53 protein-coding genes (2 of these 53 running past the window's edge) are annotated in these 56,259 nt (G+C 66.6%); 26 read left to right on the forward strand and 27 right to left on the reverse strand.

What is annotated here, in order from left to right; genetic code table 11:
- The 4 genes from ACTJI6_RS12680 to ACTJI6_RS12695 all read left to right on the forward strand — a co-directional run.
- On the forward strand, positions 1–759 hold the 3' portion of the coding sequence (locus ACTJI6_RS12680; RefSeq protein WP_440801185.1) for a GntP family permease. The gene continues 618 nt to the left of window position 1, outside the view; only the last 759 of its 1,377 coding nucleotides appear in the window; its start codon lies beyond the left edge, outside the window; its stop codon occupies positions 757–759.
- Positions 756–1,265, forward strand: a complete 510-nt coding sequence (locus ACTJI6_RS12685) for a gluconokinase (RefSeq protein WP_241232701.1) — start codon at positions 756–758, stop codon at positions 1,263–1,265. The genes ACTJI6_RS12680 and ACTJI6_RS12685 overlap by 4 nt, the downstream gene beginning before the upstream one ends.
- Positions 1,266–1,387: 122 nt before the next feature.
- Positions 1,388–1,639, forward strand: coding sequence for a hypothetical protein (locus ACTJI6_RS12690; protein WP_126153843.1), 252 nt, complete (start codon positions 1,388–1,390; stop codon positions 1,637–1,639).
- Positions 1,640–1,718: 79 nt separating this feature from the next.
- Entirely contained in the window at positions 1,719–2,600 is an 882-nt protein-coding gene (locus tag ACTJI6_RS12695; RefSeq protein ID WP_164555168.1) for a LysR family transcriptional regulator, read from the forward strand.
- Positions 2,601–2,646: 46 nt separating this feature from the next.
- Here the strand turns inward: ACTJI6_RS12695 and glnA are convergent, their stop codons facing one another.
- Both glnA and ACTJI6_RS12705 read right to left on the reverse strand, forming a co-directional pair.
- Positions 2,647–4,053 (reverse strand): type I glutamate--ammonia ligase, encoded by a 1,407-nt coding sequence (gene glnA / locus ACTJI6_RS12700; RefSeq protein ID WP_440801186.1) that lies wholly within the window; start codon positions 4,051–4,053, stop codon positions 2,647–2,649.
- 78 nt (positions 4,054–4,131) lie between these two features.
- The gene (locus ACTJI6_RS12705; RefSeq protein ID WP_126153840.1) at positions 4,132–4,470 is read right to left on the reverse strand and encodes a P-II family nitrogen regulator; all 339 of its coding nucleotides are present in this window, start codon (positions 4,468–4,470) and stop codon (positions 4,132–4,134) included.
- Positions 4,471–4,624: 154 nt separating this feature from the next.
- On the opposite strand from ACTJI6_RS12705, the gene ACTJI6_RS12710 reads away from it, so the two are divergent.
- Positions 4,625–6,232, forward strand: coding sequence for an NAD(P)H-hydrate dehydratase (locus tag ACTJI6_RS12710; RefSeq protein ID WP_440801187.1), 1,608 nt, complete (start codon positions 4,625–4,627; stop codon positions 6,230–6,232).
- On the opposite strand, the gene nrdF is transcribed toward ACTJI6_RS12710, so the two are convergent.
- From nrdF to nrdH, 4 genes are all read right to left on the reverse strand, one after another.
- Complete coding sequence (gene nrdF / locus ACTJI6_RS12715) at positions 6,229–7,200, reverse strand: class 1b ribonucleoside-diphosphate reductase subunit beta (protein WP_440801189.1); 972 nt, start codon at positions 7,198–7,200, stop codon at positions 6,229–6,231. The genes ACTJI6_RS12710 and nrdF overlap by 4 nt on opposite strands.
- 79 nt (positions 7,201–7,279) lie before the next feature.
- The gene (gene nrdE / locus ACTJI6_RS12720; protein WP_440801191.1) at positions 7,280–9,403 is read right to left on the reverse strand and encodes a class 1b ribonucleoside-diphosphate reductase subunit alpha; all 2,124 of its coding nucleotides are present in this window, start codon (positions 9,401–9,403) and stop codon (positions 7,280–7,282) included.
- The gene (gene nrdI / locus ACTJI6_RS12725) at positions 9,388–9,801 is read right to left on the reverse strand and encodes a class Ib ribonucleoside-diphosphate reductase assembly flavoprotein NrdI (protein WP_440801192.1); all 414 of its coding nucleotides are present in this window, start codon (positions 9,799–9,801) and stop codon (positions 9,388–9,390) included. The genes nrdE and nrdI overlap by 16 nt, the downstream gene beginning before the upstream one ends.
- Before the next feature lie 7 nt (positions 9,802–9,808).
- Positions 9,809–10,030, reverse strand: a complete 222-nt coding sequence (gene nrdH / locus ACTJI6_RS12730) for a glutaredoxin-like protein NrdH (RefSeq protein WP_126153835.1) — start codon at positions 10,028–10,030, stop codon at positions 9,809–9,811.
- A gap of 389 nt (positions 10,031–10,419) precedes the next feature.
- On the opposite strand from nrdH, the gene ACTJI6_RS12735 reads away from it, so the two are divergent.
- The 11 genes from ACTJI6_RS12735 (at position 10,420) to ACTJI6_RS12785 (ending at position 20,958) form a co-directional block, all read left to right on the forward strand.
- Positions 10,420–11,652, forward strand: a complete 1,233-nt coding sequence (locus ACTJI6_RS12735) for an aromatic ring-hydroxylating oxygenase subunit alpha (protein ID WP_440801194.1) — start codon at positions 10,420–10,422, stop codon at positions 11,650–11,652.
- 7 nt (positions 11,653–11,659) lie between these two features.
- Positions 11,660–12,736 (forward strand): 2Fe-2S iron-sulfur cluster-binding protein, encoded by a 1,077-nt coding sequence (locus ACTJI6_RS12740; protein WP_440801195.1) that lies wholly within the window; start codon positions 11,660–11,662, stop codon positions 12,734–12,736.
- A gap of 228 nt (positions 12,737–12,964) precedes the next feature.
- Positions 12,965–15,853, forward strand: coding sequence for a monovalent cation/H+ antiporter subunit A (locus tag ACTJI6_RS12745; RefSeq protein WP_440801196.1), 2,889 nt, complete (start codon positions 12,965–12,967; stop codon positions 15,851–15,853).
- On the forward strand, positions 15,853–16,197 hold the full coding sequence (locus tag ACTJI6_RS12750; protein ID WP_126153831.1) for a Na+/H+ antiporter subunit C: 345 nt from the start codon (positions 15,853–15,855) through the stop codon (positions 16,195–16,197). Before ACTJI6_RS12745 ends, ACTJI6_RS12750 begins: the two co-directional genes overlap by 1 nt.
- Positions 16,194–17,834: a monovalent cation/H+ antiporter subunit D gene (locus ACTJI6_RS12755; protein WP_126153830.1), complete on the forward strand. Its 1,641-nt coding sequence runs from the start codon at positions 16,194–16,196 to the stop codon at positions 17,832–17,834. Before ACTJI6_RS12750 ends, ACTJI6_RS12755 begins: the two co-directional genes overlap by 4 nt.
- Positions 17,831–18,316, forward strand: coding sequence for a Na+/H+ antiporter subunit E (locus ACTJI6_RS12760; protein ID WP_126153829.1), 486 nt, complete (start codon positions 17,831–17,833; stop codon positions 18,314–18,316). Before ACTJI6_RS12755 ends, ACTJI6_RS12760 begins: the two co-directional genes overlap by 4 nt.
- The gene (locus tag ACTJI6_RS12765; RefSeq protein ID WP_126153828.1) at positions 18,313–18,594 is read left to right on the forward strand and encodes a K+/H+ antiporter subunit F; all 282 of its coding nucleotides are present in this window, start codon (positions 18,313–18,315) and stop codon (positions 18,592–18,594) included. Before ACTJI6_RS12760 ends, ACTJI6_RS12765 begins: the two co-directional genes overlap by 4 nt.
- Complete coding sequence (mnhG, locus tag ACTJI6_RS12770) at positions 18,591–18,977, forward strand: monovalent cation/H(+) antiporter subunit G (protein ID WP_440801198.1); 387 nt, start codon at positions 18,591–18,593, stop codon at positions 18,975–18,977. The genes ACTJI6_RS12765 and mnhG overlap by 4 nt, the downstream gene beginning before the upstream one ends.
- A 2-nt stretch (positions 18,978–18,979) precedes the next feature.
- The gene (locus ACTJI6_RS12775) at positions 18,980–19,441 is read left to right on the forward strand and encodes a hypothetical protein (protein WP_440801200.1); all 462 of its coding nucleotides are present in this window, start codon (positions 18,980–18,982) and stop codon (positions 19,439–19,441) included.
- A 59-nt stretch (positions 19,442–19,500) separates the two neighbouring features.
- Positions 19,501–20,406, forward strand: coding sequence for a polyphosphate kinase 2 (gene ppk2 / locus ACTJI6_RS12780; protein ID WP_126153825.1), 906 nt, complete (start codon positions 19,501–19,503; stop codon positions 20,404–20,406).
- A gap of 105 nt (positions 20,407–20,511) precedes the next feature.
- Positions 20,512–20,958, forward strand: coding sequence for a TerB family tellurite resistance protein (locus tag ACTJI6_RS12785; RefSeq protein ID WP_126153824.1), 447 nt, complete (start codon positions 20,512–20,514; stop codon positions 20,956–20,958).
- Here the strand turns inward: ACTJI6_RS12785 and ACTJI6_RS12790 are convergent.
- From ACTJI6_RS12790 to ACTJI6_RS12800, 3 genes are read right to left on the reverse strand one after another with little or no spacing between them, the layout of a single operon-like run.
- The gene (locus ACTJI6_RS12790; RefSeq protein ID WP_440801202.1) at positions 20,955–22,262 is read right to left on the reverse strand and encodes an NAD(P)/FAD-dependent oxidoreductase; all 1,308 of its coding nucleotides are present in this window, start codon (positions 22,260–22,262) and stop codon (positions 20,955–20,957) included. The genes ACTJI6_RS12785 and ACTJI6_RS12790 overlap by 4 nt on opposite strands.
- Entirely contained in the window at positions 22,259–23,617 is a 1,359-nt protein-coding gene (locus tag ACTJI6_RS12795; RefSeq protein ID WP_440801204.1) for a glutamine synthetase family protein, read from the reverse strand. The genes ACTJI6_RS12790 and ACTJI6_RS12795 overlap by 4 nt, the downstream gene beginning before the upstream one ends.
- On the reverse strand, positions 23,614–24,312 hold the full coding sequence (locus tag ACTJI6_RS12800) for a type 1 glutamine amidotransferase (RefSeq protein ID WP_440801205.1): 699 nt from the start codon (positions 24,310–24,312) through the stop codon (positions 23,614–23,616). The genes ACTJI6_RS12795 and ACTJI6_RS12800 overlap by 4 nt, the downstream gene beginning before the upstream one ends.
- A gap of 168 nt (positions 24,313–24,480) precedes the next feature.
- Between ACTJI6_RS12800 and ACTJI6_RS12805 the strand changes: the two genes are divergently transcribed.
- The 7 genes from ACTJI6_RS12805 (at position 24,481) to ACTJI6_RS12835 (ending at position 30,147) form a co-directional block, all read left to right on the forward strand.
- Positions 24,481–25,077, forward strand: a complete 597-nt coding sequence (locus tag ACTJI6_RS12805) for a LysE family transporter (RefSeq protein ID WP_440801207.1) — start codon at positions 24,481–24,483, stop codon at positions 25,075–25,077.
- 76 nt (positions 25,078–25,153) lie between these two features.
- The gene (locus ACTJI6_RS12810) at positions 25,154–26,284 is read left to right on the forward strand and encodes an aminotransferase class V-fold PLP-dependent enzyme (protein WP_440801209.1); all 1,131 of its coding nucleotides are present in this window, start codon (positions 25,154–25,156) and stop codon (positions 26,282–26,284) included.
- Positions 26,285–26,459: 175 nt separating this feature from the next.
- Entirely contained in the window at positions 26,460–26,678 is a 219-nt protein-coding gene (locus tag ACTJI6_RS12815) for a hypothetical protein (RefSeq protein WP_126153818.1), read from the forward strand.
- 29 nt (positions 26,679–26,707) lie between these two features.
- Positions 26,708–27,709, forward strand: coding sequence for a sulfate ABC transporter substrate-binding protein (locus ACTJI6_RS12820; protein WP_440801210.1), 1,002 nt, complete (start codon positions 26,708–26,710; stop codon positions 27,707–27,709).
- A 2-nt stretch (positions 27,710–27,711) separates the two neighbouring features.
- Positions 27,712–28,551, forward strand: a complete 840-nt coding sequence (gene cysT / locus ACTJI6_RS12825) for a sulfate ABC transporter permease subunit CysT (protein ID WP_440801212.1) — start codon at positions 27,712–27,714, stop codon at positions 28,549–28,551.
- Complete coding sequence (gene cysW, locus ACTJI6_RS12830; protein WP_440801214.1) at positions 28,544–29,416, forward strand: sulfate ABC transporter permease subunit CysW; 873 nt, start codon at positions 28,544–28,546, stop codon at positions 29,414–29,416. The genes cysT and cysW overlap by 8 nt, the downstream gene beginning before the upstream one ends.
- 11 nt (positions 29,417–29,427) lie before the next feature.
- The gene (locus ACTJI6_RS12835) at positions 29,428–30,147 is read left to right on the forward strand and encodes a sulfate/molybdate ABC transporter ATP-binding protein (protein ID WP_440801215.1); all 720 of its coding nucleotides are present in this window, start codon (positions 29,428–29,430) and stop codon (positions 30,145–30,147) included.
- Positions 30,148–30,156: 9 nt separating this feature from the next.
- Here the strand turns inward: ACTJI6_RS12835 and recN are convergent, their stop codons facing one another.
- From recN to ACTJI6_RS12910, 15 genes are all read right to left on the reverse strand, one after another.
- Positions 30,157–31,803: a DNA repair protein RecN gene (gene recN / locus ACTJI6_RS12840; protein WP_440801217.1), complete on the reverse strand. Its 1,647-nt coding sequence runs from the start codon at positions 31,801–31,803 to the stop codon at positions 30,157–30,159.
- 36 nt (positions 31,804–31,839) lie between these two features.
- A complete protein-coding gene (locus ACTJI6_RS12845) occupies positions 31,840–32,688 on the reverse strand; it encodes an outer membrane protein assembly factor BamD (RefSeq protein ID WP_275105740.1) in 849 nt (282 codons plus the stop codon).
- Between the two features lie 119 nt (positions 32,689–32,807).
- Positions 32,808–33,770: a UDP-3-O-acyl-N-acetylglucosamine deacetylase gene (gene lpxC / locus ACTJI6_RS12850; RefSeq protein WP_440801219.1), complete on the reverse strand. Its 963-nt coding sequence runs from the start codon at positions 33,768–33,770 to the stop codon at positions 32,808–32,810.
- Positions 33,771–33,977: 207 nt separating this feature from the next.
- Positions 33,978–35,564 (reverse strand): cell division protein FtsZ, encoded by a 1,587-nt coding sequence (gene ftsZ, locus ACTJI6_RS12855; RefSeq protein WP_440801220.1) that lies wholly within the window; start codon positions 35,562–35,564, stop codon positions 33,978–33,980.
- A 220-nt stretch (positions 35,565–35,784) separates the two neighbouring features.
- Complete coding sequence (gene ftsA, locus ACTJI6_RS12860) at positions 35,785–37,119, reverse strand: cell division protein FtsA (RefSeq protein ID WP_126153809.1); 1,335 nt, start codon at positions 37,117–37,119, stop codon at positions 35,785–35,787.
- A gap of 4 nt (positions 37,120–37,123) precedes the next feature.
- A complete protein-coding gene (locus ACTJI6_RS12865; protein WP_440801222.1) occupies positions 37,124–38,065 on the reverse strand; it encodes a cell division protein FtsQ/DivIB in 942 nt (313 codons plus the stop codon).
- Positions 38,053–38,943: a D-alanine--D-alanine ligase gene (locus ACTJI6_RS12870; RefSeq protein ID WP_440801249.1), complete on the reverse strand. Its 891-nt coding sequence runs from the start codon at positions 38,941–38,943 to the stop codon at positions 38,053–38,055. Before ACTJI6_RS12870 ends, ACTJI6_RS12865 begins: the two co-directional genes overlap by 13 nt.
- Positions 38,944–39,143: 200 nt before the next feature.
- Positions 39,144–40,082, reverse strand: coding sequence for a UDP-N-acetylmuramate dehydrogenase (murB, locus tag ACTJI6_RS12875; protein WP_440801224.1), 939 nt, complete (start codon positions 40,080–40,082; stop codon positions 39,144–39,146).
- A gap of 49 nt (positions 40,083–40,131) precedes the next feature.
- On the reverse strand, positions 40,132–40,530 hold the full coding sequence (locus ACTJI6_RS12880) for a hypothetical protein (protein ID WP_440801226.1): 399 nt from the start codon (positions 40,528–40,530) through the stop codon (positions 40,132–40,134).
- Positions 40,530–40,775 (reverse strand): DUF2484 family protein, encoded by a 246-nt coding sequence (locus ACTJI6_RS12885; protein WP_440801227.1) that lies wholly within the window; start codon positions 40,773–40,775, stop codon positions 40,530–40,532. The genes ACTJI6_RS12880 and ACTJI6_RS12885 overlap by 1 nt, the downstream gene beginning before the upstream one ends.
- Complete coding sequence (gene murC, locus ACTJI6_RS12890; RefSeq protein WP_440801229.1) at positions 40,772–42,199, reverse strand: UDP-N-acetylmuramate--L-alanine ligase; 1,428 nt, start codon at positions 42,197–42,199, stop codon at positions 40,772–40,774. The genes ACTJI6_RS12885 and murC overlap by 4 nt, the downstream gene beginning before the upstream one ends.
- Positions 42,196–43,281, reverse strand: coding sequence for a UDP-N-acetylglucosamine--N-acetylmuramyl-(pentapeptide) pyrophosphoryl-undecaprenol N-acetylglucosamine transferase (locus ACTJI6_RS12895; RefSeq protein ID WP_440801230.1), 1,086 nt, complete (start codon positions 43,279–43,281; stop codon positions 42,196–42,198). The genes murC and ACTJI6_RS12895 overlap by 4 nt, the downstream gene beginning before the upstream one ends.
- Positions 43,278–44,444, reverse strand: coding sequence for a putative lipid II flippase FtsW (gene ftsW, locus ACTJI6_RS12900; RefSeq protein WP_126153802.1), 1,167 nt, complete (start codon positions 44,442–44,444; stop codon positions 43,278–43,280). Before ftsW ends, ACTJI6_RS12895 begins: the two co-directional genes overlap by 4 nt.
- A 199-nt stretch (positions 44,445–44,643) precedes the next feature.
- The gene (locus tag ACTJI6_RS12905; protein ID WP_126153801.1) at positions 44,644–45,387 is read right to left on the reverse strand and encodes a cytochrome c biogenesis CcdA family protein; all 744 of its coding nucleotides are present in this window, start codon (positions 45,385–45,387) and stop codon (positions 44,644–44,646) included.
- Positions 45,388–45,497: 110 nt separating this feature from the next.
- Positions 45,498–48,071, reverse strand: a complete 2,574-nt coding sequence (locus tag ACTJI6_RS12910; protein WP_440801232.1) for an Rne/Rng family ribonuclease — start codon at positions 48,069–48,071, stop codon at positions 45,498–45,500.
- Between the two features lie 551 nt (positions 48,072–48,622).
- Between ACTJI6_RS12910 and ACTJI6_RS12915 the strand changes: the two genes are divergently transcribed.
- Complete coding sequence (locus ACTJI6_RS12915) at positions 48,623–49,519, forward strand: hypothetical protein (RefSeq protein ID WP_440801233.1); 897 nt, start codon at positions 48,623–48,625, stop codon at positions 49,517–49,519.
- On the opposite strand, the gene ACTJI6_RS12920 is transcribed toward ACTJI6_RS12915, so the two are convergent.
- The 3 genes from ACTJI6_RS12920 to ACTJI6_RS12930 form a co-directional block, all read right to left on the reverse strand.
- On the reverse strand, positions 49,472–50,299 hold the full coding sequence (locus tag ACTJI6_RS12920; RefSeq protein WP_440801234.1) for a glycosyltransferase family 25 protein: 828 nt from the start codon (positions 50,297–50,299) through the stop codon (positions 49,472–49,474). The genes ACTJI6_RS12915 and ACTJI6_RS12920 overlap by 48 nt on opposite strands.
- Before the next feature lies 1 nt (position 50,300).
- Complete coding sequence (locus ACTJI6_RS12925; RefSeq protein ID WP_440801236.1) at positions 50,301–50,909, reverse strand: inner membrane-spanning protein YciB; 609 nt, start codon at positions 50,907–50,909, stop codon at positions 50,301–50,303.
- Between the two features lie 81 nt (positions 50,910–50,990).
- Positions 50,991–52,013, reverse strand: a complete 1,023-nt coding sequence (locus tag ACTJI6_RS12930) for a DUF1223 domain-containing protein (RefSeq protein WP_440801238.1) — start codon at positions 52,011–52,013, stop codon at positions 50,991–50,993.
- 243 nt (positions 52,014–52,256) lie between these two features.
- Here ACTJI6_RS12930 and acnA point away from each other — a divergent pair, with 243 nt between their 5' ends.
- Together acnA and ACTJI6_RS12940 are read left to right on the forward strand one after the other, a co-directional pair.
- Positions 52,257–55,013: an aconitate hydratase AcnA gene (acnA, locus tag ACTJI6_RS12935; protein ID WP_440801240.1), complete on the forward strand. Its 2,757-nt coding sequence runs from the start codon at positions 52,257–52,259 to the stop codon at positions 55,011–55,013.
- Positions 55,014–55,188: 175 nt separating this feature from the next.
- On the forward strand, positions 55,189–56,259 hold the 5' portion of the coding sequence (locus ACTJI6_RS12940; protein WP_126153794.1) for a TonB-dependent receptor domain-containing protein. 912 nt of this gene lie beyond the right edge of the window; only the first 1,071 of its 1,983 coding nucleotides appear in the window; it begins with the start codon at positions 55,189–55,191; its stop codon lies beyond the right edge, outside the window.

Below are 56,259 nucleotides of genomic sequence, written 5' to 3' on the forward strand. Positions count from 1 at the left end.
TGGGCCGGCAAGCGGTTCGTGGTTCCTGTCCCGGAACTGCTGGGAGCCGACCTGACGCGGGACACCGCCGGGCCGGTGCCGCGCTTCGGGCAGGTGATGCTGGTCCTGCTGCTGCCGCTGGGGCTGATCTTCCTCAACACCGGGCTGAACACCCTGGCGACCATCGGCGTGGTGGACGCAGAGGCCGCCTGGATCATCGGCCTGCGTTTGCTGGGCCAGACGCCCGTGGCGCTGCTGATCACGCTGCTGGTGGCGATGGCGATCCTGGGCAAGGGCAAGCCCGCGTCCGAGGTCGAACGGATCGTGGACCGCGCCCTTGGCCCGATCTGCGCCATCATCCTGGTCACCGGCGCGGGCGGCATGTTCGGCGGCGTGCTGCGCGCCAGCGGCGTGGGCCAGGCGCTTGCGGGCAGCCTCGAATCGGTCGGGATGCCGCTGATCGTGGCGGCCTTCGTGATCTCGACCGCGCTGCGGGTGGCGCAGGGATCGGCCACGGTGGCGCTGACCACCACCGCCGGGCTGATCGCCCCCACCGTCGCCGCGACCACCGGCCTGTCCGAACTGGACCGCTGCTTCCTGGTCATCGCCATCGCGGGCGGAGCCACGGTGCTGAGCCATTTCAACGATTCCGGCTTCTGGCTGGTCGGGCGGTTCCTCAACATGGACGAAAGGACCACGCTGAAGACCTGGACGGTGATGGAAACCCTGCTGGGCAGCATCGGCTTCGGCTTCGCCCTGCTGGGATGGTGGCTGCTGTGACAGGGCCGCAGCATATCGTGGTGATGGGGGTGTCGGGCAGCGGCAAGACCACCACCGGCGCCGCCCTGGCCCAGCGGATGGGCTGGCCCTTCGTGGAAGGCGACAGCTTCCACCCGGAAGCGAATGTCAGAAAGATGGCCGAGGGCACGCCCCTGGACGACACCGACCGCGCCCCCTGGCTGCAGGCCCTGGCCGACCAGATCGCCGCAGCCGAGGCGCGGGGCGAAAGCCTGGTCCTGGGCTGTTCGGCGTTGAAGCGCGCCTATCGCGACATCCTGCGCGGCGGCGCGCCCCGCGTGCGGTTCCTGCACATCCACGGCCCGCGCGAATTGCTGGCCGAACGGCTGAACCACCGCGCCGGGCATTTCTTCCCGCCGAAGCTGCTGGAATCGCAACTGGCGGCGCTGGAACCGCTGGCGGAAGACGAGGACGGCGCGGTCGTGGACCTGGCGCTGCCGGTCGAGGATCAGGTGCGGGCGGCGGTGCGGATGCTGGGGCTGGCCTGACGGACCGACGCATGATTGTGCAGCATCGTTGAACACTGAAGCCAGCAGAGGCATACTAATCCCTGACATTTCATCGGCTTATATCCCTTGTCATGGAAACGACAAACACGATGAGCAATACGATGAAAACCTTTGCAACTGTTCTTGGCGCCCTGATCCTGGCCACCGGCACTGCCCAAGCCGCCAGCTTCAACGCGGGCAATCCCGATGCCGACATGCCGACCGCCCCGGTCGTCGCCGCCCACAGCGTGCAGGTGAAGGCGGCGAAGGTGCTGTCCGGCAAGGAGCTTGCGCGGCGCGGTGTGGACGCCAACACCGAAGTGACGGTCAGCGACTTCACCGCCCCCGGCCCGCGTTCGACCTATACCCGCTGAACGGCCCGTTCCGCGCTCGAACCGCCCCCCTCACAAGGGGCGGTTTTCCTTTTCGGCGGCCCGGTGCATGGTGGCGTGCATGGATATCGGTGTCTTCCGCACATTCGTCAGCGTCGTCGATGAGGGCAGCTTTTCAACCGCCGCCCTGCGCCTGGGCATTTCCCGCAGCCTGTGCAGCAAGCATGTCGCCGACCTGGAAGCCGACCTGGGCGTCCGGCTGCTGACGCGCACCACCCGCAAGGTGACGCCCACGGCGGTCGGCCTGTCCTATTGCCGCGATCTGCGCGAAATCCTTGCGCGGCTGGACGAGGCGACGGAATCGGTCAAGGCCGCCTCGGGCAGTCAGTCCGGCATCCTCAAGATCGGCAGCCCGATCTTCTATACGCTGAAGGTATTGCAGCCGCATCTGCTGGACTTCATGGAGCGGTATCGCGACATCCAGTTGCAGGTCATGCTGGACGACGGCGCCAGCGACATCATCGGCCAGGGCTTCGACGCGGTGATCCGCATCGGCAATCTGCGGGATTCCACCCTGCACGCGCGCAAGCTGCATTCGGTGCAGATCCGGCTGGTGGCCGCGTCCGGCTATCTGGACAGCAACGGCCGCCCGGAACGCCCCGCCGACCTGCTGCGGCACGATTGCCTGCATTACACCAACCTGCCCGGCAACCTGACCTGGCCCCTGCGCCGCGGCAGCCGCACGATCCGCCAACTGGTCAGGCCCAGCTTTTCCAGCAACAACACGGAATTGCTGCATGCCATGGCGCTGAACGGTCAGGGGGTCGCGCTGCTGCCGGAATTCCTGGTGCGCGACGACGTGGCGGCGGGCAGGCTGGAGGTGCTGATGCCCGAATACACGCTGCCCGACCTGCCGGTGAACCTGGTCTATCCCTCGGGCAAGCTGCTGACCGGGGCGATGCGCAGCTTTTTGGATTTCGCGACCAAGCTGCGGCTGTCATGAAGAAAGCCGCCCCAAGGGCGGCTTCCGGTATCGCTGACGCTGCGGTTCAGCAGCTGTAATACATAGCGTATTCGATGGGATGGGGCGTATGCTCATAGGCATAGACCTCTTCCCATTTCAGCTTGATATAGGATTCGAGCTGGTCGCGGGTGAACACGTCGCCCGCCAGCAGGAAGTCCATGTCCTTCTCCAGTTCTTCCAGCGCCTCGCGCAGGGAACCGCAGACGGTCGGAATTTCGGCCAGTTCTTCCGGCGGCAGGTCGTACAGATCCTTGTCCGACGCGGGGCCGGGGTCGATCCGGTTCTTGATCCCGTCCAGGCCCGCCATCAGCAGCGCCGCGAAAGCCAGATAGGGGTTGGCCGACGGATCGGGGAAGCGGGCTTCCACACGCTTGGCCTTCGGCGATTCGGTCCACGGAATGCGGACGCAGCCGGAACGGTTGCGCGCGGAATAGGCGCGCAGCACCGGCGCCTCGAAGCCGGGAATCAGCCGCTTGTAGCTGTTCGTGCTGGGATTGGTCAGCGCGTTCAGCGCCTTGGCGTGCTTCAGGATGCCGCCGATGAAATACAGCGCCTCCTGGCTCAGGTCGGCATATTTGTCCCCCGCGAACAGCGGCTTGCCGTCCTTCCAGATCGACATGTTGACGTGCATCCCCGACCCGTTGTCGCCCTTCATGGGCTTGGGCATGAAGGTCACCGACTTGCCATAGGCATGGGCGACGTTGTGGATGACGTATTTGTACTTCTGGATGTTGTCGGCCTGTTCTGTCAGCCCGCCGAAGATCAGCCCCAGCTCGTGCTGGCCGCTGGCGACCTCGTGATGGTGCTTGTCGACCTTCATGCCCATCCGCTTCATGGTGGACAGCATCTCGCCGCGGATGTCCTGGCCCGCGTCGATGGGGTTCACCGGGAAATAGCCGCCCTTGTGGGCCGCGCGATGGCCCTGGTTGCCCATCTCGTATTCGGTGTCGGTGTTCCAGGCGGCGTCGACCGAATCGATCTGGAAGCTGACCTTCTGCGGCGTGACCGAATAGCGCACGTCGTCGAAGATGAAGAACTCGGCCTCGGGGCCGCAATAGAAGGCGTCGCCGATGCCGGTGGATTTCAGATAGGCCTCGGCCTTGACGGCGGTGCCGCGCGGGTCGCGGGCATAGGCCTCGCTGGTATCCGGCTCGACCACGTTGCAATGCACGCACAGCGTCTTTTCGGCATAGAACGGATCCAGATAGACCGAGGCCGGATCCGGGATCAGCTTCATGTCGGACTGGTCGATCGACTTCCAGCCCGCGATGGACGATCCGTCGAACATGAAGCCTTCCTCGAAGAAGTCCTCGTTGATCAGATCCACGTCCAGCGTCACATGCTGAAGCTTGCCCTTGGGATCGGTGAAGCGGACGTCGACATAGGCGACCTCCTCGTCCTTCAGCAGAGCCAAGACATCATTGACTTTCATCTCTTCCCTTTCTTCGTAGCTGCGGCCCGGCCATCCTGACGCCGGGCACGAAAGTCATTCTGGAATTGCGTGACGGGTTCAGACGGCGTCGTCGCCGGTTTCGCCCGTGCGGATGCGGATCGCCTGCTCGACCGGAGAGACGAAGATCTTGCCGTCGCCGATCTTCTCGGTACGGGCGGCGCCGACGATGGCGTCGATGGCGGCATCGACCTGGTCGTCCGGCAGCACCATCTCGATCTTCACCTTGGGCAGGAAATCGACCACGTATTCCGCGCCGCGATAAAGCTCGGTATGACCCTTCTGGCGGCCGAAGCCCTTGACCTCGGTGACGGAAAGACCCTGCACGCCCACTTCCTGAAGCGCCTCCTTCACATCGTCCAGCTTGAACGGCTTGATGATCGCCTCGATCTTCTTCATCGCAATGATCCTTCCTCGCGGCTTGTCTGAAGCCTGATTGGCGGGTTTCATGGCACGGGTAAACGGGCGGCGATGCGGATTGCCGCTGCAACCCCAGAGAGCCGGGTTTTGTGCCTGTTTTTTGCGCTTGATGATGAATTAAAAGGCAGACGCCATGCTGACAGGCACCGAAGTTCTGACGACCGCCCAAATCCGCGCCATCGAATCCGCCGCCATGGCCAGCGGCAAGGTTACGGGACTGGAACTGATGGAACGGGCGGGCAGCGCCGTGGCAGGGCAGATTCGCCTTCGCTGGCCCAAGCCGGGGCGGGTCACGGTGCTGTGCGGTCCGGGCAACAACGGCGGCGACGGCTATGTGGTGGCGCGGCTGCTGCACCGGGCGGGATGGCGGGTGCGGGTGCTGGGAATGGACAACACGCCGGGGCCGGACGCGACCGAGATGAAACGGCAGTGGGGAAAGATCGGGGGGATCGGGGCGCTGACCGAGAGCGAAGTGATGCATGGCCCAGACAGCGACGTTTATATCGATGCGATATTAGGCATCCGCATGACCCGGCCACCCGAAGGAGAAATCTCTGAAATCCTCGCACGGATCTATGGACGGGGCGGCGATGGGGTCTGGTTTCGCGAACAACTTGTCGCTGTCGATTGCCCCAGTGGGCTGTGCTTGGAGAGCGGCAAACCCTTTCCTTTCCCCCAAGGAGGCGGCACTTTTGACAGTCCCGCCCAGCTGACCGTTGCCTTCGACAGCCCCAAGCCCGGCCATCTGATTGGCCTTGGTCCAATTCTGTGCGGCGAGTTGATCGTGGCCGACATTGGGTTGAAACGGTGGAGAGAGCGTAATCTCGACAGCCGAGGCTTGCGGCCCGTCAGACTTGAAGCCATCTGGCCAGACTTCGGCATCCCGGACGAGAGGCGGATCGGACTTTCGCCCGCGGATCGGCTGAAGAAACATGCGTTCGCAAGCCAGCACAAATACAGCCACGGCCACGCCCTGATCCTTGCTGGAGGCCCTGCCAGGGGCGGTGCCGCGCGCCTGTCCGCCCGCGCGGCGCTGCGGATCGGCTCTGGTCTGGTGACTGTCGGACCGCCGCAGGACGCCCTGCTCGAACACTCAGGCCGCCCCGACGCCCTGATGCGCCACGCCATCGACGATGCCGACGCCCTGCGCCACCTGCTGACCGACGCCCGCATCAATGCGATCTGCATCGGTCCCGGCTGCGGCATCGACCGCGCAACCGCCCTGCTGGCCGAGGCCCTACCCGCCCGGCGCGCTGCCGTCCTGGACGCAGACGCGCTGACTGCCCTGTCGCGCGAGCCGGACCTGATGGCCGCCCTGCACGCCGCTTGCGTCCTCACTCCGCACATGGGCGAATTCGCCCGCCTGTTCCCCGACCTTGCGGAGCGTCTGGACGCCAAGCCGACCCAAGGCCCCGCCTATTCCAAACTGGACGCCGCCCGCGACGCCGCCGCGCGCTGTGGTGCCGTGGTTCTGCTGAAAGGCCCGGATACCGTGATCGCCGCCCCAGATAGCCACGCCCGCATCCATTCCGCCTTCGACATCCCCTGGCTTGCCACCGCGGGCGCCGGCGACGTGCTGGCGGGGATCATCACCGGCCTGCTGGCGCGCGGCTTGCAACCGCTGGACGCCGCCGGCCTGGGCGCGCTGATCCACGCCAAGGCCGCCCGCGCCTTCGGCCCCGGCCTGATCGCCGACGACCTGCCAGAGATGATCCCGCAGGTCTTGCGCGAGACGGCTTAGAAATCCCAGTCCTCGTCCTCGGTCGCGACGGCCTTGCCGATGACATAGGACGACCCGGATCCGCTGAAGAAATCGTGGTTCTCGCTATCCGGCGACAGGGCGGCCAGGATGGCGGGGTTCACCTCGCAGACTTGGGGCGGGAAAAGCGCTTCATAACCAAGGTTCTGCAGGGCCTTGTTCGCGTTGTAATGCAGGAAGGCCTTGACGTCCTCGGTCAGGCCGATGCCATCGTAAAGCTCGGCCGTATAGCGCTGCTCGATATCGTAAAGCTCGAAGATCAGCGAGAAGGCGAAGTCCTTCAACTCGGCCCGCTTCTCCTCGGACAGCTTTTCCAGCCCGCGCTGATACTTGTAGCCGATGTAATAACCATGCACCGCCTCGTCGCGGATGATCAGCCGGATCAGGTCGGCGGTGTTGGTCAGCTTGGCGCGGCTGGACCAGTACATCGGCAGATAGAAGCCCGAATAGAACAGGAAGCTTTCCAGGAAAACGCTGGCGATCTTGCGCTTCAGCGGATCGCTGCCCGCCTTGTATTCGTCCAGGATCAGCCGCGCCTTGCCCTGCAGATGCGGGTTTTCCTCGGACCAGCGGAAGGCCTCGTCCACCTCCTTGGTCAGGCACAGGGTCGAGAAGATCGAGCTATAGGATCGCGCATGAACCGCCTCCATGAAGGCGATGTTGGACAGCACCGCCTCCTCATGCGGGGTGATCGCATCCGGCATCATCGAAGGCGCGCCGATGGTGTTCTGCACCGTGTCCAGCAGAGTCAGGCCGGTAAAGACGCGGATCGTCAGCTCCCGCTCCTGGGGACGCAGCGTCGCCCAGCTTTGCACGTCGTTCGACAGCGGCACCTTTTCCGGCAGCCAGAAGTTCACCGTCAGCCGGTTCCAGACCTCCAGGTCCTTCTCGTCGTCCAGGCGGTTCCAGTTGATCGCGCGCGCGACCGTCCGCATCTGCTGATCCTTCATGGCGAAGAACCCCTCTCATCTTCTGTGTAAAAATATCCCGCGGGGGTCCGGGGGTGTGAAACCCCCGGTTCGACGGTCCTTACAAGGTGCAGGACACGCAGCCCTGAACCTCGGTCCCCTCCAGCGCGGTCTGGCGCAAGCGGATGTAGTAGATGGTCTTGATGCCCTTCTTCCACGCATAGATCTGCGCGCGGTTGATATCGCGGGTCGTGGCCTCGGCCGGGAAGAACAGCGTCAGCGACAGGCCCTGATCGACATGCTCGGTCGCGGCGGCATAGGTGTCGATGATCGCCTCGGGGCCGATCTCATAGGCGTCGCGATAGTATTCCAGGTTCTCGTTCGACATGAAGGCGGCGGGGTAATAGACCCGGCCGATCTTGCCCTCCTTGCGGATTTCGATCTTGGAAACAATGGGATGGATCGAACTGGTCGAATTGTTGATATAGCTGATCGACCCCGTGGGCGGCACCGCCTGAAGGTTGCGGTTATACAGTCCGTGTTCCATCACATCGGCTTTCAGCGCTGCCCAGTCCTGGCGCGTGGGCAGGGTCACGCCCTCGAAGACGCGCGCCACGTCCGGCAGCGTGGGCAGCCAGTCGCGGCTGGTGTATTTGTCGAAGAACGACCCGTCCGCATAGGCCGACTTGTCGAAATCCTTGAAGGTCAGGCCCTTCTCCTGCGCCAGCAAGTTGGATGCGCGGATCGCGTGGAAGGCCACGGCGGCGAAATAGACCGAGGTGAACTCGACCCCCTCGGGCGATCCGTAATGGATGCGTTCGCGCGCCAGGAAGCCGTGCAGGTTCATCTGGCCCAGGCCCACCGCATGCGCCTCGTCATTGCCGCGCCGGATCGAGGGCACGGCGTCGATGGCCGACATTTCCGACACGGCGGTCAGGGCGCGGATCGCGGCCTCGATGGTGGCGCCGAAGTCCGGGCCGTCCATGGTCGCGGCGATGTTCAGCGAGCCGAGATTGCAGGAAATATCCGTGCCCAGGTGCGAATAGGACAGATCCTCGTTGAACTCGGACGCCTCGTTCACTTGCAGGATCTCGCTGCACAGGTTCGACATGGTGATGCGCCCGTGGATGGGGTTGGCGCGGTTCACCGTGTCCTCGAACATGATATAGGGATAGCCGCTCTCGAACTGGATCTCGGCGATGGTCTGGAAGAATTCGCGGGCGTTGATCTTGCGCTTCTTGATGCGCTTGTCGTCCACCATCTCGGCATATTTCTCGGTCACGGAAATGTCCGAGAAAGGCACGCCATAGACCTTCTGCACGTCATGGGGCGAGAACAGGTACATGTCCTGGTTCTTCTTGGCCAGTTCGAAGGTGATGTCGGGGATGACCACGCCCAGCGACAGCGTCTTGATGCGGATCTTTTCGTCCGCGTTCTCGCGCTTGGTGTCCAGGAAGCGCAGGATGTCGGGATGGTGGGCGTTCAGATAGACCGCGCCAGCCCCCTGCCGCGCGCCCAGCTGGTTGGCATAGCTGAAGCTGTCCTCCAGCAGTTTCATCACCGGGATGACGCCCGAGGACTGGTTCTCGATCCCCTTGATCGGCGCCCCGGCCTCGCGGATGTTGGTCAGCATCAGCGCCACGCCCCCGCCGCGCTTGGACAGTTGCAGCGACGAATTGATCGCCCGGCCGATGGACTCCATGTTGTCCTCGATCCGCAGCAGGAAGCAGGAAATCAGCTCGCCCCGCGATTTCTTGCCCGCGTTCAGGAAGGTGGGCGTCGCGGGCTGGAAGCGGCCCGACAGCATCTCCTCCATGAAGCGCATCGCCAGCGCCTCGTCCCCGCGCGCAAGCGTCAGCGCGACCATGACCACGCGATCCTCGTAGCGTTCCAGGTAACGCTGCCCGTCGCGGGTCTTCAGCGTGTAGCTGGTGTAATATTTGAACGCGCCCAGGAAGGTGGGAAAGCGGAACTTGCGCGCATAGGCGGCGTCCCAGATGGCGCGCTGGAAATTCTTGGAATACTGGTCCAGCACCTCGGGCTCGTAATAGCCTTCGTCCACCAGATAGCGCAGCTTTTCGTCCAGGTTGTGGAAGAAGACGGTGTTCTGGTTCACGTGCTGCAGGAAATACTGCCGCGCGGCCATGCGGTCGGCCTCGAACCGGATGCGGCCGTCCGCGTCATACAGGTTCAGCATCGCGTTCAGCGCGTGGTAATCCAGTTCTGGCTTCAGACCGTCAAGCATTCCAACCCCCGGAATTGATGAAGGCCCGCGCGGACCTTTTGAATATCGGTGTCCGTTCCCGCCAGCTCGAACCGCCACAGCACGGGGACGTTGCATTTTTCCGCGATCACGCGGGCCGACAGCGCATAGGTCGCGCCGAAATTGCGGTTTCCCGTGCCGATCACCCCGCGCAGCAATGCGCGGCAGGCGGGATCGTTCAGGAAATGGATCACCGGCTTCGGAACCGCGCCGCGCCCCTGCCCGTCGGCATAGGTGGGGCAGATCAGCACAAAGGGCGCATCGACCGCAGGCATCGGCTCGCCCGGCCGCATCGGGATCCGCAGCGCGGGCAGGCCCAGGCGCGCCACGAAACGCGCCGTGTTCCCCGAGGCCGAGGAATAGAAGACCAGCCCAGGCATGGCCGGATCAGGCCAGGCGGCCGATCATGTCGGGACGGAAGCCGGCCCAGTGCGAGTCCCCCGCCACCACCACAGGCGCCTGCCGATAGCCAAGCGCCATCACCCGTTCCATCGCGGCCTCGTCCTCGGTCAGGTCGATCACGTCATAGGACAGCCCGCGCGCATCAAGGGCGCGGGTGGTCGCGGTGCATTGCACGCAGGCCGGCTTGGAATAAACGGTGATGGTCATGGCCTCTGCTCCTTCTATGTGGTCGGCGGCGGGCCGCGGGGCGGAACCGAATCCCGCCGCGCCGCAAGGCCCGATCCGCCGCCAATGATGTCTTGCCGGTCACACCCTACAACCGCAGGGCGTCACGACTACATCATATAGACATGAGCGCGCCGCAATCGTCAATATCTAGTTAACATCTTGACAAGCGATTCGGGGCCGAGGCGGCGCCGAATTGCCATGACGCCGGGCATCCGCCCCCGGATTGCCGCGTCCATGCCGCGACAAAACAACGCCGCCCGCGCGGCGATGTCTCAATCGCGCATTTTGGGGTCGCAAATCTGCCACGTCCCGGTCGCAATGCGGCTAATTTGGGTCACATAGCAGCCAGCACCTCGATGGGTCCAGACATGAACACGACCTTTACCGCCAGCCTGATCACCGAACGCGTCCCCGGCTTTTCCCTGCCGCGCGACCTGTATTGCAGCGAACAGACCTTTCAGGACGACCTGGAACAGATCTGGTATCGCGAATGGCTCTTCGCGCTGCCCTCGTGCGAGATCCCCAAGACCGGCAACTTCGTCACCCTGAACGTCGGCGCCTATCCGGTGATCGTCATCCGCGGCGCGGACGGCCGGATCAGGGCGTTCCACAACGTCTGCCGCCATCGCGGCCAGCGGTTGTGCCCCAAGACCAACGGCTCCAATCCGAAACTGGTCTGTCCCTATCACCAGTGGACCTATGACCTGGACGGCAAGCTGCTGTATGCGCGCGACATGGGCGAAGGCTTCGACGCCAGCAAATACGGCCTGAAGCCGGTCCATTGCGTCGATCTGGGCGGCATGGTGTTCATCTGCCTGGCCCAAGTGCCCCCCGCGATCAACGAACTGGCCGCGAACCTGACGCGCTATGTCCTGCCCTCGGCCATCGCCGACAGCAAGGTCGCCTTCAGTTCGACCATCGTCGAGAAGGGCAACTGGAAGCTGGTGATGGAAAACAACCGCGAATGCTATCACTGCGGCGGCTCCCATCCCTCGCTGTGCCGGACCTATTCCGACGATCCGCTGATGACGGTGATGGAAGGCCCGAATTCCGCCAGCCCGGAAATCCTCGCGCACTGGGCGCGCTGCGATGCCGCCAACCTGCCGTCGCGGTTCACCAACGCGCCCGACATGCAGTGGCGCATGGCCCGCGTGCCGCTGATGGACAACCAGGAAAGCTTCACCATGTCGGGCAAGGCCGCTGTGGCGCAGCGGATGGGCACGATCCCCTGGAACGACGCGGGGTCGCTGATGTTCTATCACTTCCCGTCGTCCTGGAACCACTTCCTGCCCGACCACGCCATCGTCTTCCGCATCCTGCCGATCAGCCCCACCGAAACCGAGGTCACGACCAAGTGGCTGGTCCACAAGGACGCGGTCGAGGGCAAGGACTATGACCTCAAGGCCCTGACCGAGGTCTGGTTGGCAACCAATGGCGAGGACCGTCAGGTGGTCGAGGAAAACCAGCGCGGGATCCTGTCGCCCGCCTATCAGCCCGGCCCCTATTCGCCGACCCAGGAAGCGGGTGTCATCCACCTGATCGACTGGTATTGCGGGCTGATGGCCCGCCGCCTGACCCCCACCAGCGTCGCAGCGGAGTAAGCGCGGGATGCCGAAGCCACGCCTGAACTGGGCCGCCGAGCCGTGGTCCGACGACGAGCATCTGGAATGCGCGATGGTGGTGCCGGAAACGGCGGACGCCGCCACCTTCACCTTTCGGGCGCCGTCGGGGGCGTGGTTCGATTACCAGCCGGGGCAGTTCATCACGCTGGACCTGCCGCTGCCGTCCGGCAACGTGCAGCGGACCTATACGATCAGTTCCAGCCCGTCGCGGCCCTTGTCGATCTCGGTCACGGTCAAGGCGCAGCGCACGTCGCTGGCGACCCGCTGGATGCTGGACCACCTGCGGCCGGGGATGCGGATCAAGGCCTATGGCCCGTCGGGGATCTTTTCCAGTCACCGGCACCCGGCGAAGAAGCACCTGTTCATCTCGGCCGGATCGGGCGTCACGCCGATGATGTCGATGACCACCTGGGCCTGGGATTCGGGCGAGATGCCGGACATCGTCTTCGTTCACGCCGCCCGCAGCCCGTCCGACATCATCTTCCGCCGCCGCCTGGAACAGTTCGCCGACCGCGTGCCGGGCCTGCAACTGCGCTTCACGGTGGAACAGAACGACCCCTTTACCGCCTGGACCGGCTATCAGGGGCGACTGAACCAGATCATGCTGGGGCTGATGGCGCCCGATTACCTGGAGCGAGAGGTGTTCTGCTGCGGGCCGGAACCCTTCATGCAGTCTGTGCGCGACATGCTGGTGGCGCTTGGCTTCGACATGGATCATTACCACCAGGAAAGCTTCGGCGCCCCCATCAAGACCGAGGCCGACGCCCCGGTGATCGACGATGTGGCCCCCGAAGAAGGCGCAAAGGCCCAGATCACCTTCGCGGCCAGCGGCGTCACCACCCCCTGCGCGGAAACCGACACGGTTCTGGCGGTCGCCAAGCGGTCGGGCCTGAACATCCCGTCTGGCTGCACCTTCGGCCTGTGCGGCACCTGCAAGATCCGCAAGATCTCGGGCGAGGTGCATATGGTCCACAACGGCGGCATCAGCGACGAGGACATCGAGGACGGCTATATCCTGGCCTGCTGTTCCCATCCCCTCGGCCCGATCGCGGTCGAGGTCTAGGACAGCGGACGGGCGGCGTTCCCTGCCCGGCTGCTACTGATAACGGAAAAGTTGGCAAAATCCCCTCATCGCGGGCAATCTGGCCTTGAACTCGACCGGGGCGAAAGGCATTCGGGTCGTGTTCCCGAAGGCGCCTCGCAGCTTGTCCCTTTCTTTCGAATGGATAAGGCTGCACCATCATGTGCCGGGAAAGACACGATGTTTTGCTGAGGTGAGGGCGACGCGAAGATGGCCGAACACAATCTTTTCCTGTTGTTTGCCTGCCTTCCCTTCGCGACCTCGCTTATTCTTCTGACCCTGCGCCAGACCGCGCGCGGCGCGGCGACCTGGCTGTCCGGCCTGTCGCTGGTCGCCGGACTGGCGATCCTGGCGGGGTTCCTGCCCGGCATCCGAACCGGCGGCGTGCTGCGCGCCAGCAGCGAATGGGTGCCCTCGCTGGGGATGAACCTGGCGCTGCGGATGGACGGGTTCGCCTGGCTGTTCGCCACGCTGGTGCTGTCCATCGGCGTGCTGGTGGTGATCTATGCGCGCTATTACATGGGGTCGGCCGACAGCCTGCCGCGCTTTTTCGCGCTGCTGATGGCCTTCACCGGGGCGATGCAGGGCATCCTGATTTCCGGCAACGTGCTGGTGATGGTGGTGTTCTGGGAACTGACCTCGTTCATGTCCTTCCTGCTGATCGGCTTCTGGCACCAGGGCGCGGCGGCGCGCGACGGGGCGAGGACGGCGCTGATCATCACCGCGCTTGGCGGGCTGTGCCTGCTGACCGCGATGCTGATGCTGGGCCAGGTCGCGGGCACCTATGATCTGGGGATCATCCTGCGGTCGGGCGACGCGATCCGCGCCCATCCCTGGTACGGCGCGATCCTGGCGCTGTTCCTGCTGGGCGCGTTCACCAAGTCCGCGCAGTTCCCGTTCCATTTCTGGCTGCCCGGCGCGATGGCCGCGCCGACCCCTGTATCGGCCTTCCTGCATTCCGCGACGATGGTGAAAGCGGGGGTGTTCCTGCTGGTGCGCTTTTCCCCGGCCCTGGGCGGAACCGAGGCCTGGTTCTTCACCGTGACCGGCATCGGCATGATCACGCTGATCCTGGGGGCGGCGGTGGCGCTGTATCGCCACGACCTGAAAGGGCTGCTGGCCTATTCCACGATCAGCCATCTGGGCCTGATCACCGCGCTGGCCGGGATCGGCGGGCCGGTGGCGATCCTGGCGGCGATCTTCCACATCTGCAACCACGCGGTGTTCAAGGCCTCGCTGTTCATGGCGGCGGGCATCATCGACCACGAGACCGGCACCCGCGACATGCGCCGCCTGTCCGGGCTGTTCCGGCCGATGCCCTTCACCGCGACCCTGGCCATCGTCGCCGCCGCCGCCATGGCCGGGGTGCCGCTGCTGAACGGCTTCCTGTCCAAGGAGATGTTCCTGGCCGAGGCGGTGGACTGGCACAACGGCACCTGGCTGGACGAGGCCCTGCCCTATCTGGCGGTGGTGGGCAGTTGCCTGTCGGTCGCCTATTCGCTGCGCTTCATCGCCACGGTGTTCTTCGGCCCGCAGGCGACCGACCTGCCCAAGGCGCCGCACGAGCCGGTCGCCTGGATGCGCCGCCCGGTCGAACTGCTGGTGCTGATCTGCCTGCTGGTGGGCATCTTCCCGGCGCTGACGCTTGGTCCCATCGTCAATGCCGCCGCGCGGTCGGTGGCGGGGGCCGAGATGCCCTATTACAAGATCGCCCTCTGGCACGGCGTGAACGCCCCCCTGATGCTGAGCCTGGTGGCGCTTGCCGTGGGCGCGCTGATCTATGTGTTCAGCGCCAGGGCCATCGCGGCCGGTCCCGAAGGACCGTTCCTGCTGCACCGCCTTCGGGCGCAGCGGGTCTATGATTGGCTGCTGTTCCGCCTGACCTGGCGGCTGCCGCGCCTGGCGCATGGGGTAATGTCCACCGAATCCTTGCAGCCGCAGTTGCGCCTGCTGGTGCTGACCGGGGTCGCGGTGGCGGTGGCATCGCTGTGGGCGGGCCTGACCCTGGCACAGGAACTGCGGCTGCACGCGCCGAACCCGGCCTTCGCCATGCTGTGGACGGTGGGCGCCGCCTGCGCCATCGGCGCGGCCTGGCAGGCCAAGTATCACCGCTTCGCCGCCCTGGTGCTGCTGGGTGGGGCGGGGGTCGTCACCTGCCTGACCTTCGCCTGGTTCTCGTCCCCCGACCTGGCCGTGACGCAGCTTCTGGTCGAGATCGTGACCACCGTCCTGCTGCTGCTGGGCCTTCGCTGGCTGCCCAAGCGCCGGTCCGAGATCGCCGAGGACAAGCTGATGCCCGCCAAGATCCGGCGCGGCCGCGACCTGGTGATCGCGCTGGCCGGGGGCTTCGGCATCGCCGCGATCGCGTTCACCGTGATGACGCGCCCCGTGGTCAGCAATGTCGGCGACTGGTTTCTGGGCAACGCCTATTACGAAGGCGGCGGCACCAATGTGGTGAATGTGATCCTGGTCGATTTCCGCGCCTTCGACACCTTCGGCGAGATCTCGGTTCTGGCGATCGTGGGGCTGACGGTCTATGGCCTGCTGCGCCGCTTCCGCCCCGCCCCCGAAAGCGTCGAGGCGCCCTATCAGCAGACCGTGGACGACGGCCCGTCGCTGGACGATTACCTGTATGTCCCCTCGGTCCTGATGATCTGGATGTTCCCGATCCTGATCATGCTGTCGGGCTATTTCTTCTTCCGCGGCCACGACCTGCCGGGCGGGGGCTTCGCCGCCGGGGTGACCCTGGCGATCGCCTTCCTGATCCAGTACATCGCCACCAATGTCCGTTGGGTCGAGGCGCGCATCACCGTGCTGCCGATCCGCTGGATGGGCTTCGGCCTGCTGATCGCGGTGTCGACCGGCATGGGCGCCTGGCTGTTCGGCTATCCCTTCCTGACGGCCCATGCCCGTTATGTCGACCTTCCGCTGATCGGCCAGGTTCCGGCGGCCACCGCGCTGCTGTTCGACATCGGCGTCTTCGCCACCGTGGTCGGCGCGGTCGTGCTGATGCTGGTCGCCATCGCCCACCAGTCGCTGCGCGCCAGCCGGATGCGCGAAGCCGACGAACTCGCCGCCGCCAAGAAGGAAGCCGCCTGATGGAGATCATCCTGTCCGCCGCCATCGGCATCCTGTCCGCGTCCGGCATCTGGCTGCTGCTGCGTCCGCGCAGCTTCCAGGTCGTCGTCGGGCTGTGCCTGCTGTCCTATGCCGTCAACCTGTTCATCTTCTCAATGGGCCGCCTGACGCCGGGCGCGCCGCCGATCATGCCCAAGGGGGGCTTCGTCGATCCCACCCGCTATGCCGACCCGCTGCCGCAGGCCCTGGTGCTGACCGCCATCGTCATCAGCTTCGCCACCACGGCGCTGTTCCTGGTGGTGATGATCGCCTCGCGCGGGATGACCGGCACCGACCATGTCGACGGGAAGGAGCGCAGCCAGTGATCAGCGAACACCTGATAATCGCGCCGATCCTGATCCCCTTCGTCGTGGGCGCGCTGATGCTGCTGTACGACGACCGGCAGCGGCAGGCGAAATTCTGGCTGAGCCTGATCTCGGTCGCGGCGCAACTGCTGATCGCCGTCGAACTGGTGGTCCGCGCCAAGACCGGAGGCGATATCAGCGACGCGGAAGGGATCAGCTTCTATCTGCTGGGCGACTGGTCGGCACCCTTCGGGATCGTTCTGGTGCTGGATCGGCTGGCCGCGATGATGCTGGTGCTGACGGCGCTGCTGGCGATTCCGTCGCTGGTCTATGCCGGGGCGGGCTGGGCCAGGCAGGGTCCGCATTACTATTCGCTGTTCCAGTTCCTGCTGGTCGGCCTGAACGGCGCCTTCCTGACCGGCGACATCTTCAACCTGTTCGTGTTCTTCGAAATCCTGCTGGCCGCGTCATACGGGCTGCTGCTGCACGGGTCGGGGCAGTTGCGCGTCCGTGCCGGGCTGCATTACATCGCCATCAACCTGGCCGCCTCGCTGCTGTTCCTGATCGGCGTCAGTCTGATCTATGGCGTCAGCGGCACGCTGAACATGGCGCATCTGGCGAACCTGGTGTCGTCCATGCCGGGCGAGGACCGGCCCCTGCTGCACGCGGGCGTGGCGATCCTGGCTGTGGCCTTCCTGGTCAAGGCCGGAAGCTGGCCTCTGAACTTCTGGCTTCCCACCGCCTATATGGCCGCCGCTGCCCCGGTGGGCGCGATGTTCGCGATCATGACCAAGGTCGGCGTCTATGCGATCCTGCGGCTGGCGATGCTGCTGTTCGGGGAAACGGGCGGCGCCTCGGCCGGGTTCGGGGCGGGTATCCTGATCGTGCTGGGCATGATCACGGTGCTGTCCGGGCTGCTGGGCATCCTTGCCTCGCAGGGGCTGGGGCGGATGGCCGCGCATTCGGTGCTGATCTCGTCGGGGACGGTGCTGGGGATCACCGGCTTCGCGCTTGCGGGCGGGGGCGAGGCGATGCTGTCGGGCGCGCTGTATTACTTGGTCGGGTCGGTCCTGGCGACCGGCGCACTGTTCCTGCTGATCGAGCCGATGAACCGCGAGGATGGCGGCATCGCCGCGATGCTGGCCCTGACCGCCGACGCCTATGGCATCGACGAGGCCGAACTGGACGAGGTGCCCGACATCGGCCTGGCAATCCCCGCGACGATGACCGTGCTGGGCCTGTGCTTCGCGCTGTGTGTGCTGATGCTGGCGGGGCTGCCGCCCCTGCCGGGCTTCATCGGCAAGATCGCGATGATCCAGCCGCTGATCGCGCAGACCGCGCTGCCCGCCGGGCTGGCATGGGCCTTCATCGCGCTGCTGATCCTTTCGGGCTTCGCCACGCTGATCGGCATGGCGCGGATCGGCATCCAGACCTTCTGGGCCAATGACGTGCCCCTGCCCCGCGTGCTGGCGCTGGAGATCGCCCCGGTGATCGCCCTGCTGGTCGTGCTGTCCCTGATCGGCTTCCGGGCCGAGGCGATGCTGCGCTATACCACCGGGACCGCCCACGCCCTGCACGACACGGCCGCCTATGCCTATGGCGTCTTCGCCACGCCGCGCGCCGCCGACCGTCCCGACGCAGCCGAGGACCAGCCATGATCCGCCTTTTCCCCCATCCGGTCCTGTCGCTGTGCCTGATCTTCCTGTGGCTGATGCTGACGCGGTTCTCGCTGGGCTACCTGATTCTGGGGACAGCCTTGTCGTTGGTCGCGGGCTGGGCCTATTCGGCACTGCATTCGGCCAAGCCGCGCATCCGGCGGTGGCAGACCATCCCCCGGCTGGCGGCGACGCTGGTCCTGGACATCATCCGATCCAACGCCGCGATCACGCGGCTGCTTCTGACCGAAGGCCGCAACGGCCGGACCTCGGCCTTCATCCAGATCCCCCTTCAGATCACCAGCCCCAACGCCCTGGCCGTCCTGGCGATCATCCTGACCGCGACCCCCGGCACGGCCTGGGTGGAATACGGAACCGATACCGGCATCCTGACGCTGCACATCTTCGACGCGTCCGAGGCCGACCATTACCACCGGATCGTCGGCCAGACCTATGAACCCATGCTGATGGAGATCTTCGAATGAGCGAAACGATCCTGACCATTGCGCTTGGCTATGCCCAGATCGCCCTGGCGCTTGCGGGCTGCCTGGTGGGCACGCGGATCCTGCGCGGGCCGCGCGCCCAGGACCGGGTGCTGGCGCTCGATTCGCTCTATGTCTCGATCATGCTGCTATTCCTGGTCACGGGGATGCAACTGGGCACCGCCTTCTTCTTCGAGGCGGCCATGGTCATTTCCATCATGGGCTTCGTGTCCTCGGTGGCCTTGGCCAAGTTCCTGTTCCGCGGCGAGGTGATCGAATGAGCCCGCTTCAATCCGTCCCGCTGTGGCTGGCCATTCCCGTGGCCTTCTTCGTGGTGCTGGGATCCACCCTGACGCTGATCGGGGCGCTTGGCTTTGCGCGGTTGCAGTCCTTCTATGACCGGCTGCACGCGCCGACCCTGGCGACAAGCTGGGGCACCGGCGGGGTGATGATCGCGTCGGCCCTGATGTTCAGCTTCATCGAGGGGCGGGCCATCGTCCACGAATTCGCGATCGGTTTCTGCATCGTGCTGACCACGCCCATCACGCTGATGATGCTGGGCCGCGCCGCCCTGGAACGCGACCGGGCCGAAGGATCGGACGCCCTGCCCCCGGACATGCGGACCCGGCCCCAACGACCCGACGACCCACCCGCTCAGGACTAGCAATGCGCGTCCTGTCCCTTGTGACGGCGCTGTTTGCCGCGGCCGCCGCCCAGGCCGATGCGCCGCTGATCGTGCTGGACCAGACCCGGCTGCCCTTCGACCTTGGCCCCGGCCATCCGGCGAACAATCCGGCACGCCCGGCCAATTCCCCGAACGCGGCGTGGAATTCATCGGGCAATACCGCCAATTCCGGCACCGCCTGGCAGAACCGCCCTTCGAACCCCGACAACGAACGGCGGCTGATCATCACCGGCGACGGCGGCGTGCTGGGATATTACGCGACCAACCAGGGCGGCGTGCTGAACCTGTTCGACGTGGCCGGCCGCCGCGTCGCCTATCGCCCCGCGCGCGGCACGCGCAGCCTGTTCACCGTCACCGGCCAATGGTGCGGCACCGTCGACGGGGGGCGCGGCAATTTCGTCCTGGCCGTCACCCCGGCCTGCGCCGCGCGGTTCGGTCGCTGACTGCCGCATCATCGTTACATTCCCGCCGTAGACGGACCCTCGCATTGCCGGAGTTGACCATGACCGACGAACCCAAGGACTGGCTGGAAGCCGAGCTTCTGGAAACCCTGGACGAGGATTACGAGATCGAACTTGAGGACGCCGTCCTCTCCGAGGAGATTCGCCGCATCTATCGCGAAAAGCGGCCCGACCAGATGGACCGCAAGCTGTATTTCCGCGAATTGCTGCGGTTGCAGACCGAGTTGATCAAGTTGCAGGACTGGGTGGCGCATACCAAGGAAAAGGTCGTCGTCATCTTCGAGGGCCGCGACAGCGCCGGCAAGGGGGGCGCCATCAAGCGCATCAGCCAGCGGCTGAACCCCCGCGTGGTGCGGACCGTGGCCCTGCCCGCTCCCTCGGATCGGGAAAAGACCCAGTGGTATTTCCAGCGCTACGTCCCCCACCTGCCCGCGGGCGGCGAGATCGTGCTGTTCGACCGCAGCTGGTACAACCGCGCGGGCGTGGAACGCGTGATGGGATTCGCGACCGAGGACCAGGTGGACCAGTTCTTCCAGGACGTTCCCGAATTCGAACGGATGCTGGTCCGGTCGGGGATCCGGCTGGTGAAATACTGGTTCTCGATCACCGACGAGGAACAGCAGCTGCGCTTCCTGATGCGCATCCACGATCCCCTGAAACAGTGGAAGCTGTCGCCCATGGACCTGCAATCGCGCGTCCGCTGGGAAGCCTATACCAAGGCGAAAGAGGACATGCTGGAACACACCAACATCCCCGAGGCGCCCTGGTATATCGTCGAGGCCAACGACAAGAAGCGCGCGCGGCTGAACTGCATGAGCCACCTGCTGAGCCTGATCCCCTATACCGATGTCGAGCACGAGGACGTGACCCTGCCCGACCGCGTGTTCAACCCGGATTACGAACGCGACGTGCTGCCGCGCGACCTTTATGTGCCGCAACGCTATTGATTGGCGGGGCGGCGTTTCTGATCGGTCAATCAACGCAAGGTATAACAAAAGAAAAGTGATACCCTTAAATCTTGAATGACGGGCGCAACGCCGTAAGATGGGGGCATGTTTCGCAATCTGTTGGACCGCCTGTTCACAGAAGACCCCGCTCCGCGGCCCTTGGCGACGGACGATGCCGAGGTTGCGGTGGCCGCGCTGCTGGTGCGCGTGGCGCGTGCGGACGATCACTATCACGCCTCGGAACGGATGCGCATCGATCAGGTGCTGGGGCAGTTGCACGGCCTTGGCCCGATCGACGCCGCCGAACGCCGCGCCGTGGCCGAGATGATCGAAGCCGAGGCCCCCGATACCGTCCGCTTCACCCGCCTGATCAAGAGCCGCGTCTCGCTTGAAGATCGGATGGGCATCATCGGGGCGATGTGGGAAATCTCTCTGGCCGACGACCGGCGCACCGCGCAAGAGGAAGCGGCGATCCGACTGGTGGCCGGGTTGCTGGGCGTGACCGACCGCGAATCCGCCATCCAGCGCCAGCGCGTCGCGGGCGGGCGCTAGAATCCCAGCCGGTCCCGCAACCCGTACCAGGCCATTCCAGCGACCAGCAGCGGGCTGCGAAGCATGGTGCCGCCGGGAAAGGGCCGCGTCGGGATCGCCGCCATGGCGTCGAAGCCGTCCGACTGCCCCGCCACCGCATCGGCTATCAGCCTGCCCGCCAGCGTCGCCAGCGCCACCCCATGCCCGCTGTATCCCCCAGCCGACAGGCAGTTCGGGGCGGGCCGGGCGAAATGCGGCATCCGGTTCATGGTGATCGCCAGCGTGCCGCCCCAGGCATGGGTGATCGCCACGTCGCGCAGTTGCGGATAGACCGACAGCAGATGCGGGCGCACAAGCGCCGCGATGTCCCTGGGGAACCGATAGGTCGCGGTTTCCCCCCCGCCGAAGATCAGGCGGCGGTCGTCGTCCAGCCGCCAGTAATTCACCACGAACTTGGTGTCGGCCACGGCGATGCGCTGCGGCAGGATCTCGGAGAAATCATCGCCCAGCGGCGTGGTCGAGACGATGTAATTGTTGATCGGCATGACCCTCGCCGCGACCTTGCCGTCCAGCCGCCCCTGATAGCCGTTCCCGGCCAGGATCACCTGATCACAGAGGATCCTGCCGGTGTCGCACAAGACGCGGCTTTTGCCCGTGGCGCTGCCGTGTTCGATGCGGTGGACATGGGTGCCCTCATGGATGCGCACCCCTGCCGCCACGGCCAGCCGCGCCATGCCAAGCGCCAAGGCCAGCGGATGGACATGCGCCGCGCCCCGGTCCAGGTCGCCGCCCGCATAGGCCGTGCTTCCCAGATGCGCCGCCATCGCGTCCCGATCCAACGGCTGCACGCGGTCGTAATCGTAATACGCAGCCAGATGCGCGGCCATGCGGGCGCTGTGGTCCACCTCGGAGGCCGAGCGGCAGGCATGGGCCACGCCGTCGCGGATCGGCACGCCCGATTCCGCCGCCAGCGCGCGGGTCAGCGCCTTGGCATCCTCGGCCAGATCCCACAGGCGGCGCGCGGTCGGGCGGCCGAACTGGCGTTCCAGCCAGTCCACCTCTTGCCGCTGGCCCGACCCGATCTGCCCGCCGTTGCGCCCCGACGCGCCGAACCCCACCCGCTGTGCATCGACCAGCACCACGTCGCGCCCTGCCCGCGCCAGATGCAACGCGGCGGACAGGCCGGTATAGCCCGCCCCCACCACCGCGACATCGGCGCGCGTCTCGCCTTTCAGCGGCGGGAAACGGTCCAGCAGATCGCTGGTCTGGGCATAGACGCTGGGCGGATATTCCCCGCGCCGGTCGTTGGCATAGAGCAGCTTCATACGTTCAGCAGCAGGTGTTCGCGTTCCCAAGGGCTGATGACCTGCAAGAATTCCTTGTATTCGTTGCGCTTCACGGATTCATAGACCGCCGCGAAATCCTCGCCCAGGACACTGCGCATCGGCGCGCTTTCGGACATGATGTCCAGCGCGTCGCCCAGGTTGTAGGGCAGTTCGTCCTGCGAAGACATATAGGCGTCGCCCAGGCATTCGCCGCGCGGATTTTCGGCCTCGACCAGTCCCAGATAACCGCAGGCGAGGCTGGCGGCGATGCCCAGATAGGGGTTGCAGTCCATGCCCGCCAGCCGGTTTTCCACCCGCCGCGCCTCGGGGGACGAGATCGGCACCCGCAGCCCGGTGGTGCGGTTGTCGCGGCCCCATTCCAGGTTGATCGGCGCGGCAAAGTCCGGGACATAGCGGCGATAGCTGTTCACGTATGGCGCCAGCAGCGCCACGGCGGCGGGCAGGTGCTTCTGCATCCCGGCGATGAAATGCAGGAACTGCGGCGTCTCGCGCCCCTTCTCGTCCGAGAACAGGTTCTGCCCCGTCGCCACGTCGATGACCGAATGATGGATGTGCATGGCACTGCCGGGTTCACCCTCGATCGGCTTGGCCATGAAGGTGGCGAAACAGTCGTGGCGCAGCGCGGCCTCGCGGATCAGGCGCTTGAAATAGAAGATCTCGTCGGCAAGGGCCACCGGATCGCCATGGTTGAGGTTGATTTCCACCTGCCCCGCGCCGCCTTCCTGCAAGATGCCGTCGATCTCGAATCCCTGCGCCTCGGCGAAGTCGTAGATGTCGTCGATGACCTTGCCGTATTCGTCCACCGCCGACATGGAATAGGCCTGCTTGGCCGCCGCGCGACGGCCGGTGCGCCCCATCGGCGGAATGATCGGCTGGTTCGGGTCGATGTTGCGGGCGACCAGGAAGAACTCCATTTCCGGGGCGACGACGGGCTTCCAGCCGCGTTCCGCATACAGCCCGACGATGCGCTTCAGCACGTTGCGCGGGGCGATGGGCACCGGGTTGCCCTGCTGGTCATAGGCGTCGTGGATGACTTGCAGCGTCCAGTCCGCCGTCCAGGGCGCGGCGGTCGCGGTGCTGAAATCGGGCGTCAGGATCATGTCGGGTTCGGTGAACGCCCCCGCCGGATTGTCGGCCCATTCCCCGGTGATCGTTTGCAGGAAGATCGAGTTCGGCAGATAGAATTTTTCCTGCCGCGCGAATTTCGACGCGGGCATCGCCTTGCCGCGCGCGACGCCCGCGATGTCGGCCAGGATGCATTCGACCTCGTCCAGGCGCCGACCGGCCACGAAATCGCGGGCGGCCTGGGGCAGTCTGTCGATCCAGTCGCTCATGCGGCACCCCTGCTGATCGCGCGGGGCTGCTTGAAGAACGCCTCGATCCGGTCGGCGACACTGGCCGAGCCTTTCGGTTCGCCCATCCGGTCAGAGGCCTGGTCAAGCAGATCCTGCGGCACGACGCCCTGCCCGCGCTTGTCCATCAGCCCCCGGATGAAGTCGTCGGAAAATTCGGGATGCGCCTGCACGGTATAGGCGCGGTCGCCATAGATCAGCGCAGCGTTTTCGCAAAACGCGCTGCGCCCCGCCACCTGCGCATCCTTGGGCAGGGCCACCACCTGATCCTGGTGCCAGGCGTTCAGGCGCACGGTCTCGCCGTCGAAATCGTAATCCTGCGTGCCGACCGACCAGCCGCCAGGATGCTTGACGACCGTGCCGCCAAGCGCCTGCGCGATGATCTGGTGGCCGAAGCAGATGCCGACCAGCGGCACGGCGGCGTCATAGGCCTCGCGGATGAAGCGTTCCAGCGGCGGGATGAAGGCGTGATCCTCGTATGCGCCGTGCCGCGATCCGGTCAGCAGCCAGCCGTCGGCGTCGTGGACGGATGCGGGAAAGTCCATCGCCTCGACATCCCAGGTGCGGAATTCGAAGCCGCGTCCGTCCAGAAGCCGGACGAACATGTCGGGATAGTCGCCCATATCCTGCCTCAATTCGGCGGGCGCCTGGCCGCATTGAAGAATGCCGATGCGCATGAAGAACCTGCGATGTTGCTGTCGGGCCAAAGGTAGTCGCGCGGGCGGGGGGGCCGCAAGGGGGGGGCGCGGGCATTTCCGGTCAAGCCGCGAATATGCCGGAATATTAATTCATATTAAAATAGACGCTTTTCTATTAATATAAATCGTTCCTGCGGGTTTTTAACGATGGACGTTTTTGCGACCCTGTTCCTGATCTCCGGGCTGCATCTGGCGATAGCGATGACGCCCGGTCCGAATACCTTGGCAATCTGCTGCGCGGCCAGTGCGGGGACGCGACGGGAGGGGCTTTCAGTCGCGGCGGGCGTCGTCGCGGCGACCGGGCTGTGGGTCGGCCTGGCGCTGTTGGGCGCGGATGCGGTGGCGGACCGGGACGGCCAGGTTTTCCTGGGCCTGCGGGTTCTGGCGGCGCTGTATCTGGTCCGGATGGGGCTGCGCATGCTGACCGCCTGCCCCATGCGGCGCGGCGGGATGATGGGCCGCCAGCCCTTTCTGCTGGGTCTGCTGACGGCCCTTGCCAATCCTGTCGCCATCGCCTTCTGGCTGGGCACCTTCCTGGCCGCCATTCCCGCCGCCGCACCCGAATATGTCTATGCCGAGATATTCATTCTGATTATCGTCCAAAGCGTGATCTGGTATTCCTTTCTGGCGATCCTGTTTTCATCGGCCATGCGCGGGCGCAGCTTCGCAGCGGCGCGGGTTTCGCGTTACGTGGCGGCAGCGGTGATGATCGCCGTCGGCCTGGGCGCGCTTGCCCCCGGCTGATGCCTGCGGCCTTTGGCTGTCTGGCGGCATCGGGCGGCAGGCGCTAACCTGCACCAGGCTTGGACAGGAGAATGCGATGCCCCATCTTCACCCCGACATCGACCCCGATGGCCTGGACGAATTCTCGGTCGTGTTCACCGATCGGTCGCTGAACCACATGTCGCAGCGATTCCAGCAGGTGATGCGCGACCTGTCCGCCACCCTGAAACAGGTCTATGGCGCGTCCCAGGTCGCCATCGTGCCGGGCGGCGGAACCTATGCGATGGAATCGGTCGCCCGCCAGTTCGGCACCGGCCATGCGCTGATCGTCAGGAACGGCTGGTTCAGCTATCGCTGGAGCCAGATCTTCGAGATGGGCGGCTTTGCGCGGGAAACGACCGTCGCCATGGCCCGCCCTGCGGGCAACGAGCCGCAGCCCGCCTTCGCGCCCCCGCCCATCGAGGAAGTCGTGGCCAAGATCCGCGACACCCGGCCCGATGCGGTCTTTGCGCCCCATGTCGAAACCTCGGCCGGGCTGATCCTGCCCGACGACTATATCCGCGCGCTGTCGGACGCCGCGCATCAGGTCGGCGCGCTGATGGTGCTGGACTGCATCGCGTCGGGCGCGATCTGGGTGGACATGAAGGCAACGGGCGTGGACGTGCTGATCTCGGCCCCGCAGAAGGGGTGGTCGGCATCGCCCGCCGCAGGCTTGGTGATGCTGTCGGATCACGGGGCGGAACGGCTGGCCGCGACGGACAGCAACAGCTTCGCCCTGGATCTGAAGAAATGGCGCGCAATCATGGCGGCCTATGAAGACGGCGGCCACGCCTATCACGCGACCATGCCGACCGACGCCCTGCTGGGCCTGCGCGACGCGATGGAGGAAACGCGCGCGATGGGATTCGACGCCGCGCGGGATGCGCAATGGCGGCTGGGCAATGCCGTGCGCGACCTGCTGGCCGAACGCGGTATCCGCTCGGTCGCGGCGCCGGGTTTCACCGCGCCGGGGGTGGTGGTCAGCTATACCGACGATCCCGACATCAGGAACGGCCGGAAATTCGCGGCGGAAGGCATGCAGATCGCCGCCGGCGTGCCGTTGGCCGTGAACGAAGGCGACGCGTTTTCCACGTTCCGGCTGGGCCTGTTCGGGCTGGACAAGCTGAAGGACGTGGACGGCACGGTCGCCCGGCTGCGGACGGTGCTGGACAAGGTGATCCAGGCCTGACCAGCCCCCAGGATGCGAGGGACGGCCCGCCCCGAAAAGGCGGGCCTTTTTCTGTCCTGAGTTAGAATTTTATTCTCCCAACCCTGCCAATTTCAGCAGATCTCTGCTCTTGATAAACACGACTTCTCCCGTCGTTATTTAGGGAATACGACGCCAGCGAGTCAGAGGAGCGGAGATGACGATCCAGGGTCAAGATATCGGCGCCGCATCGCGGCCGCTTTATTCGGTCAGACTGATCGACCGCCGCACCGGACAGGTCCACCGCGTCAACGGCGCGCCGCTTCTGGCGCTCAGCCGGGAACCCCAGGCGGCGGCCGCGTCCCTGCTGGAGGGGCGCGATCCCGACCTGTGGGAGGCGCGGATCGAATCCCTCGCCACCCGCACCCACCGATAACCGACGCAGTTCTTCAGGAGAAACGGTCCATGACCACATCGAAAACCAGCCGCATCGGCGCCTCGCTGTCGGCCATCGTGCTGGCTTTGGCCATCGCGGTCCCGGCATCCGCCGAAACGCTGCTGAACGTCAGCTATGACCCAACCCGCGAACTGTATCGCGACGTGAACGCCGCCTTTGCCGAAAAATGGACTGCCGACGGGCACGAGGCCCCGACCATCGAGACCAGCCATGGCGGGTCGGGCGCGCAGGCCCGCGCGGTGATCGACGGGCTGAACGCCCAAGTGGTGACGCTGGCCCTGGCCTCGGACATCGACAAGATCGCGGAAACCGGCAAGCTGCCCGCCGACTGGCAGTCGAAGCTGCCGCACAATTCCAGCCCCTATACCTCGACCATCGTGTTCCTGGTGCGCGAGGGGAACCCCAAGGGCATCGCCGACTGGGGCGATCTGGTGAAGGACGGGGTCGAGGTGATCACGCCGAACCCCAAGACCTCGGGCGGCGCGCGCTGGAACTACTTGGCGGCCTGGGCCTGGGCGGAAAAGAACGGCCAGGATCCGCAGGCCTTCGTGGGCGAGCTGTTCAAGCACGTCCCGGTGCTGGATACCGGCGCGCGCGGTTCGACCACCACCTTTGCCCAACGCGGCATCGGCGACGTGCTGCTGGCCTGGGAAAACGAGGCCTATCTGGCGCTTGAGGAGATCGGCGAGGATCAGTTCGACATCGTCGTGCCCTCGGTCTCGGTCCTGGCGGAACCCCCGGTCGCAATCGTCGAGGGCAACATCGCCAACGACGCGCAGCGCGAACTGGCAGCGGCCTATCTGGACTTCCTGTATTCGCCGCAGGGCCAGGCGCTTGCCTTCAAGCATTTCTACCGCGCCTGGGACGACAGCGCCGCCGACCCCGAGGACGTGGCCCGCTTTCCGAAACTGGATCTGGTCAGCATCGAGGATTTCGGCGGCTGGAAGAAGGTTCAGCCCGAACATTTCGGTGAAGGCGGCATCTTCGACCAGATCTACGTGGCCAAGTGACCATGGCCGCCCGCCCCCTGATCCACAGGACCGCGATGCCCGGCCTTGGCCTGTCAGGGGGCATCACCCTGGCGATGCTGTCCATCGTCGTCTTGCTGCCGATCGGCGCCCTGCTGTTGCAGGGCGTCAATTTCGGTCTGTCCAATGTCCTGGCCGTGGTGGCGCGCGAACGCGTCCAGGCTGCGCTGCTGCTGTCCTTCAAGCTGTCGCTGCTGGCGGCGATCTTCAACCTGGTCTTCGGTGTGGTGCTGGCCTGGGTACTGGTCCGGTACCGCTTTCCCGGCAAGCGCCTTCTGGACGCCGCCGTCGACCTGCCCTTCGCGCTGCCGACCGCCGTGGCGGGGATCGCGCTGACCGCGCTCTATGCCCCGAACGGGGCCTTCGGCAGCCTGGCGCAATCCCTGGGCCTGAAGATCGCCTATACCCAGGCGGGCATCTTCATTGCCCTGGTCTTCGTGGGTCTGCCCTTCGTCACCCGCACCGTCCAGCCGGTGGTCGAGGAGATCGACCGAGAGATCGAAGAGGCATCCGCGACCCTGGGCGCGTCCCGCCTGTACACGCTGCGCCATGTGATCCTGCCGATGCTGACGCCCGCCGCGCTGACCGGCTTTGCCCTGGCCCTGGCCCGCGCGGTCGGGGAATACGGGTCGGTCATCTTCATCGCGGGCAACATTCCGCTGCGCACCGAAATCGCGCCGCTGCTGATCGTCATCCAGCTTGAGGAATTCAACTATGACGCCGCCGCCGCCATCGGCATCGCCATGCTGGTGATTTCCTTCGCGATGCTGCTGGCGATCAACCTGATCCAGATCGTCAGCCGAAGAAAGATGGGCCATGTCTGACGCGTCCCTGCCCCGCCCCCGCGCCTTCCGCAGCGCGACCGAAGAAACGCCCGCCCTGCGCATCGCCCTGATCGCGATCGCCGTCGCCGGGCTGGCCATCCTGGTCTTCGCCCCGCTGGCCGTGGTCTTTGCCGAGGCCTTGAAGAACGGCTGGCTGGCGGCCGTCGAATCCCTGGGCAACCGCGACGCCCGGTCGGCGATCCGCCTGACCCTGCTGATCACCGCCATCGCCGTGCCGCTGAACGCCGTCTTCGGCATCGCCGCCGCCTGGCTGATCACCAAGTTCGACTTTCGCGGCAAGGCTTTCCTGATCACCCTGATCGACCTGCCCTTCAGCGTCAGCCCGGTCGTGGCGGGTCTGTGCATCGTGCTGCTGTTCGGCGCCAACTCGCTGGTCGGCGGCTTCCTCGTCGCCCATGGCTGGCCCATCGTCTTCGCCATTCCGGGCATCGTTCTGGCGACGGTCTTCGTGACCTTCCCCTTTGTCGCGCGCGAACTGATTCCGGTGATGATCGAACAGGGCCGGGCCGAGGAAGAGGCCGCCCTGACCCTGGGCGCCTCGGGCTGGCGGACCTTCTGGACCGTGACGCTGCCGAATATCCGCTGGGCGCTGCTTTACGGCACGCTGCTGTGCACGGCGCGCGCGATGGGCGAATTCGGCGCCGTCGCGGTGGTGTCGGGCAAGATCCGCGGCCAGACCGCGACCATGCCGATCACCATCGAGATGCTGTACAACGAATACCTGTCCGTCGCCGCCTTCAGCATGGCCGCGCTGCTGACCGCGCTGGCGCTTGTCACCCTGCTTCTGAAAACCCTGCTGGAACTGCGCCACGCCGACCAGCTTGCCGCCATCCGCCGCCACTGAGGAGGCCGTTCATGCATATCGACATCGACGAAATCGCCAAGACCTTCGGCGGCACCACGGCGCTGCATCCGGTGTCGCTGAACATCCCCTCGGGCGCGTTGGTCGCGCTGCTGGGGCCGTCGGGCTCGGGCAAGACCACGCTGCTGCGGATCCTGGGCGGGCTGGAATTCCCGACCTCGGGGCGGGTGCTGTTCAACGGCCAGGACGCCACGGGGATGAGCGTGCAGGACCGCCGCGCGGGCTTCGTGTTCCAAAGCTATGCGCTGTTCCGGCACATGACGGTCTTCGACAACATCGCCTATGGCCTGCGCGCCCGGCCCCGCAGCCAGCGTCCCCCCAAGGCCGAGATCACCCGCCGCGTGACCAAGCTGCTGGATCTGATCCAGCTGCCCGACATCGCTGGGCGCTATCCCACGCAATTGTCGGGTGGGCAGCGCCAGCGCGTCGCCCTGGCGCGCGCCCTGGCGATCGAGCCTCGGATGCTGCTGCTGGACGAACCCTTCGGCGCGCTTGACGCCAAGGTCCGCCGCGAATTGCGCCAGGGGCTGCGCGACATCCATGACGAAACCGGCCTGACCACGGTCTTCGTGACCCATGACCAGGACGAGGCGATGGAGCTGGCCGACCTGGTGGTGGTGATGTCGATGGGCCGGATCGAACAGATCGGCAAGCCCCAGGACATCCGCGCCAAGCCCGCCACCGAATTCGTGCGGGACTTCATCACCACCTAGGGCGGCGCATCAGCCCTGCAACAGCGCCCGTGCCGCGCCGGTGGCGGCATCGGTGATGCGGTCGCCCGACAGCATCCGGGCGATCTCCTCGACCCGCTGGGGCGGCGTCAGCGCCGCCACAGTCGAGGTCGTCATGTCGTCATGCACCGATTTCGACACCCTGAAATGATGCGCGCCCAAGGCCGCCACTTGCGGGGAATGGGTGACGACCAGCACCTGCGCATCCTCGGACAGCCGCTTGAGGCGCCGGCCCACCGCGTCCGCCGTCGCCCCGCCGACGCCCCGGTCGATCTCGTCGAAGATCAGCACAAGCGCGTCATTGCCGCGCGCCAGGCAGACCTTCAGCGCCAGCAGGAAGCGCGACAATTCCCCGCCCGATGCGATCTTGTTCAAGGCCCCCGCAGGCGCGCCAGGATTGGTGGCGACGGTGAAGGCCACGTCGTCTCGCCCGTCAGGTCCGGGTTCGCCGGGCGCGACGATGGTCTGAAAGACCGCACGATCCATCTTCAATGGCGCCAGTTCCGCCGTCACGGCGCAGTCCAGGGCAGCGGCGGCCTGGCTGCGCGCCTGTGTGACCTCATCCGCTTCGGCATCATAACCGGCCTCGGCATCCTCGACCGCGCGGCGCAGGGCGGCGATCTGCGCCTCTCCGGCGTCGATCTGGCCCAGGCGGGCACGCAGTTCGTCGGCCAGCCCGGCCAGGTCGTCGGCCAGGACGTTGTGCTTGCGGGCAAGCGCGCGCAAGGCGAACAACCGTTCCTCGGTCGCCTCAAGCTGCGACGGATCCACGTCCAGCGCGGACAGCGCATCCTCGACCCCGCGATGCGCCTCGCCCAGTTCGACTAGGGCGCGGGACAGTGCGGCCAAAGGCTCGTCCAGCCGCCCCTCGGCCCGGTCGGCAGCGCCTTCCAGCCAGCGGGTCGCGTCCAGCATCGCGCCCTCGGCCCCCTCGCCGCCCAGCATCTTCAGGGCGCGGGCCACATCCTCGCGGATGCGGATGGCGCCCTGCATGGCGCGGCGGCGGGTGTCCAGAACCGCCTCCTCGCCTGCCTCTGGGGACAGGTCGTCCAGTTCGGCGACGGCATGACGCAGGAAATCCTCTTCGGCCCGCGCTGCGGTCAGGCGGGCCTCGGCCTCGTCCAGGGCACGGCGGGCGGTGCGGCGCGCGGCCCAGGCGGCGCGCACTGGGGCCAGGTCGATGGCCCCGAAGGCGTCCAGCAGCGCCCGGTGGCCGCGCGGGTTCAGCAGGCCCCTGTCGTCATGCTGGCCGTGCAGTTCGACCAGCGTATCCGACAGCGACCGCAGCACCTCTCCCGAGACGCGGCGGTCGTTGACAAAGCCGGTCTTGCGCCCGTCGCCGCCGTTCACACGGCGCAGGATCAGGTCGTCATCATCCAGCGTGATCCCGGCATCGGCCAGGACAGTGCGCGCGGGATGGGCGGCGGGCAGATCGAACACCGCTGTCACCTCGCCCTGGCTGGCGCCCTGGCGGACCAGATCGGCCCGCCCGCGCCAGCCCAACACGAAGCCCAGGCAGTCCAGCAGGATCGACTTGCCCGCCCCGGTTTCGCCGGTCAGCACGTTCAGGCCGGGACCGAAGGACAGGTCCAGCCGGTCGATCAGCAGCATGTTGCGGATGTCCAGCGAACGCAGCATCAGTAATCCTTGCAGCGCGAGGCCCGACCCCGCCCGTTACAGCCACCGTCCCTGGATCATCTGGCGATAGACGTTGTTCAACCAGTTGTCGCCCCGCGCCTCGGGCGCCAATCCGCGGCCGCGCAACTGGCCATAGGCGTCCTGATAGAAGGGCGAGGACTGGAAGTTATGGCCCAGGATCGCCCCGGCCGTCTGCGCCTCGTCCGTCAGGCCCAGGGCCAGATAGGCCTCGACCAGCCGCAGCAGCGCCTCGGGCGTCTGGCCGGTGGTCTGGAATTCCTCGACCACGACGCGGAAACGGTTGATCGCGGCGGCATAATGCCCGCGCTTCAGGTAATAGCGCCCGATCTCCATTTCCTTGGCGGCCAGGTGGTCGAAGGCCAGGTCGAATTTCAGGATCGAACTGCGCGCATATTCGCTGTCGGGATATTGCTCGATCACGGTGCGCAGCGATTGAAGCGCCTGGAAGGTCAGGCCCTGGTCCCGGCCCACTTCGTCGATCTGGTCGTAATAGGACAAGGCCAGCAGATACTGGGCATAGGCCGCATCCTCGTCGCCGGGATAGGTGTCGATGAACCGCTGCGCGGCGCTGCGCGCTTCTTCATAGTTCTGGGCGCGGTGGTTGGAATAGGCCTGCATGATCAGCGCGCGCTTGGCCCATTCGGAATAGGGATACAGCCTCTCGACCTCGGCGAAATAGAACACCGCGTCTTCCGGCTTGCGGCTGTTTTCCAGCTCGAATTCGCCGCGCTTGTAGATTTCCTCGGCGGTGAAGCGGTCCAGGTTCTGCTTGTCGGAATCGGTCCCGCCCCTGCCACAGCCCGTCAGCACCAGACCCGCCAGAACCGCCGCCATCACGGAAGCCGAGAATTTCGAGCGCGCCATATTCACCCTGCCTGTGACTTCTTCCTTGCAGCCGCCCCATCCGGGCCGCGCTGCCCGGACCCTCTAGCACAGAACATCAGGGGGCGCAAAATGGCAATCCGTTGAATTTCACCCGCGTTTTACGGCATGGCTTGACGTTGCGGAAGGCCGCCTAAGCGGCCACCCCAGGCCGTCGCCGCCAGGTCATAGGCGGCGACGCCCGCGCCCGGCAGGCGGTCCTCCAACGCGGGGGAACAGGTCTCCCAACGCCATGCGGTCGGATCGGCGAACAAGGCGCGCAGCAGGCGGTTGGTCATCGCATGACCCGCGCGATGGCCGGTATAGCGCGCCAGCAGCGGAGCGCCCGCCAATGCCAGATCGCCCATGGCATCCAGCATCTTGTGGCGCACGGCCTCGTCCTGGTGGCGCAGGCCGCCGGGCGACAGCACCCGCGCACCATCCACCACCACCGCGTTCAGATAGGTGCCGCCCAGGGCCAGCCCGTTCTTGCGCATCGCATCCACATCCGCCTGGCGGCAGAAGGTCCGGCTGTCGGCCAGTTCGCGCAGGAAGGCGCCATTGGCCATGTCCAGCCGCTTTTCCTGATGGCCGATGGCGGCATCCGCAAAGTCGATCTGGAAGTCGATTTCCAGGTGGTCGGCCGGGGCCAGCCGGGCAAAAGCCTCTCCCTCGCGCACCTCGACGGGGCGCAGCACGCGGATGGCGCGCAGGTCGGCCTGTTGCAGCAGGATCCCGGCGCGCAGGATGCCGCGCACGAAAGGGGCCGCCGATCCGTCGAGGATCGGAACCTCGGGGCCGTCGACCTTGACCAAGGCGTTGTGGATGCCGGTTCCGGCCAGGGCCGCCATGACGTGTTCAACGGTGGACAGGGTGTTGCCCTTGCCGTCGTCCATCAGGGTGCACAGCCGGGACGGCGTGACGTGATCCCAGCGGGCGGGAATGTCCACGACGGGGTTCAGGTCGGTGCGCCGGAAGACGATGCCGTGACCGGCCGGGGCGGGATGGATTTCCAGCCGAGCCGGGGCGCCCGAGTGCAGACCCACGCCCTGAAACATCACCGCTTTTTTCAACGTCGCCTGCATGACAACCTGCCTCTGACTCGTGTCGCAACGGAAAGGTCCATCGCTGTAACGGTTGACCTAGGCCTTGGGAGGCAGGCGTTCAATTAACGAATTGTGACGGCATGAAACATTCGGCACGGGCGATGCGTGGCGTCATTCGTTCAAGCAGCGCCGCAATGGAAAAGGGCCGCATGACGCGGCCCTTCCCGTATCATTTTCGTGACAGGTTCAGTTGGCCTGGCGGCGCAGGAAAGCCGGGATTTCCACATTGTCGCCTGCCGCATCAGGGCTGGCCAGATCGTCGAAATCGGTTTCCTGCTGGCGCGCGCGGACCGCCACGCGTTCGTTGACCCGTTCGGAAATCGAGGCCGCCGGAGGCTTCGGTGCGCCCTGGTCGGCATGGCCCGCCATCCGTTCCAGCATCCGGCCCAGCCCCGCCATGCGGCTTTGGTTGCGGGCGGGTTCGGCCGCTTGCGGCGCGGGCTGGGGCTGCTGACGCTCGCCCTTGTGTTCGACCGCGCGGCGCAGACGCTCCAGCGTCTCGGGCGAGGCCTGGCCGCGCGATGCGCCCTGCGGCGCGCGCGGCGCGATGAAACCGGCGTCGTCGTTGACGTTCAGCATCATCGGCTGCGCGGGTTCCTTGCGCTGATAGGCGGGGGCAGGCATGTCGTCCTCGGCCCGCGCTGCGGGGGCGGCAGCGGGGCGGGTTTCCACGACCGGCGGGGCCACGCGGCGCGGCGGCAGGTCGTCCTGCTGGGACGCGGTTTCGACCTTTTGCGAGACCGCGGGGTTTTGGGTCAGCGGTTCGGCCATGGACCGGCGGGGGGCCGGAACCTCGGCCACGGCGGCGGCGGCGTCGATGCCGGTCGCCACGACCGATACGCGGATGGACCCGTCCATGTCGGGATCCAGCGTCGAGCCGACGATGATGTTGGCGTCGCTGTCCACCTTGTCGCGGATGACGTTCGCGGCCTCGTCCAGTTCGAACAGGGTCATGTCATAGCCGCCGGTGATGTTGATCAGCACGCCCTTGGCGCCGTTCAGGCTGACCTCGTCCAGCAGGGGGTTGGCGATGGCGCGTTCGGCGGCTTCCTGGGCGCGGTTTTCGCCCGACGCCTCGCCCGTGCCCATCATCGCCTTGCCCATCTCGTCCATGACCGAACGCACGTCGGCGAAGTCGAGGTTGATCAGGCCAGGCTTGACCATCAGGTCGGTCACACCCTTGACGCCCTGATACAGAACGTCGTCGGCCATCGCGAAGGCTTCGGTGAAGGTGGTCTTTTCGTTGGCGATGCGGAACAGGTTCTGGTTGGGGATGATCAGCAGCGTGTCGACGACCTTGTGCAGCGCCTCGATCCCCTCGTCGGCCTGGCGCATCCGCTTGGTGCCTTCGAACTGGAAGGGCTTGGTCACGACGCCGACGGTCAGGATGCCCATCTCGCGCGCGGCCTGGGCGATGATCGGCGCGGCGCCGGTGCCGGTGCCGCCGCCCATGCCCGCGGTGATGAAGCACATGTGCGCGCCCATCAGGTGATCGACGATATCCTCGATGGTTTCCTCGGCGGCCTTGGCGCCGATGGCGGGCTTGGCCCCCGCGCCCAGCCCCTCGGTCACTTTCGGCCCCATCTGGATGCGGTTCGACGCGCGAGAGCTGGACAGCGCCTGGGCATCGGTGTTGGCGACCACGAACTCGACCCCGTCGAGATTCTTCTCGATCATGTTGTTGACCGCGTTGCCGCCCGCACCGCCAACACCGAAGACGGTGATCCGGGGCTTCAGCTCGTCTTCGTCGTTCATCATCAGGTTGAGGTTCATGGTTCCGCCTGTTTTTTGCTATGTCGATCGGGTCATGTCCTGCCGCCCGTCGAATCCCACGTAATCAGCTTCCAATCCTAACGGCGGACCGCCGCTGCGTCACTGGAAAAACGCGCAAAAACGCAAAATGTAGTGGTCTTTGCAGGTCTTTTCGGCGGTATCTTGCCAATCCAGTTGAACAGGGCGCCGCCCGCGCGATGCCCCGATGTCAGGCCCGAAATCACCAGTTGTTCCTGAACCAGCGATAGGCGCGGCGCAGGCTTCGGGTCGGATAGCTGTGGGCGGGCATCTCGAAATCCCACCATTCGTCCTGGGGATGGGCCGCGAACAGCGCCAGCCCCACGGCACTGGAAAAGCCCGGATCGGTGAACTGGTGCGCCAGCCCGTCGATGCGCAGCGGACGCCCGCAGCGGATGTTCGGCCCCAGGATGCGCGCCGCCAGACCGTCCAGGCCGGGGATCTGGCTGCCTCCGCCGGTCAGCACGATCTGCTGGCTGGGCATGGAGTCGAACCCGGCCGCGTCCAGCACTTCGCGCACGCCTTCCAGGATCTCCTCGACCCTGGGGCGCATGATGCCGATCAGATCGGCGCGGCTGACCGGGCGGCGGTCGGCGTCCCATTCGCCGCTGCCCGTGCCGGTATCCAGCATGTCGCGGTCGTCTCGTCCGGTCGCCTCGACCCCGCCGTTCAGGGTCTTCAGCCGTTCCGCGACGGGCAAAGGCACCCGCAGCCCCTGGGCGATGTCCTGGGTGACAAGCTGGCCGCCTATGTTAACATTATCCGCGAAGATCATGTGTTTCTTGACAAAAATGGAAACACCCGTGCCGCCGCCGCCAAAGTCGATGCAGGCTGCGCCCAGTTCCTGTTCGTCTTCCACCAGCGAGGCCCGCGCCGACGCGTAAGAGGCCGAGGCCACGCCCGCCAGTTCCAGGTCGCAGCGGCGGATGCACTGGACCAGATTGCCGATCACGTCGCCATCGACGGTCAGCACATGCATGTCGCAGGCCAGCCGGTTGCCGACATGATCGCGCGGATCGCCCAGCCCGCTGCGGTTGTCGACGGCGAAGTTCACCGGCTGGGCGTGCAGGACCTCTCGGCCCCGCCCGAAATCGGGCGCGTCGCAGGCGGCCAGGACCGAGGCCACGTCGTGGTCGTGGACCCGCCCCGCCTCCAGCGTGATTTCCCCGGCCAGGCCATAGGATGCGGGACGGCCGCCCGACAGGCAGGCGATGACGTGATCGACGCGCACCCCCGCGACCTTCTGCGCGGCGGCGACCACGGTGCGGATCGCGCGTTCGGTTTCAGCCATCACGTCGATCTGACCGCGCCGCATCCCGCGCGAGCGGGTCGAGGCCGCGCCGATCACGCGGAAATTCACCTGCCCCGCCATCGGTCCCACGCCGTCGGTCTCGCGGAACGTGCCGGTGCCGTCGAAGCGCAGCACCAGGCAGGCGATCTTGGACGTGCCGATGTCCAGGATGCCGATCACGCCGCGTTGCAGGGCCGCCCGGCGGATGTTCCGCATAGCCCGCTGCGTCTGGTACAACTCCGCCATCGTCCTAACCCCCCTTCCGGTCGTCTTCCTGAATAACCTTGCCGTCCGGTCCCAGGATCGGCTCGCCCCGCGCCTGGCGGATGGTGTTGCGCGCGTCGATCCCCAGCCGCATCACCGGGCGAGAGGGGTTGCGCAGGTCGACCACCGCGATGTCGCGGCCCAGCATGTCCTGGGCGCGATCCAGGGCAATGGCGGCCTCCATCGCGATCAGCGCGCCCTGGGCGGGCAGCATGATCCGCTGGCCGTGATCCAGCACCAGATCCCAGCGGCGTTCGCCCCGCCGCACCAGGCCGCGCACACGCGGCAGGATCGGCCCGGCGGCGTCGATCAGGGCCAGGGCCTCGGGCACGGCCAGGTCGGCGCCCTCGCCCGCGATCAGCGGCAGGTCCGGGCGCACGTCGCGCGCGGTGACGGATGCGACGCGGTGGCCGGTCTTGTCCAGGATCTCGATCCCGCGGGCATGGCGCCACAGGATCGCGGGTTCGCGTTCCTTGACCACCGCCGACAGGATCCCGCCCGGCTTGATGCGCAGGTCGATGGATTCGATCACGTCAAGCTGCATCACCTGCAAGCGCAGCGCGGTCAGGTCGATGTCGAAGCTGGAGGCCGGCAGATCGACCGGCAGCATCGCCCGCAGCGCCTTGTCCACCACCGGGGACGCGCCCTCGACCGTCATGATCCTGACCTGGAATTCCTCTCGGCTTTGGACCTTGGTCATGATCTGCTGCACGCCGTCGGTCAGCAGCGCGCGGCGGTCGGGATCGGACAGCCACAGCCCCGCCGTCATGGCGGCCAGAAAGGCCGGGACGCCGACGCGCACCGCGCGCCGCCAGATCGGGCGCAGCCACATCCGCTCCAGCCGGTATTGCAGCCGCGACGGCGCCGGGTCGCGTTTCGGCTGCGACGGGGGCTGGCGGTTCGGGCGGTGGTCGATCACATCCGGCACAGCGCGTCCTCGACCATCCAGCGCATCAGCGCGGGGAAATCCATCCCGGCATGGGCGGCCTGTTCCGGGGCAAGCGAGGTCGGCGTCATGCCGGGCTGGGTGTTCACCTCCAGCAGGATCAGCCCATCCAGCCCGCATCTGTCGTCCCAGCGGAAATCCGTGCGCGACAGGCCCCGGCAGCCAAGCGCCTCGTGCGCGCGCACGGCGTAATCCCGGCAGGCCGCGGTGATTTCGGCCGGAATATCGGCCGGGATCACATGGCGCGAACCGCCCACCGAATATTTCGCGGCATAGTCGTACCAGCCCTCGGTGATGATCTCGGTCACGCCCAGGGCGCGGTCGCCCAGGACGGCGGTGGTCAGTTCGCGGCCCGGCGCATAGGTTTCGACCATCACCCGCGCAGGCATCGTGTCGGCCAGTTGCGGCGGCTGGTTGGCGCCGTCATGGACGATATAGACGCCCACGGACGAGCCTTCATCGTTGGGTTTGACCACATAGGGCGGCGGCAGGACATGGCCGGCGCGCACGTCGCAGGCATCGGCGATCACGCTGTCCACCACCGGCAGACCGGCGGCGCGCAGCGCGTCCTTGGCCCGCGTCTTGTCCATCGCCAGGGCCGAGGCCAGCACGCCGGAATGGGTATAGGGCAGGCCAAGCCATTCCAGCAGGCCCTGAATGCAGCCGTCCTCGCCCCAGCGGCCGTGCAGGGCGTTGAAGACGACATCGGCGCGCAGTTCGGCCAGGCGGGCGACCAGATCGCCGCCGCGTTCGGAACCGAGTTCGACCTCGATCACCTCATAGCCCGCCACCCGCAGCGCATTCGCGCATTCGCGCCCCGATGACAGCGACACCTCTCGTTCGGCCGAGGGTCCGCCCATCAGAACGGCTACGGTATGGGCTGTCCTGCTCGACCTGCCCGCCACGTTTCGCCTTTCGACCCGGTTGGTCCGGGATTTTCCTGTCCCGCGCGGCCGGGTTGGTCCCGATCCTGCGCTTATCGGACAAGAATAGCGGATGCGCGGAAATCGCAAAAGGTCAAATTTAGCTATCTGCTAAAGATTGTTGAAGGAATCGTTGATCAAGTCTCGGTTGCATCAGGCAGAGGATCTCCCACGCGGATCACCTCCCATTGCAGGTCGTGGCCGCTGTCTTCCAGCACGCGGCGGCGGACCAGTTCGCCCAGGGCTTCCAGTTCGGCGGCCGTGGCGCCACCTGTGTTCAGCAGGAAATTGGGATGCTTTTCCGACATCTGCGCGCCGCCCCAGCTGTGGCCGCGCAGGCCCGCGCGGTCGATCAGCGACCAGGCCTTCAGGTCGTGGACATCATCGGCCTGCCCGGTCGAGCTGAACCCGGCCGGGTTGCGGAAGGTGGACCCGGCGCTGCGGTCCTTGGTGGGCTGCGTCTCGTCGCGCCGGGCAAGCTGGTCGGCCATCTTCTGGTGCAGCGCGTCGGGATCGCCGGGGGATGCGCGGAAGGTGGCCTCGGTCAGGACGCAGCCTTCGGGCAGGTCGGCGTGGCGATAGGCGAAACGCAGGTCGTCCGGGGACAGAACGATCCGCTCGCCACCACGGGTCACGGCGCGGGCCTCGACCAGGTGATCGGCGACATAGCTGCCATAGCAGCCCGCGTTCATGCGCACGGCGCCGCCGATGCTGCCGGGGATGGTGCGCAGGAAGGTCAGGTCCAGCCCGCCATCCGCCGCCCGGCGCGCGACATGGGCATCAAGTGCCGCGGTGCCCGCAATCACCCGGTCGCCTTCGACCGCGATGCCGTTGAAGCCCCGGCCGAGGCGGATCACCACCCCCCGGATGCCGCCGTCGCGGACGATCAGGTTGCTGCCGACGCCGATCGGAAAGACCGGAACCCTGGGATCGAGGGCGCGCAGGAAATCGGCCAGATCATCCTCGTCCGCCGGTTGGAACAGCCAGTCGGCGGGACCGCCCACGCGCAGCCAGGTCAGGCTGTCCAGGGGACGGTCGGGGGTCAGCGTGCCACGGGCGGGGGGAAGATCGGTCATCATGGCGGACGTGGTAGCCAGAGGGCGGCCTTGGGTCAACTGCGCGGGATCACTCCAGAAGGCTGATGCCGACGGCCAGGACCGACAGCGCGCACAGGCCCCAGATGTCCCATGGACGCGCCGGCGCCCAGTCCGGATCGGAGGCGATGCGGCGGCGGGTCGCGTCATGCAGCCACCTCAGCGCGGCCCCGAATGCCAGAGAGCCTGCCGCAAGCAGCAACAGCAGGCACAGAAGCATTCCCCCCAGGCCACGCAGATCAACGCCGGACTTGCTTTGACCGATCAGATAACAGGCCCCTGCCCCGGCCAGCAGCGCGGCAAGCGCCGACATGAGAGGCCGAAGGGATCGCGCAGCCATGCGCGTGACGCCAGTCCAGCCCCCCCAAGCGACAACAAGCGCGATGATGGCGAAGATGACGGTTTGGAAGAAAAGGGGTTCGAACAGCATCAGGAGTTCAGGCCAGCTCGTCGCCTGAGCGGCAATCGGAGCAACACCAGCACGCCCAGTGCCAAGAAACCGACCCCTGCCAAGGGCCCGCAGGTATAGGTCAGCCAGCCCAGGATCGGCACGCCCGTGGCGATCAAGGCCCACAAGGCGCGCTGCCGCTGGCGCGGTCGCAGGGTTCGGGCCAGCCGCGCCAGAAGCAGCCAGCCCGCCACCACCGCCAGCGCAAGGACCGCCGAGTGGATCATGCGGCGCGTCCCTGCAAACGTTCCGGCAGACCGTTCGCCCAGGTCGAGATCGTGCCCGCCCCCAGGCAGACCACCATGTCGCCGGGCCGGGCCTGCTCGCGGACCAGCCGTTCCAGGTCGTTCTCGTCCAGGATCGCGCGGGCGTGGCGGTGGCCGTGGGCGATCAGCCCCGCCACCAGGTCGTCGCGGGTGGCGCCGGGGATCGGATCCTCGCCCGCGGCATAGACCTCGGCGATGGCCACCACGTCGGCCTCGTTGAAGCAGGTGCAGAAATCGTCGAACAGGTTCGACAGGCGGCTGAAGCGGTGCGGCTGATGCACCGCGATCACGCGGCCCTTGGTGGCCTGGCGCGCGGCCTTCAGGACGGCGGCGATTTCGACCGGGTGATGGCCGTAGTCGTCGATGATGGTGACGCCGCCCACTTCGCCGACACGGGTGAAGCGCCGCCCGACGCCGCCGAATTTCGCCAAGGCCTCGCGGATCTCGGCCTTCTTGATGCCCAGGTGGCGGGCCACGGCCACGGCCGACAGCGCGTTCGACACGTTGTGGTCGCCCGGCATCGGCAGGGTGCAGCCCTCGATCATTTCCACGTCGCCGGTGTCGGTCGGGCCTTCGCCTTGCAAGGCGATGTCGAAATGGGCGATGCCGTTTTCATAGCGCAGGTTCATCGCCCGCACATCGGCCTGGGCGTTGAAGCCGAAGGTCACGACGCGGCGGTCGGTCAGCTTGCCGACAAGCGCCTGCACCTCGGGGTGGTCGGTGCAGCAGACGGCCAGACCGTAGAACGGAATGCCCGAGGCGAAGTTGTAGAAACCCTGGCGCAGCGCGTCGAAGCTGCCCCAATGCTCCATATGCTCGGGGTCGATATTGGTGACAATGGCGATGTCGGCGGGCAGACGGTTGAAGCTGCCGTCCGATTCGTCGGCCTCGACCACCATCCATTCCCCTGCCCCGGCGCGCGCGTTCGATCCATAGGCGTGGATCACGCCCCCATTGATGACGGTCGGATCCAGCCCGCCCGCGTCCAGCAGCGTCGCCACCATGGTGGTGGTCGTGGTCTTGCCGTGGGTTCCGGCGATGGCGATGTTCGACTTCATCCGCATCAGTTCGGCCAGCATCTCGGCCCGGCGGACAACGGGCAGGCCGCGACGGCGCGCTTCCTCCAGTTCCGGGTTGCCCTTCTTGATGGCGGTCGAAATGACGATGACACCGGCCGCGCCGATATTTTCGGCCCGTTGGCCTTCGAAAACGCGGGCGCCCAGCTTTTCAAGGCGGTCTGTAATCTTGGATTTCTTGGCGTCGCTGCCCTGCACGTCATAGCCCAGCGTCAGCAGCACCTCGGCGATGCCCGACATGCCGATGCCGCCGATGCCGATGAAGTGGATCGGCCCCAGCTCGTGCGGCAGTTTGGTGGCGGCGTTCATCGGGCAATCTCCGTGACAAGGTCGTACAGGCGCCGCGCGGCGTCGGGGCGGGACAGGAACAGGGCGGCGGCGGCCATCTGGCTGGCGCGGGCGGGATCGTTCAGGATCGCGCGGATGTCGCGCGTCAGCCCCGGCGCGTCAAGCACCGATTCGGGATGGATCAGCGCCGCGCCCGCCTCGGCCAGGGATTGCGCATTGGCGGTCTGGTGGTCGCCAGCGGCGGCGGCATAGGGGATCAGGATCGCCGGGCGGCCGATCACGGTGATGTCGGCCAGCGACGAGGCGCCCGACCGGCTGATGACAAGCTGGGCCTGGGCGATGCGGTCGGGAACATCGGTGAAAAAGGGCTGCACGTCGGCGGCGATCCCGGCATCGGCATAGGCGGCGATCACCCGGTCCCGATCCTCGGCCCGCGCCTGGTGGCTGACGCGCAGGCGGGCGCGCAGGTCGTCCGGCAGAGCGGCGACGGCGGCGGGAATCACGTCCGACAAGACCCGCGCGCCTTGGCTGCCGCCGATCACCAGCAGATGCAGCGGCCCGTCCCCGGGCGGGGCATAGGGCGCGGCGGCGTGGTCCAGCACAGACTGGCGGACCGGGTTGCCGGTATGAACGGCGGTCGCGCCGTCGGGCAGGTCTGTGGGCCAGGTGCCGCAGGCGATCCGCTGTACCCGGCGCGCGAACAGCCGGTTCACGCGGCCCATCACGCCGTTCTGTTCGTGGATCATCCGGGGCAGCCCCAGCGTCACCGCCGCCGACAGCGCCGGGATCGTCGGATAGCCGCCGAAGCCGATCACCACGGCGGGCCGGTCGCGGCGCAGGCCGGTGCGCGCCGCCAGCACGCCGGCGGCGATCTTCAAAGGCGCCGTCAGCTTGCCCAGCAGCCCGCCGCGCGCGGTCGTGGCCGACCGCACGATGCTGCGTTCGACGGCATCCGGGAAGCCGCCTGCATAGCGCGCGCCCCGATCGTCGGTGGACAGGCGGACGCGCCAGCCCTCGGCCAGCAGCAGTTCGGCCAGGGCCTGGGCGGGAAACATGTGCCCGCCGGTCCCCCCGGCGGCGATCAAGGCCAGCGGCGCAGTCATCCCCGGCCCCGGCGCAGGATCTCGGCCAGTTCGCCTTGGGGGCGGGTGCGGGTCAGGGCCAGCAGCATCCCGGCGGCGATGCCGGATGCGATCACCGACGACCCGCCATAGCTGACAAAGGGCAGCGTCATGCCCTTGGCGGGCAGCAGGCGCACGGCCACGCCCATGTTGATCAGCGCCTGCACGCCGAAGGCGCAGGCCAGCCCCGCCCCGGCGATGCGCGCGAAGGGATCGCGTTCCCGCAGCAGCCGCAGCAACGACCGCACCACGATGGTGCAGTACAGCGTGATGACCGCCAGCACCAGGACGGTGCCGTATTCCTCGGCCGCGACGGCAATGATGAAGTCGGTATGCGCGTCGGGCAGCGACCATTTCACCGACCCCTCGCCCACGCCGACGCCGAAGAAGCCGCCGTCCTGGATGGCTTTGGTGGCATAGCCGATCTGGGTGCGCGGGTCGATTTCGGGGTTCAGGAAGCCGTTGATCCGCCGGGCGAAATGCTCGGACGCGCCATAGGCGAAGAACCCGCCCAGTGCCGCGATGCCCATGACGGACATCAGCAGCACCATCGGCGCGCCCGCGACGAAATACATCACCAGCCAGGAAAACAGCACCAGCGAGGCCTGCCCGAAATCCGGCTGCAAGGCCAGCAGGATCACCACGACCATGGCGGTGATGAAGGAATAAAGCCTACCCGGCGGTCCGCCGACCGATTGCGCGGCGGCCATGAACCAGGCGCACATCGCGACGAATCCGGGCTTCAGGAACTCGGACGGCTGCATGGAAATCCCGGCGATGGACAGCCAGCGGGTCGCGCCCTTGCCGTGATCCTCGCCGATCAGGGGCAGCAGCAGGATCAGCACGAAGGCCGCCGCAAAGCCCATCACCCCGATCCGCCGGATCTGGCGCGGCGACATCATCGAGATCACCAGCATGATCATCAGGGCCATACCGCCGAACACTGCCTGCCGCTGGACATAGTAGAAGCGCGGCAGATTGTTCTTTTCCGCCAGCGGGACGGATGCCGCCAGCCCCAGCAGGATGCCGATGGCGAACAGGCCCAGCACGCAGGCCAGGGACCATTTGTCCAGCGTGCGCCACCAGCGCGGAAGAATCGGGTCGCCCGCGCGAACGGGCGTCGCGCCAAAGACCATCTCGGTCATGGAAATACCGCCGTCACTGCCTCAGAAATCCGCCTGGTTGTCCAGGTCTGCCGGTCAGCATAGCGCGAAAATCGGGTGCGCGCTACTGGGGATTGCGAAGCGCTGTGCCGTGGCCGCAAGGCGACGCCTTCGGGCTGAGCGGACCCGGCGGAGTATCACGATCACGTCATGAAGCGACAGCCATCGAGCCTGTCCGGGCTTACCCCAGCATCGCCAGCCCCGGAAAGGTCTCGAGCAGCCAATAGGCAAAGGCCGAGAACGCGCCGGTCAGCAGCATCGTCCCCACAACCAGCAGCAGCGCGCCCATCGCCCGTTCGATCACATGCAGCCAGGGCTTGATGCGGTTCATCAGCCCGATGGCGCGGTTGATGAAGATCGCGGCCAGCAGGAACGGGATCCCCAGGCCCAGCGCATAGACCGCCAGCAGCGCGGTGCCGCGCGACAATTCGCCCCCGGTCGCGGCCAGCGACAGGATCATGCCCAGTTGCGGGCCGATGCAGGGGGTCCAGCCGAAAGCGAAGGCCAGGCCCAGGACATAGGCCCCCAAGGCCCCGCCGTCCTGCTTGCCCGCGTTCATCCGCGCCTCGTGGTCCAGGATCGGAATGCGGATCACATGCAGGAAATGCAGGCCCATCACGATCACCATGACCCCGGCGATCTTGGCCAGAAGATCCTGGTATTGCAGGAAGGCCCGCCCGAAGGCCGAGGCCGCGAAGCCCATCACCAGGAACACCGTGGACAGGCCCAGCACGAAGAACAGCGCGGGCAGAACGGCGCTGCGTTCCTGCGCCTTCAGCCCGTTCACGCCCACGCCGGTCATATAGGCCAGATAGGGCGGCACGATGGGCAGCACGCAGGGCGACAGGAATGACAGGATCCCCGCCAGCAGCGCCACGAGGGCGGCGGGCAGGAAGGCGGCGGTGGCGAGTTCGATTCCCAGCATGGCGCGCAGTCTAGCGATTGATTCGGCGCCGACCATGGGTCATCGCGTCACGCCCCGGTGAAAAAAGGGCGCGGCATTCCCGCGCCCCCTTTCTTGTCGGCGATCCGGTGTCAGCGGTTGCCGGACCACCAGCCCCGGCGCTTGGGACGATCCGCCTCGGCCTCGGCCATTTCCGGCTCGGGCTCGGCGGGCGCGGCCGGCGGCGTGGGTTCGGGATGGTTTTCGGCTGCCTCGGGTTCGGCATCCTGCGGTTCAGGGGCTTCGATCACCAGGGCCTCGACCACCGTCTGCTCGACCTCGACAGCGACCAGTTCGGCGGGCACGAAGGCGTCGGCCTGCGGTTCGGGATCGGCGGCCTGGGGTTCGGCCGCGATCTCGGACAGGGGCACGATCTCGCCGTCCTCGGAAGGATCGTCCTTCGGTTCCGGGCGGGCGTTCAGGCCCGGCAGCGCCTCGGCGGGTTCTTCCGGGGCGTCGGCCAGATCGACGACCTCGGGCAGTCCCTCGGCGCGGGGCAGATCGCCGCCACGGCGGCGGCTGCGAGACCGCGACCGGCGCTTGCGGCCGTTACCTTCGGCTTCTGCCTCGGCGGTCTCGGCCTCGGGTTCGTCGGCGGTCTCGGCCGTGTCCTCGGCACCGGCTTCGGCTTCGGCATCGTCGCCGGCCTCGGACGCGTCGCCCTCGGCACGGTCCCCGCCCTTGCGGCGGCGACGGCGGCGGCGGCGCGACCGGCCCTCGTCGTTCCGCTCATCGGCTGCCGAGGCCTCGCTCTCGGATTCGGCGGCCTCGGCTTCGGCCGCGACTTCCTCGGGCAGGTCGTCGTCCTCGTCGTCGATCTGGGCCATCAGGTCGGCATCGACCGACAGCACCGGGGCGGACACCTCGGGGACGTTGCGGGTCGCGGTCTTGAACTTCTCGATGGCGAAATCGGGCGAGATCAGCGACGGATCGGCCTCGAGCCGCACCGACAGGCCATAGCGCGCCTCGATCCCGGCGATATGTTCCCGCTTCTGGTTGATCAGGAAGTTCGCCACCGCGACCGGCGCCTTGACCAGCACCTCGCGCGACCGCTTGCGGGTGCCTTCTTCCTCGATGGCGCGCAGGATGGTCAGCGCCAGGCTGTCGTCGGACCGGATCAGCCCGGTGCCGTGGCAGTGCGGGCAGGGCTGAGTGGTCGATTCCAGCATCCCCGGACGCAGCCGCTGGCGCGACATCTCCATCAGGCCGAAGCCCGAGATGCGGCCCACCTGGATCCGGGCGCGGTCGGATTTCAGCTTGTCCTTCAGGCGCTTCTCGACGGCGGCGTTGTTGCGGCGCTCCTCCATGTCGATGAAGTCGATGACGATCAGCCCGGCCAGGTCGCGCAGGCGCAATTGCCGCGCCACCTCGTCCGCGGCCTCCAGGTTGGTCTTCAGCGCCGTTTCCTCGATCGAGCCTTCCTTGGTGGCCCGGCCCGAGTTCACGTCGATTGCCACCAACGCCTCTGTCACGCCGATGACGATATAGCCGCCGGATTTCAGCTGCACGGTCGGGTTGAACATGCCCGCCAGATAGCTTTCCACCTGATAGCGCGCGAACAGCGGCATCTGGTCGGTATATTGCTGCACGGCCCCGGAATGGGTCGGCATGATCATCTTCATGAAGTCCTTGGCGACGCGATAGCCGCGCTCGCCCTCGACCAGAACCTCGTCGATTTCCGAATTGTAGAGGTCGCGGATGGTGCGCTTGATCAGGTCGCCTTCCTCATAGATCGGGGCCGGGGCCACCGACTTGAAGGTCAAGTCGCGGATCTGTTCCCACAGCCGCAGCAGATATTCGTAGTCGCGCCGGATTTCGGTCCGGGTCCGCTGGCTGCCCGCCGTGCGGATGATCAGCCCCGCGCCCTTGGGCACGTCCAGTTCGGACGCGATGTCCTTCAGCTTCTTGCGGTCGGCGATGTTGGTGATCTTGCGGCTGATGCCGCCGCCGCGCGCGGTGTTGGGCATCAGCACGCAGTAACGGCCCGGCAGCGACAGATAGGTGGTCAGCGCGGCACCCTTGTTGCCGCGTTCCTCCTTGACGACCTGGACCAGCATGATCTGCCGGACCTTGATCACTTCCTGGATCTTGTAGCGGCGGGCGCGCGGCTTTTTCTGGACGCGGATTTCCTCGGCCACGTCCTCCTCGGCCACCGATTCGATGTCCTCGTCCTTGTCGGAGGCATGGTCGAGGGCGGCCTCGCTGTCGCCGTCGTGATCTTCGGCCTCCTCGGCCTCATGCTCGGCCTGGGGCGCGGCGTCATCGTCGGCGTCGGCGGCATCGGCGGTGGCGATGTCGTCGCCCGTCTCGGCGCGTTCGGCCTGAGGCTTGCGGCGGCGGCTGGCGCGGGCGGCCTCCTCGGCCTCCTGCGCCTCGGCATAGGCGCGTTCCTCGGCAATCAGCGCGGCGCGGTCGGCGGCCGGGATCTGATAGTAATCCGGGTGGATTTCCGCGAAGGCCAGGAAGCCGTGGCGGTTTCCGCCGTAATCCACGAAAGCCGCCTGCAACGAGGGTTCGACCCGCGTCACCTTGGCCAGGTAGATGTTGCCCGAGATCTGGCGCTTGTTTACGGTCTCGAAATCAAATTCTTCGACCTTGGTTCCGTCCACCACGACCACCCGAGTTTCCTCGGCATGGGTGGCGTCGATCAGCATTTTCTTTGCCATTGCTATGTCTTTCGCGCGAACGCGCACCCGGCGGCGCCAATGACACCCCCGCGCGCAGGCCGCGATATGATGATGGGGACACGGGCGCGGCATTGGCGACGGGGATGCGGCGGGACAGGCATACCGCCCCCCCGTTCCGATCCTGTCCGTCCCTTTCGCGCGTCATCGCGTCTGTTCCTTACGGTGGGCACGGCGGCTGTCGGGCCGGTCGCGCCGCTGTCTGCTTTCGCCCGGCTGCACCGCGATGCACACCGGACGGGCTTTCCCGCGTGACCTATCCCGCCTTCCGAAACCCGGTGCGACACATGCCACGCTGCGAAACTGTGGGCGTCGCGCAACCCAAGATTGCGGGAAGCGAGGCGCATAGCCGCAACATAGAGGTCCGAGCGTGGAAAATTCAATGCCGAAAACGGCATGGCGCGGAATACGCGGGTTTCAGCCTGCGAAAACGGCGCCCGCGCACCGTGCGTCACGCAGCCTTAACGGTTCTTTCACGCCGATGTCGCACCCTTTGCCTATGCCCTGCGGGCAAGACAGACGGGGAAAACGCCATGCCGGTGGTCAAGGTCGATGCGGATCGCGCGCTGCCCGAAGGATTGATCCCTGCAGCCCGTGCCCTGCCCGGCCACGCCCCGCTGATCGTGATGATCCACGGCTATCGCTATTCCCCCGCCGCGCCGCATTGCGACCCGCACCGCCACATCCTGTCGCTGGACCCCGACCCCGCGCATCGCCGGGGCCTGTCCTGGCCGCGCGCCCTGGGCTTCGGGACCGACACCGCGGATGAGGGGTTGGCCCTGGCCTTCGGCTGGGAGGCGCGGGGAATGCTGGGCCAGGCCTATGCGCGCGCAGGCGACGCGGGCCGCGCCGTTGCGGCAGTGGTGTCGGATCTGGCCGGCCTGGCGGGGCGGCCGGTGGCGCTGATCGGGCATTCGCTGGGCGCGCGGGTGGCCTTGCAGGCGCTGAACCACGCCGATCCGGGCAGCATCGGGCGGATCGTCCTGCTGACCGGCGCAGAGTTCCGCGACACCGCCGCCGCCGCCGTGGACAGCCCCGCAGGCCGCCGGGCCGAGGTGCTGAACATCACCTCGCGCGAGAACGACCTGTTCGACTTCGCGATGGAGATGTGGCTGGACCGGGGCCGCAGGCAGGCGCTCGGCTTCGGCCTGGACCGGCCGGCGGGCAATTGGCTGGACGTGCAGATCGACGACGCCGCGACCCTGGCCGCCCTGGACCGGCTGGGCTTCCCGGTCGAGCGGCCGTCGCTGCGGCTATCGCATTGGTCGCCCTATCTGCGGCGCGGGCTGTTCGACTTTTATCGCACCGCCTTGGCGCAGCCCTGGGCCTTGCCTCTGTCGCTGCTGCGCACCCGCCTGCCCGGCCGGACGCAGCCCCGGTGGTCACGCCTGCTGGCCGCGCCCGGACAATTCGGCGGCGTCAAGGCCTGATCCGCGCCGCGCCGCCACCAGCCGAACGCCCCGGCACGCCACCCGCGACAGCTCAAGCCAGGCCCGATAGGGCAGAACCGTCGCATAGCGCCAGCGGGGCAGCTTGCAGGCCAGACGGGTATCCTGGATCTGCGTGGGATGGTCCGATACCTGGCTGGCTGGCAGCGGATGGACGAAGCAGGCGCGCAGCCCGGACAGGTATTCCAGGTCGAAGGCGATGTCGAAAGCCAGGCGCATCGGCAGCAGATCCGTGGCGATCCATTCCGCCGCGCGGCGGTCGATCACATAGGCCCCCGCCCCCTTTTCCCGCGTCAGGGTGATCGCCAGCGACCAGCCCTTGCCCAGGTCGCGCGCCCGGAACCGCCGCCCCCGGTTGACGGTGGTCAGCCGCAGCAGGTTCCACAGGTCGCGGTGCATGGCGGCGCGGTCCAGCGTGTCCAGGAAGTCCGGCTGGAAGGACACGTCGTCCTCCAGGATCAGGGCCAGGTCGGCGTCGCTTTCCAGAAACGCCCGCGCGGCCGCCACATGGCTGAGATAGCAGCCGATCTCCGCAGGCGAGGTGCGCCTGCCGTGCAGCAGGCGATAGCCGCGTTCCGAGAATTCCGGGATCGGATAGGTCAGGGCGCGCCCGTCCACCCCGACAATGCGGCAGAAGGGCAGGTCCGCGCGCGCAAGCTTGTCCCGCATCGCCGCCAGGCGGTCGGGCGCCCGGTCCATGTTGATCAGGAAAACGGCCAGCCGCGCCTGGCTGACCGGCAGCACCACCGGCTCGGGCTGCATGCTATCCGCCTGCCTTGTCGCCCGGCTCGGGCAGCGCATGGGCGCGGTACAGGCCCGCATTGCCGAGCAGGAAGACGAAGATCACCAGCGGCATCCCGAAGGTCTTGAAATAGACCCAGGCGGTTTCCGACATGCTGCGCCAGACGATCTCATTCGCGACCGCCAGGCCCAGGAACAGCAGCGCCATCCGCAGCGTCAGCTTGCGCCAGCCCTCGGCATCCATCGGCAAGGCCTCGGACAGAACGGCTTGCAGCCAGTTGCGTCCCGTCGCGAAGCTGAAGCCCAGAAGCCCCGCGAACAGCAGATAGATGATCGTCGGCTTGATCTTGAAGAAGCGCGGATCGTTCAGCCAGACCGACAGCCCGCCGAAGACCGCGACCAGCACCAGCGTGGCGATCTGCATCGGCGACAGCTTGCCGGTAAGCCGCCAGCGGATCAGCGTGGCCAAGGCCAGCGCCGGGATGAAGATCAGAGTGGCAAAGACCAGCGGCGTATAGGCTTGCCCCCACAGCGCGACATCCGATCCCCGGTTCAGCATGAAGACCGCGAAGAACAGAAGCAGCGGCCCCCATTCCAGCACCTGCAACACCCAGGCTTTCGGTTCTTTCATCGCATCCCTGTCCTTGTTCCGGCCGACCGGCCCGTTCTGCTGCATCGCGGCCCTTCCGGCAAGCCCTGCCGGACTGCCCGCCTAGTCCAGCCTGATCGCCGCCAGGATCGGTCCGGGCATGTCCTCGCCGTCTTCCTTCTGCACCAGCAGGGCGTGCCGGGTATCGTCGGGGAAGCGGTCATCCGCCGTGCCGTCGGGGCTGACCGTCACACGCAGCGCCGCCACCCCGTCCCATTCCGCCAGCCGGTCCAGGGACAGAACGACATTGGTGTACGTGACGACCTTGCCGCGATTCTCGCCGGCCGTCATCTGGACCCGGCGCTCGGGGGCATAGCGGACCAGCAGGATCTCCACCCTGCCGCCCAGGTCCGACAACGGCATCAGTTCGATCATCTCGCCCTTGGGGGTGGTGTCGCGGCGGATGCTGATGGTGGCGGGGGACAGGCGGTTGGCGTCGATCAGCCCCATCAACTGCGCCGGTCCCAGCGTGACAGCGGTGTCCTGGCCGTCGACGATGACCTGCGGCGTATAGACCGACCGTTCGCCCGCCGCCATGGCATAGCGTTCCTGACGCTCGGTGAACTCGGGGCGGGCGAAGCTGTCGGCCCAGCCCAGGTAATCCCAGTAATCGACGTGGAACGACAGCGGCAGGATGTCGGGTTCGTCCAGCAGGCCCGCCAGCATGGCGTCGGCGGGCGGGCAGGACGAACAGCCCTGCGAGGTGAAAAGCTCGACCACCACCGGCAGGGCGTCGGGGTTGAAGCCGTAATGCTCCAGCGGCGGGGGGGTCATGTCCCCGGCGGCGAAGCTGTTGAAGCCGCCCATCTCGGACGGGACATAGGTCGAGGACGGCGACGGCGCCCAGCGGCCCGGATCGCTGGGCGCGGCGATGACCGGCGCCTCGGCGTCCTGAGTCCCGGCGTCCTGCCCCCCGCTACCCGGCCCCCCGCTACCCGGCCCGGCGGGGGCGCCCATGGCGGACAGGCCGCCCCCCGCGCCCGGCCCGCTGTCCTGCGCCCAGGCGGATCCGCCCGCAGCGATGGCCAGGCTGCACAGGGCGGCGGCAAGAAGTCTGGATGGTCTGGCTGCCGTTCCGGTCAGCATTCCAAAGATCCGATGCGTGGTTGATCCGTTCACCTTGCTTAACCCCGCCCCCGCGCCGGGAACAAATCAACGCTTCGTTAAGCAAGATCCGGCGCAGCCGTCGTGCCTCTTGAGCAACAGCGGCCATCATGGTATGCGATTGCATACATTTGTGGCGCGATCCCCTTGCGCAGCCCCGCCGCATGGGGCAAAGCAGGGGCCATCCATGCCCGACCCATCCAATTCGCAGACAGGGAGGCCTCCATGCCCATCCAGATCGGAACCGACACCGCCAAGACGCGCCGCACGCTGACGGCGGGCGGCAAGGAATACGCCTATTACTCCATCGACGCCGCGACCGAAGCCGGGCTTGGCGACTTTTCCCGGCTGCCCGCCGCGCTGAAGGTGGTGCTGGAAAACCTGCTGCGCTTCGAGGACGGCGGCTTTTCGGTGTCGGTCGACGACATCAAGGCCTTCGGCGAATGGGCGGCCCTGGGCGGCAAGAACCCGCGCGAGATCAACTATCGCCCTGCCCGCGTGCTGATGCAGGACTTCACCGGCGTTCCGGCGGTCGTCGACCTGGCGGCGATGCGCGACGGCATCCTGGGCCTGGGCGGCGACGCGCAGAAGATCAACCCGCTGAACCCGGTCGATCTGGTCATCGACCATTCGGTGATGATCGACGAATTCGGCAATCCGCGCGCCTTCCAGATGAACGTGGATCTGGAATACGAACGCAACATCGAACGCTATACCTTCCTGAAATGGGGCCAGAAGGCGTTCAACAACTTCCGCGTGGTGCCGCCCGGCACCGGCATCTGCCACCAGGTGAACCTGGAATACCTGGCCCAGACCGTCTGGACCGACACCGACCAGAACGGCGCGCTTGTCGCCTATCCCGACACGCTGGTGGGCACCGACAGCCACACGACCATGGTCAACGGCCTGGCCGTGCTGGGCTGGGGCGTCGGCGGGATCGAGGCCGAAGCCGCGATGCTGGGCCAGCCCGTGTCGATGCTGATCCCGGAAGTCGTCGGCTTCAAGCTGACCGGCAAGATGGTCGAGGGCACGACCGCCACCGACCTGGTGCTGAAGGTCGTCGCCATGCTGCGCAAGCATGGGGTGGTGGGCAAGTTCGTCGAATTCTATGGCGAGGGGCTGGACAACCTGCCGCTGGCCGACCGCGCGACCATCGCCAACATGGCACCCGAATACGGCGCCACCTGCGGCTTCTTCCCCATCGACGAGGAAACGCTGCGCTACCTGCGCAACACCGGCCGGGACGAGGACCGCATCGCCCTGGTCGAGGCCTATGCCAAGCAGAACGGCTTCTGGCGCGGGGCGGATTACGCGCCGGTCTATACCTCGACGCTGGAACTGGACATGGGCACCATCGTGCCGGCGATTTCCGGTCCCAAGCGCCCGCAGGACTATCTGCCGCTGACCGACAGCGCGCGCACCTTCTACAAGCTGGTGGCCGATTACCGGGGCGTGGATCTGTCCAAGGACGCGCTGGAAATGGGCGCCGAAGGCGGCGCTGTCGTCGCCCCGGCCAGGGACGTGCGCAAGACCGTCCCGGTCGAGGGCACCGATTACAGCATCCGCGACGGCTCGGTCGTGATCGCGGCGATCACCAGCTGCACCAACACCTCGAACCCCTATGTGATGATCGGGGCCGGTCTGGTCGCCCGCAAGGCGCGCGCGCTTGGCCTGAACCGCAAGCCCTGGGTCAAGACCTCGCTGGCGCCGGGTTCGCAGGTGGTGGGCGAATACCTGCAAGCGGCCGGTCTGCAAGAGGATCTGGACGCCCTGGGCTTCAACCTGGTGGGCTATGGCTGCACCACCTGCATCGGCAACTCGGGTCCGCTGGGCGATCCGGCGATTTCCAAGGCGATCGCCGAAAACGACCTGGTGGCGACCGCCGTGCTGTCGGGCAACCGCAACTTCGAGGGCCGCATCAGCCCCGATGTGCGCGCGAACTTCCTGGCCTCGCCGCCGCTGGTGGTGGCCTACGCCATCGCGGGCGACCTGAACGTCGACCTGACCAAGGATCCGATCGGCCAGACGCCGGAAGGCCGCGATGTCTATCTGAAGGACATCTGGCCCACCAACCAGGAAATCGCCGATCTGGTCCACGCCACCGTCACGCGGCAGGCCTTCCAGTCGAAATACGCCGACGTGTTCAAGGGCGACGAGCGCTGGCAGGCCGTGAAGGTCACGGACAGCGAGACCTATGACTGGCCGCCGACCTCGACCTATATCCAGAACCCGCCCTATTTCCAGGGCATGGCCAAGGAAGCGGGCGTCATCAGCGACATCGAGGGCGCGCGCGTCCTGGCGATCCTGGGCGACATGATCACCACCGACCACATCAGCCCGGCCGGGTCGTTCAAGCCCACCACCCCTGCCGGCCAGTATCTGCTGGAACGGCAGGTCGCGCCCAAGGATTTCAACAGCTACGGCTCGCGCCGCGGCAACCACGAGATCATGATGCGCGGCACCTTCGCCAATATCCGCATCAGGAACGAGATGCTGGACGGCGTGGAAGGCGGCTTCACCAAGGGGCCGGACGGACAGCAGACGACGATCTTCGACGCCTCGATGGCCTATCAGGAGGCGGGCGTGCCGCTGGTGATCTTCGGCGGCGTCGAATACGGCGCCGGGTCGTCGCGCGACTGGGCGGCCAAGGGCACCAACCTGCTGGGCGTCAAGGGCGTGATCGCGGAATCCTTCGAACGCATCCACCGCTCGAACCTGGTGGGCATGGGCGTCGTCCCGTTCGAGTTCCTGCCGGGCGAGAACCGCAAGACGCTGGGCCTGAAGGGCGACGAGGTGGTGTCCATCCACGGCCTTGCGGGCGATTTCAAGCCGCTGTCGCTGGTGCCCTGCACCATCAAGTACAGCGACGGCACGGTGAAGGAAATCCAGCTGAAAGCCCGCGTCGATACCGAGGTCGAGATCGAATACCTCAAGAACGGCGGCGTGCTGCATTACGTGCTGCGCAACCTGGCAGCAAGCTGATCCCAGTCAGCGGCGCTTCGGAAAACCCCGGTCGGAAGGCCGGGGTTTTTCTTTTGAAACAATCCAATGCGGCCGCACGGCACCACCGCATGAAATTCCTGACTGTTATAGTTGACTTTATCCAAAGCCAAGATTAGAGGCGGCGAAAAGATCAACCAAGAACACGAGGGACATCATGCCGATGCACAGCCGGCTTCTGCTGGCCGGGGTTTCCACCCTGGCCCTGGCGGTTTCCGCCACTGCCCAGACCATCACCGAAGCCACGCCCCCCGGCGGCATCGTCCTGGACGCGATCACCCTGATCGCCGACGGCCGGGAAAACGTCGAGGCGACCGGCGGCGTCGTGGTCGGCCGCGACGATATCGAGGCGTTGCAGCCCGCCGACGTGTCCGAACTCTTCTCGCGCAACTCGGCCGTCACCGTGTCGGCTGGGGCGGGCCAGTCCAAGCGGGTCCATGTGTTCGGGTTGGAACAGTCGAACCTCGCGGTGTCGGTGGACGGCGTGCCGCAGATCAAGGACAGCTGGCACCACAGCGGCTCGAACGTGATCGACCCCGCCTTCCTCAAGCGGGTCGAGGTCGAGGCGGGCGCCGCGACCGCCGATGCAGGCTTCGGCGCGGCGGCGGGCGCCGTGCGCTATGAAACCTTGGGCGCGCGCGATCTTCTGACCGAGGGCCGCAACCAGGGCGGCCGGGTCGGCCTGTCCTATGGCAGCAACGGGCGCGGTTTGTCGGCCAATCTGGCGGGCTATGGCGTCTACGAAAACATGGACTGGTTCGCGATGGTCCATGTCGCGCGGGGCGACGATTACGAGACCGGCGACGGCCTGGAGATCAAGGGCAGCGAATCGGCCACCACCGGCGGCCTGGTCAAGCTGGGCTATGAATTCGAAGGCCACCGGATCGAACTGTCCTATGAGCACAGCCGCGATGACGCCGACCGCGTGACGCGCATGAACATGGACCAGCGGCGCGACGGCGACCTGTTCCCGCTGGAGATCACGCGCGACAGCTTCACCCTGAAATACACCCAGACCGCCCCCACCGCGACCTGGGATCCCGAGGTGGTGTTCTATCTGAACCGCAACGAATACTGGCGCCCGAACTTCGTGCCGGGCCGGGCGGGCGGCGACTTCGCCTTCGAGGCCCAGACCGTCGGCGGCGTCATGCAGAACCGCTTCGACACCGGGCCGGGCACCGTCACCGCCGGGCTTGACTGGAACTATTCCGATTACCGCATCGACAAT

Origin of the sequence: Paracoccus sp. 22332, assembly GCF_052045125.1 — a bacterium.
In the GTDB taxonomy this organism is placed as follows: Bacteria; Pseudomonadota; Alphaproteobacteria; order Rhodobacterales; family Rhodobacteraceae; genus Paracoccus; species Paracoccus haematequi_A.

Bases quoted from the DNA above. Each gene is read 5' to 3' on its own strand.
- ACTJI6_RS12705 (WP_126153840.1), bottom strand. From the start codon at position 4,470: ATGAAGAAGATCGAGGCGATCATCAAGCCGTTCAAGCTGGACGATGTG.
- ftsA (WP_126153809.1), bottom strand. From the start codon at position 37,119: ATGGCGGAGTTGTACCAGACGCAGCGGGCTATGCGGAACATCCGCCGG.
- cysT (WP_440801212.1), top strand. From the start codon at position 27,712: ATGGCCGCCCGCCCCCTGATCCACAGGACCGCGATGCCCGGCCTTGGC.
- ACTJI6_RS12805 (WP_440801207.1), top strand. From the start codon at position 24,481: ATGGACGTTTTTGCGACCCTGTTCCTGATCTCCGGGCTGCATCTGGCG.
- ACTJI6_RS12745 (WP_440801196.1), top strand. From the start codon at position 12,965: ATGGCCGAACACAATCTTTTCCTGTTGTTTGCCTGCCTTCCCTTCGCG.
- ACTJI6_RS12810 (WP_440801209.1), top strand. From the start codon at position 25,154: ATGCCCCATCTTCACCCCGACATCGACCCCGATGGCCTGGACGAATTC.
- ACTJI6_RS12735 (WP_440801194.1), top strand. From the start codon at position 10,420: ATGAACACGACCTTTACCGCCAGCCTGATCACCGAACGCGTCCCCGGC.
- ACTJI6_RS12695 (WP_164555168.1), top strand. From the start codon at position 1,719: ATGGATATCGGTGTCTTCCGCACATTCGTCAGCGTCGTCGATGAGGGC.
- ACTJI6_RS12790 (WP_440801202.1), bottom strand. From the start codon at position 22,262: ATGAAGCTGCTCTATGCCAACGACCGGCGCGGGGAATATCCGCCCAGC.
- nrdF (WP_440801189.1), bottom strand. From the start codon at position 7,200: ATGAAGGATCAGCAGATGCGGACGGTCGCGCGCGCGATCAACTGGAAC.
- ACTJI6_RS12795 (WP_440801204.1), bottom strand. From the start codon at position 23,617: ATGAGCGACTGGATCGACAGACTGCCCCAGGCCGCCCGCGATTTCGTG.
- ACTJI6_RS12785 (WP_126153824.1), top strand. From the start codon at position 20,512: ATGTTTCGCAATCTGTTGGACCGCCTGTTCACAGAAGACCCCGCTCCG.
- ACTJI6_RS12710 (WP_440801187.1), top strand. From the start codon at position 4,625: ATGCTGACAGGCACCGAAGTTCTGACGACCGCCCAAATCCGCGCCATC.
- ACTJI6_RS12750 (WP_126153831.1), top strand. From the start codon at position 15,853: ATGGAGATCATCCTGTCCGCCGCCATCGGCATCCTGTCCGCGTCCGGC.
- ACTJI6_RS12930 (WP_440801238.1), bottom strand. From the start codon at position 52,013: ATGCTGACCGGAACGGCAGCCAGACCATCCAGACTTCTTGCCGCCGCC.
- mnhG (WP_440801198.1), top strand. From the start codon at position 18,591: ATGAGCCCGCTTCAATCCGTCCCGCTGTGGCTGGCCATTCCCGTGGCC.
- ACTJI6_RS12760 (WP_126153829.1), top strand. From the start codon at position 17,831: ATGATCCGCCTTTTCCCCCATCCGGTCCTGTCGCTGTGCCTGATCTTC.
- ACTJI6_RS12920 (WP_440801234.1), bottom strand. From the start codon at position 50,299: ATGCAGCCCGAGCCGGTGGTGCTGCCGGTCAGCCAGGCGCGGCTGGCC.
- ACTJI6_RS12820 (WP_440801210.1), top strand. From the start codon at position 26,708: ATGACCACATCGAAAACCAGCCGCATCGGCGCCTCGCTGTCGGCCATC.
- cysW (WP_440801214.1), top strand. From the start codon at position 28,544: ATGTCTGACGCGTCCCTGCCCCGCCCCCGCGCCTTCCGCAGCGCGACC.
- ftsW (WP_126153802.1), bottom strand. From the start codon at position 44,444: ATGACCGAGATGGTCTTTGGCGCGACGCCCGTTCGCGCGGGCGACCCG.
- acnA (WP_440801240.1), top strand. From the start codon at position 52,257: ATGCCCATCCAGATCGGAACCGACACCGCCAAGACGCGCCGCACGCTG.
- murC (WP_440801229.1), bottom strand. From the start codon at position 42,199: ATGAACGCCGCCACCAAACTGCCGCACGAGCTGGGGCCGATCCACTTC.
- nrdI (WP_440801192.1), bottom strand. From the start codon at position 9,801: ATGCCTGGGCTGGTCTTCTATTCCTCGGCCTCGGGGAACACGGCGCGT.
- ACTJI6_RS12845 (WP_275105740.1), bottom strand. From the start codon at position 32,688: ATGGCGCGCTCGAAATTCTCGGCTTCCGTGATGGCGGCGGTTCTGGCG.
- ACTJI6_RS12835 (WP_440801215.1), top strand. From the start codon at position 29,428: ATGCATATCGACATCGACGAAATCGCCAAGACCTTCGGCGGCACCACG.
- ACTJI6_RS12870 (WP_440801249.1), bottom strand. From the start codon at position 38,943: ATGGGCGGACCCTCGGCCGAACGAGAGGTGTCGCTGTCATCGGGGCGC.
- ppk2 (WP_126153825.1), top strand. From the start codon at position 19,501: ATGACCGACGAACCCAAGGACTGGCTGGAAGCCGAGCTTCTGGAAACC.
- ftsZ (WP_440801220.1), bottom strand. From the start codon at position 35,564: ATGAACCTCAACCTGATGATGAACGACGAAGACGAGCTGAAGCCCCGG.
- ACTJI6_RS12765 (WP_126153828.1), top strand. From the start codon at position 18,313: ATGAGCGAAACGATCCTGACCATTGCGCTTGGCTATGCCCAGATCGCC.
- ACTJI6_RS12740 (WP_440801195.1), top strand. From the start codon at position 11,660: ATGCCGAAGCCACGCCTGAACTGGGCCGCCGAGCCGTGGTCCGACGAC.
- ACTJI6_RS12925 (WP_440801236.1), bottom strand. From the start codon at position 50,909: ATGAAAGAACCGAAAGCCTGGGTGTTGCAGGTGCTGGAATGGGGGCCG.
- lpxC (WP_440801219.1), bottom strand. From the start codon at position 33,770: ATGCAGGCGACGTTGAAAAAAGCGGTGATGTTTCAGGGCGTGGGTCTG.
- murB (WP_440801224.1), bottom strand. From the start codon at position 40,082: ATGACCGATCTTCCCCCCGCCCGTGGCACGCTGACCCCCGACCGTCCC.
- ACTJI6_RS12880 (WP_440801226.1), bottom strand. From the start codon at position 40,530: ATGCTGTTCGAACCCCTTTTCTTCCAAACCGTCATCTTCGCCATCATC.
- ACTJI6_RS12775 (WP_440801200.1), top strand. From the start codon at position 18,980: ATGCGCGTCCTGTCCCTTGTGACGGCGCTGTTTGCCGCGGCCGCCGCC.
- ACTJI6_RS12915 (WP_440801233.1), top strand. From the start codon at position 48,623: ATGCCGGTGGTCAAGGTCGATGCGGATCGCGCGCTGCCCGAAGGATTG.
- ACTJI6_RS12895 (WP_440801230.1), bottom strand. From the start codon at position 43,281: ATGACTGCGCCGCTGGCCTTGATCGCCGCCGGGGGGACCGGCGGGCAC.
- ACTJI6_RS12800 (WP_440801205.1), bottom strand. From the start codon at position 24,312: ATGCGCATCGGCATTCTTCAATGCGGCCAGGCGCCCGCCGAATTGAGG.
- nrdE (WP_440801191.1), bottom strand. From the start codon at position 9,403: ATGCTTGACGGTCTGAAGCCAGAACTGGATTACCACGCGCTGAACGCG.
- recN (WP_440801217.1), bottom strand. From the start codon at position 31,803: ATGCTGCGTTCGCTGGACATCCGCAACATGCTGCTGATCGACCGGCTG.
- glnA (WP_440801186.1), bottom strand. From the start codon at position 4,053: ATGAAAGTCAATGATGTCTTGGCTCTGCTGAAGGACGAGGAGGTCGCC.
- ACTJI6_RS12910 (WP_440801232.1), bottom strand. From the start codon at position 48,071: ATGGCAAAGAAAATGCTGATCGACGCCACCCATGCCGAGGAAACTCGG.
- ACTJI6_RS12905 (WP_126153801.1), bottom strand. From the start codon at position 45,387: ATGCTGGGAATCGAACTCGCCACCGCCGCCTTCCTGCCCGCCGCCCTC.
- ACTJI6_RS12885 (WP_440801227.1), bottom strand. From the start codon at position 40,775: ATGATCCACTCGGCGGTCCTTGCGCTGGCGGTGGTGGCGGGCTGGCTG.
- nrdH (WP_126153835.1), bottom strand. From the start codon at position 10,030: ATGACCATCACCGTTTATTCCAAGCCGGCCTGCGTGCAATGCACCGCG.
- ACTJI6_RS12690 (WP_126153843.1), top strand. From the start codon at position 1,388: ATGAAAACCTTTGCAACTGTTCTTGGCGCCCTGATCCTGGCCACCGGC.
- ACTJI6_RS12815 (WP_126153818.1), top strand. From the start codon at position 26,460: ATGACGATCCAGGGTCAAGATATCGGCGCCGCATCGCGGCCGCTTTAT.